Annotated in this window: 31 protein-coding genes (1 of these 31 running past the window's edge); 13 read left to right on the top strand and 18 right to left on the bottom strand. The window is 45.6% G+C overall.

Translation table 11 applies throughout. From position 1 onward, the window contains the following. From ACYVAA_RS02700 to ACYVAA_RS02650, 11 genes are all read right to left on the bottom strand, one after another. Window positions 1–433 carry the beginning of a DUF2264 domain-containing protein gene (locus tag ACYVAA_RS02700; RefSeq protein ID WP_460538503.1) on the bottom strand. The gene continues 800 nt to the left of window position 1, outside the view, so 433 of the gene's 1,233 nt are visible here — the first part of the coding sequence; its start codon is at window positions 431–433; its stop codon lies off the left edge, out of view. Between the two features lie 374 nt (window positions 434–807). Beyond that, a complete protein-coding gene (locus tag ACYVAA_RS02695) occupies window positions 808–1,707 on the bottom strand; it encodes a glycoside hydrolase family 16 protein (RefSeq protein ID WP_460538502.1) in 900 nt (299 codons plus the stop codon). Window positions 1,708–1,915: 208 nt separating this feature from the next. Then, window positions 1,916–2,731, bottom strand: coding sequence for a 3-keto-disaccharide hydrolase (locus tag ACYVAA_RS02690; RefSeq protein ID WP_460538501.1), 816 nt, complete (start codon window positions 2,729–2,731; stop codon window positions 1,916–1,918). 117 nt (window positions 2,732–2,848) lie between these two features. Beyond that, window positions 2,849–4,522: a RagB/SusD family nutrient uptake outer membrane protein gene (locus tag ACYVAA_RS02685; RefSeq protein ID WP_460538500.1), complete on the bottom strand. Its 1,674-nt coding sequence runs from the start codon at window positions 4,520–4,522 to the stop codon at window positions 2,849–2,851. Window positions 4,523–4,546: 24 nt separating this feature from the next. Then, window positions 4,547–7,519, bottom strand: a complete 2,973-nt coding sequence (locus ACYVAA_RS02680) for a SusC/RagA family TonB-linked outer membrane protein (protein ID WP_460538499.1) — start codon at window positions 7,517–7,519, stop codon at window positions 4,547–4,549. Window positions 7,520–7,950: 431 nt separating this feature from the next. After that, window positions 7,951–9,126: a hypothetical protein gene (locus ACYVAA_RS02675; RefSeq protein ID WP_460538497.1), complete on the bottom strand. Its 1,176-nt coding sequence runs from the start codon at window positions 9,124–9,126 to the stop codon at window positions 7,951–7,953. Between the two features lie 121 nt (window positions 9,127–9,247). Continuing rightward, on the bottom strand, window positions 9,248–10,447 hold the full coding sequence (locus ACYVAA_RS02670) for a DUF4998 domain-containing protein (RefSeq protein ID WP_460538496.1): 1,200 nt from the start codon (window positions 10,445–10,447) through the stop codon (window positions 9,248–9,250). A 26-nt stretch (window positions 10,448–10,473) separates the two neighbouring features. Further along, window positions 10,474–11,673 (bottom strand): DUF5000 domain-containing lipoprotein, encoded by a 1,200-nt coding sequence (locus ACYVAA_RS02665; protein WP_460538495.1) that lies wholly within the window; start codon window positions 11,671–11,673, stop codon window positions 10,474–10,476. Between the two features lie 24 nt (window positions 11,674–11,697). Continuing rightward, window positions 11,698–13,602: a RagB/SusD family nutrient uptake outer membrane protein gene (locus tag ACYVAA_RS02660; protein ID WP_460538494.1), complete on the bottom strand. Its 1,905-nt coding sequence runs from the start codon at window positions 13,600–13,602 to the stop codon at window positions 11,698–11,700. Between the two features lie 13 nt (window positions 13,603–13,615). Continuing rightward, window positions 13,616–16,777: a SusC/RagA family TonB-linked outer membrane protein gene (locus tag ACYVAA_RS02655; protein ID WP_460538493.1), complete on the bottom strand. Its 3,162-nt coding sequence runs from the start codon at window positions 16,775–16,777 to the stop codon at window positions 13,616–13,618. Window positions 16,778–17,406: 629 nt separating this feature from the next. Then, window positions 17,407–22,269, bottom strand: coding sequence for a LamG-like jellyroll fold domain-containing protein (locus ACYVAA_RS02650; protein WP_460538492.1), 4,863 nt, complete (start codon window positions 22,267–22,269; stop codon window positions 17,407–17,409). On the opposite strand from ACYVAA_RS02650, the gene ACYVAA_RS02645 reads away from it, so the two are divergent. Both ACYVAA_RS02645 and ACYVAA_RS02640 read left to right on the top strand, forming a co-directional pair. Then, window positions 22,256–22,483, top strand: a complete 228-nt coding sequence (locus tag ACYVAA_RS02645; protein ID WP_460538491.1) for a hypothetical protein — start codon at window positions 22,256–22,258, stop codon at window positions 22,481–22,483. The two genes, ACYVAA_RS02650 and ACYVAA_RS02645, sit on opposite strands and share 14 nt — an antisense overlap. Before the next feature lie 257 nt (window positions 22,484–22,740). Next, complete coding sequence (locus ACYVAA_RS02640; protein WP_460538489.1) at window positions 22,741–23,889, top strand: helix-turn-helix domain-containing protein; 1,149 nt, start codon at window positions 22,741–22,743, stop codon at window positions 23,887–23,889. 321 nt (window positions 23,890–24,210) lie between these two features. On the opposite strand, the gene ACYVAA_RS02635 is transcribed toward ACYVAA_RS02640, so the two are convergent. The 6 genes from ACYVAA_RS02635 to ACYVAA_RS02610 form a co-directional block, all read right to left on the bottom strand. Beyond that, window positions 24,211–24,570, bottom strand: coding sequence for a helix-turn-helix domain-containing protein (locus tag ACYVAA_RS02635; protein WP_460538488.1), 360 nt, complete (start codon window positions 24,568–24,570; stop codon window positions 24,211–24,213). A gap of 2 nt (window positions 24,571–24,572) precedes the next feature. Beyond that, entirely contained in the window at window positions 24,573–24,869 is a 297-nt protein-coding gene (locus ACYVAA_RS02630; RefSeq protein WP_460538486.1) for a type II toxin-antitoxin system HigB family toxin, read from the bottom strand. A 180-nt stretch (window positions 24,870–25,049) separates the two neighbouring features. Continuing rightward, window positions 25,050–26,051 (bottom strand): glycoside hydrolase family 43 protein, encoded by a 1,002-nt coding sequence (locus ACYVAA_RS02625; protein WP_460538485.1) that lies wholly within the window; start codon window positions 26,049–26,051, stop codon window positions 25,050–25,052. 223 nt (window positions 26,052–26,274) lie between these two features. Further along, the gene (locus tag ACYVAA_RS02620; RefSeq protein WP_460538484.1) at window positions 26,275–27,255 is read right to left on the bottom strand and encodes a glycoside hydrolase family 43 protein; all 981 of its coding nucleotides are present in this window, start codon (window positions 27,253–27,255) and stop codon (window positions 26,275–26,277) included. Window positions 27,256–27,391: 136 nt separating this feature from the next. Next, window positions 27,392–28,420: a glycoside hydrolase family 43 protein gene (locus ACYVAA_RS02615; protein ID WP_460538482.1), complete on the bottom strand. Its 1,029-nt coding sequence runs from the start codon at window positions 28,418–28,420 to the stop codon at window positions 27,392–27,394. A 141-nt stretch (window positions 28,421–28,561) separates the two neighbouring features. Further along, a complete protein-coding gene (locus ACYVAA_RS02610; protein WP_460538481.1) occupies window positions 28,562–29,656 on the bottom strand; it encodes a glycoside hydrolase family 43 protein in 1,095 nt (364 codons plus the stop codon). 358 nt (window positions 29,657–30,014) lie between these two features. On the opposite strand from ACYVAA_RS02610, the gene ACYVAA_RS02605 reads away from it, so the two are divergent. The 11 genes from ACYVAA_RS02605 (at window position 30,015) to ACYVAA_RS02555 (ending at window position 54,385) form a co-directional block, all read left to right on the top strand. Next, window positions 30,015–30,956: a glycoside hydrolase family 43 protein gene (locus ACYVAA_RS02605; protein ID WP_460538480.1), complete on the top strand. Its 942-nt coding sequence runs from the start codon at window positions 30,015–30,017 to the stop codon at window positions 30,954–30,956. Window positions 30,957–32,013: 1,057 nt separating this feature from the next. Beyond that, window positions 32,014–35,079 carry a SusC/RagA family TonB-linked outer membrane protein gene (locus ACYVAA_RS02600; protein ID WP_460538479.1) on the top strand — a complete coding sequence of 1,022 codons (3,066 nt, stop codon included), beginning with the start codon at window positions 32,014–32,016 and terminating at the stop codon, window positions 35,077–35,079. Between the two features lie 29 nt (window positions 35,080–35,108). Further along, the gene (locus ACYVAA_RS02595; protein WP_460538478.1) at window positions 35,109–36,944 is read left to right on the top strand and encodes a RagB/SusD family nutrient uptake outer membrane protein; all 1,836 of its coding nucleotides are present in this window, start codon (window positions 35,109–35,111) and stop codon (window positions 36,942–36,944) included. 279 nt (window positions 36,945–37,223) lie between these two features. Next, complete coding sequence (locus ACYVAA_RS02590) at window positions 37,224–38,279, top strand: NHL repeat-containing protein (RefSeq protein WP_460538477.1); 1,056 nt, start codon at window positions 37,224–37,226, stop codon at window positions 38,277–38,279. 17 nt (window positions 38,280–38,296) lie between these two features. Next, a complete protein-coding gene (locus tag ACYVAA_RS02585; RefSeq protein ID WP_460538476.1) occupies window positions 38,297–40,630 on the top strand; it encodes a PSD1 and planctomycete cytochrome C domain-containing protein in 2,334 nt (777 codons plus the stop codon). 31 nt (window positions 40,631–40,661) lie between these two features. After that, on the top strand, window positions 40,662–42,155 hold the full coding sequence (locus ACYVAA_RS02580) for a DUF1501 domain-containing protein (protein ID WP_460538475.1): 1,494 nt from the start codon (window positions 40,662–40,664) through the stop codon (window positions 42,153–42,155). A 1,023-nt stretch (window positions 42,156–43,178) separates the two neighbouring features. Then, the gene (locus ACYVAA_RS02575; RefSeq protein WP_460538474.1) at window positions 43,179–46,106 is read left to right on the top strand and encodes a two-component regulator propeller domain-containing protein; all 2,928 of its coding nucleotides are present in this window, start codon (window positions 43,179–43,181) and stop codon (window positions 46,104–46,106) included. 1,268 nt (window positions 46,107–47,374) lie between these two features. Then, the gene (locus ACYVAA_RS02570) at window positions 47,375–49,675 is read left to right on the top strand and encodes a DUF1553 domain-containing protein (RefSeq protein ID WP_460538473.1); all 2,301 of its coding nucleotides are present in this window, start codon (window positions 47,375–47,377) and stop codon (window positions 49,673–49,675) included. A 30-nt stretch (window positions 49,676–49,705) separates the two neighbouring features. Continuing rightward, window positions 49,706–51,199 carry a DUF1501 domain-containing protein gene (locus ACYVAA_RS02565; protein WP_460538472.1) on the top strand — a complete coding sequence of 498 codons (1,494 nt, stop codon included), beginning with the start codon at window positions 49,706–49,708 and terminating at the stop codon, window positions 51,197–51,199. Between the two features lie 442 nt (window positions 51,200–51,641). After that, the gene (locus tag ACYVAA_RS02560) at window positions 51,642–53,156 is read left to right on the top strand and encodes a c-type cytochrome domain-containing protein (protein ID WP_460538471.1); all 1,515 of its coding nucleotides are present in this window, start codon (window positions 51,642–51,644) and stop codon (window positions 53,154–53,156) included. Window positions 53,157–53,329: 173 nt separating this feature from the next. Next, window positions 53,330–54,385 (top strand): NHL repeat-containing protein, encoded by a 1,056-nt coding sequence (locus ACYVAA_RS02555; protein WP_460538470.1) that lies wholly within the window; start codon window positions 53,330–53,332, stop codon window positions 54,383–54,385. Window positions 54,386–55,130: 745 nt separating this feature from the next. On the opposite strand, the gene ACYVAA_RS02550 is transcribed toward ACYVAA_RS02555, so the two are convergent. Then, a partial coding sequence (locus ACYVAA_RS02550) for a hypothetical protein (RefSeq protein WP_460538469.1) occupies window positions 55,131–57,671 on the bottom strand: 2,541 nt, incomplete at its 5' end.

Below are 57,671 nucleotides of genomic sequence, written 5' to 3'. Positions count from 1 at the left end.
CAAAAAATGCTGCATCTACCAGTGGCTGCCCCCCTTCGGTAAAATTCATAAAATCCGGGGAATCGGGATCTGTAGCATTATGGATACATTCCAAGGTCAACTGCAGGTATTTTTCCCTTAGTTTGCCTTCCGGAGTCTCATCGGGTCCAAGTTCCAGCCACGGTGCCATGCCGGAAACCAAACGTCCAAAAGCTTCCAGATAGGTCACTTTTTCCCTTCCTCCATAAGCATCTGCGGCCTTTTCCACCGGCATGCTTGCTTTTAATTGGTTTTGGCTCAATGCATTCAGCACAGGGTCTGCCATCTTGGTCAGCACCTCCACATAATATTTTCGGCTATCTTGCCCATTGCTGCTCTCCTCTGTTCCTTGCGCAAAAACGCTTTGAAAAGGCAACCAGATGAGAAGCAACAACCCCATTGGGCTTGATTTCATGATTTTTGTTAACATCCTTAATCTCTTTTCATTAGATTTTCCATCCACTCATGTGCACGATACTTAGTGCATCCTACTTTCTTGGAACGTTCATCATTCCTCATTGGAAATTCATCATTCTAAATTTCAAAAATAAATCACCTCCTACCTCCCTCTTTGCACTTTTCTCTTTGATCTTTACTCTTACGTCTAATATCTAGTGTCTCAAGTCTATAGACTCAATACTCAATACTCAAGACTTCCTACACAACACCCTAGCCCCCTTATACTTCGACAGGCTCAGCAACCGGGGAACTTTGGCCTTTATCTTACTTCTAATATCTAGCGTCTCAAGTCTATAGACTCAATACTCAATACTCAAGGCTCAATACTCCCTACTCCCTACTAACCCTCTGATACACCCTCACATAATCCACCTGATATTCCCTTGGGAATTCCGTGTCCCTTGGGTCTCCACCGTTTGATCCCAAAGCAAGGTTGAGCAGGACATAATGTGGCTGGTGGAATGGATTGAATCCATCAGGGTTGGTGGTTTTGCTTAGGTCAATTTCATTGAGCAGCTCATCGTCCAGGTAGAGCTTGATATAATCTTCGGTCCAATCCATTTTCCAGACATGGAACTTATTGGGCCATTCAGGGTCTTTTTCCAGAAATTGCTCAAAAGGCACTTTCCTTTCATCCCACATTGCCTCATATTTCCCCCCTTCCTTTTTCCAGGCGGCATTGGCCAAGATGGTGGCCTCTCCGTTTACCCGGTAATATTCCATCATGTCCACTTCACCGTTGGCAGGCCATCCCTGGGAAACACCAAGTGTCCAAATGGCTGGCCACATGCCCAGAGCGGTATCGATCTTTGCTTTCACTTCTATGATACCAAATTGGAATTCCTTTTTGCCCCTTGTGTTGATGCTGGCTGAACTATAGTGGGCATATTCCTGATTTTTTCTCCAATCCCCGCTCCCTGCTTCATACCGCTTATTGGGGACCTCTTCTCTCCGGCCCTCTATGACCAAAAGCCCCTTCTCTAGCTTGGCATTGTCCTTCTGGTAATACTGCACTTCTTGGTTTCTTACAAAGCCCTCCTCATACGACCAATAGGATTCATCGGGTTTTCCCTTTCCATCAAACTCCTCTTCCCAAACCAGCTCATACCCTGGGTACATCTGTGCGCTTGTTTCTGCACCACCTTGAGCCATAGCTCCTGAGAGGCAACAGAAGAGGTTAATCATCAAGAGCATTCCCTTGAAAAGGATAATTTGGTATCTGGTTTCCATTTTCACTATCTATCTATGACTTTTAGTTTCCTTTTATATTGACTTCATAACTGGAGGATTATAAATCCTCTTTTGTTAGTTCCTGATTTCAAATCAGGAACAGCTGAATTTCTTTGCTCTTGGTTCTTTGCTCTTGGTTCTTTGCTCAAACCTTGCTACTTACATCTAGCTACTTGATACTTCTTTCTTTGTTCTTTTATCCTTCATCCTACTTTTGGGATGCGGACAAATCCTTAATTTTAATTTCTTTAAACATCACCCCTTGCCCCTCAGACTGCAGCCCTATATATCCTTCCTTTAGCATTTTGCCATCTACTTTGATGGCCGGATCAAAGCGATGGGCCACACCTCCGCCGATTTGCGGTTGGGTATATTGGAGCACCGTATCCCCATTGACCATATGGATGACCAGCGAGTCCTCGAATACGATCAGGTCGGCTTCCACCCACTCGTCCCATTTATAAGTTGCCGAAGTGGAATTAATGCAGTGCCTGGGATCCATATCTCCTTCAAAGTACACCTCTGTTCCCGGCGAACACATGTTTCCCGTCGGTCTGGGAACTCCTACTTCGGCCTCTGCCAACATTTGGTATTCCACGGAAATCGGCCAGTCCTGCTCTTTCAACTGACTTTCCGGCGACTGGGAGTGAAACATCACCCCGCTGTTCCGATAAGTATAACTGGGCGCATCTTCCAACCATTCATCCGTAAAGCGGTACTGCCATTTCAGGTGAAAGGAAGAAAAGGGCTTTTTATAAAACAGGTGCCCATAGCGCTCATCAAAGCCTTCATCATAACCGTCGTATTTCACCAAGATGGCCCCATCTTCCACCCTGAAGGTTTCGCGGTAATTCTCCCCGCTTTCATGGTGGTGGATTTTCGGAATCCATCCATCGAGGTTTTCACCGTTGAAAAGTGTTTGCCATTCATTTTCTAGTGGTTTCTCGATTTTCTCTTGTGAATTACTGCAGGAAGCACCCAACAAAACACTTATCAGTGACAGGCCTAAAATATTTTTCTTCATCTTTGACGTATTTTTTAGTAGGTCACTAAAATAGCTCAGTACTTCCTAAAACAAAAATTGGCCACCCAAAGATATTTCGGTACTATCCTTGGATAGCCAATTTTGCTCTTGGGCCTATTAATACCCGGTATTTTGACCTAAAACGGCATCTTTGTTCAGGTCGATCTCCGTTTGAGGAATAGGCATCAGGTTGTGCATTGCTGCCAATCCATTGGTGGTCTCCATGGCTCCTCCGGCCAATGGTGCGGTACCATTAAGTCTTTGGGCCCTTTCCACCAAAGTACCTGTTCTCACAAGTGTTTTTCTCCTATTTTCCTCGGCCAACAATTCTCTGGCCCTTTCGTCCAAAATAAGGTTCAGGTCCACCTCAGCTGCCGTCACCAAACTGGCCTGGGCCCTGTCCCTGAGCTCATTGATATCCTCTGCTGCTCCTGCCATATCGCCTTGTTTGAACCTTGCCTCAGCACGAAGAAGGAAAGTTTCCCCATAGCGCATAATGATATAATCCTTCCACATACCATAGCCGAAATTATCACGGATATCATACTGCCCCCACTTCAGGGTATAGGGTGCATATTTATAGAGGGTGTCTGCTTTAAATATTTTAACCGTGGAACCATCACCCAGGGTAAACTCCGCATCCACACCATAAGGCACTTCCCTACCCCGTATGGCATCATACTTTGCATCAGGGTGATTGAAATATAGCGTCCTTTTAATGCTGTATTTGGAGTTTCTCATATCATTGTCCTCATAGAGGTCGTAAATCACCCAGTTATTGAGGCGGATACGTCCCAAGCCACGGCCACCTGTAGAATCTGACGGGTGCATTCCAGGGATATCATGATAGGAAGCCACCCACACACGCCGGTTTTGTGGCCAGCCGGAACTGCCTCCGGTTACGTCGGCAGGGTTTTCAGCTTCCAGTACCCAAATCGCCTCCGTATTGCCCTGGCTTCTTCTTTGGTTCCCAAAAAGGAACATATCCGAGAATGCATCTCCACCTGAACTGGCATTTACTCCATACCTTTCAGTAACCAAGCTCAATTTTCCACTGTTGATAATGCCATCGCACTGGGCTTCTGCTTTCGCATTTTCCCCCAGTCTCAGATACACCTCAGCAAGAAGCTGTCTGGCCATGGCTTTATTGCCCCTGGCATCTCTGGATGCTTCTCCTATTTCAGGCAAATGATCTACAGCAAATAATAAATCCTGCTCAATGACTGCATCGATTTCTCCAGCAGGAGTACGCACAAAGTCTGTTTTGGGAGCATCCAATGGCGCTGTCAACAAGGGCACATCACCGTATAAGGTTACCAGCATATTATAGGAAAAAGCCCTGAAGAATTTGGCCTCTGCATTAAAGGCGTCCATCTCCTCCTGTGTCACCCCGGGGACCAAATCCCCACTGGTGCTTTGTATCAGGATATTGGCATTGTTGATCAACCTGTAATAAGCCTGCCAGACTTTACGTGAGGCATTATCCGTGGAGTTGAGAATGGCGTAGTCAAAATAGGGCCGGGCATCGCCGTTTGACCTTCCTGAGGGAGCCCAAACAATATCGGTTCCCAGTTGCCAGATTCCCTGTAGGGTCTGATCCTGATCGGTGGTCAACATCGTTCCAAACTGATAATGAAGACCTATTACTGCTGCTTCAAATCCCAGTTTATCTTTTAATACCGTAGGGGCATAACTGTCAAGTACTTCCTCGTCCAAGAATGACTCCTGGCAGGCATTCATCGTGGCCATCAAACAAAGACCACTTATGAACAATTTTATATTTCTTTTCATTGGTATCTATTTTTGAGTGATGAATTATAGGGTAAGGTTCAGACCGAAGGATACTGTTCTCACCAAAGGATAATTGTTTGTCCAATCTCCTGAACCTCTCGACGAATAATTGTTTTCAGGGTCCCAGCCGAACCAATCGGTGAAAGTGTGTAAGTTTCTACCCGCTGCATAGAGGGTCAGTCCCCCTATATTATACCGCTCAAGGAAAGTCTGCGGAACCACATAGCTTAACCTGACGTCCTTGATACGCACATAACTGTAATCCTCAGCAAACTGGAAACCTCTGTAATTCCTATAGGCAGATAGCGAAGGCCAATAATTGCTTGGATTTTCAGGAGTCCAGTACTGGAAATCAGCAGGGATATTTCTTCTTCCGGCTTCATCAGCATAAGTCAGGTCCCTGTTACTTTTCAATCCCCCTTGGGAGGTTTGGATAAAAATGCTGAGGTTCCAGTTTTTGTACCTGAACGTATTGGTCAAACCGCCAATCCACTTGGGGTCACTCTGGCCAATGATCACCCGGTCATCTGCTGTGATCTGCCCGTCTCCATTTTGATCTTTGTATTTAATATCCCCTGGCTTGGCCAATGGATCGGTGGAAGAAGCATCCTCTCCTTCCTGCCAAATACCCGTCTTTTCGTAATCATAAACCACCCGCAGTGGCTGGCCGATAAACCAACGGTTACCGATATCATCCCTTCCATCTCCGTACAGATCGAGGATCTCGTTCTTGTAAGTAGAGAAGTTCAGGGAAGTCTCCCAGGAGAAGTCAGTATTCTCGATGTTTACCGTGTTCAGCGTCAACTCAAAGCCTTTGTTTTGCATTTCACCAAGGTTTGCCCAAACATTGCTGTAGCCGGTAATGGTGGGAAGGTTTCTTCTTAAAAGGATGTCTTCCGTTTTAGTTTTATAAACCTCTACAGTACCTCGAATCCTGTTATTGACCAGACCGAAATCCAAAGCCAGGTTGGCCGAAGTAGTAGTCTCCCAATTGAGGTTGGCGTTACCTAGGGAATTGTACAATACCCCTACCAAAGCTGCTCCCCCAAAAGGTTGCAATACGGTATTGGCTGTCGAGGCGGTTTGGTTTACACCGATGGCCTGGTTGCCGGATTGACCATAGGAGAAACGAAGCTTTAATTCCCCGACAGAGGGATAAGCCTTCATGAACTCCTCATTATGTATATTCCATCCCAAGGCCATGGAAGGGAACAAAGCATATTTGTCGGTATTGGCCCCAAAAGCAGAGTATCCGTCCCTACGCGCAGTAACGGTCACCAAATACCGGCTGTCGTAGGAATAATTGATCCGCCCCATTTGAGAGAGCAAGGTATAGCTGTTTCCGGATGAGCCAGTGGACTGGGTAGTTCCCGCCTCCATACTATAGTAGGATAAGGCATCATTAATGAACCCTCTGGATTGGGCATTTGAATTGAAATAATTCACTTCTTGGGCACTGTACAATCCCGTAATGTCAAAATGGTGCTTTTCTATGTCCTTGGTGTAGGTAAGAATATTTTCCACCACCCAGTTAGACGTTTCTGTATTAGAAACATTGGCCGTCCCACTCTGATCATTGATTCCACGGCCGGTGTATTGTGCAAACCGGTTAAAATTAAACACGTAGGTGGCGTTCAAACGGTACGTCAAGCCCTCAATTATGCCCGGCGTGATCTCTGCATAGCCACTTCCTGAAAGCGTCTTGCGACGATCAATACGATCTACAGTAAGCCCCAGCAATGGATTTCTGAACAGCTGCTCTGGGCTCATCGGATAAATGATGTAATTTCCGTTTTCATCATAAGGCACAGAGTAGGGGCTCATCGCAGTGGCCTCCAAAAGGTTTACCCTTCCTCCATCGTAATTGTTGTCGGTAAAGAAGGATGAAGTTCCCACTTTTAGAAAATCCGTAATCTTGGCATCCACATTGGTTCTAAAGCTGGTTCTTTTGTACTCATAGCCTTTTACCACACCCTTTTGACTCAAGCGGCTTCCTGAAACGTAATATTGTACATTCGGAGTGCCCCCGGTTATGCTCAGGTTATTCTCAGAAATTCTTCCTGGCTGTGTGGCCAGATCCAACCAGTCACTGGTGATTCCTGCATCATAGTTTTCCACCTCGGCGGCATTGGGGAGTACGTTGGTTTTCGGCAGGTTATTGGCGGTCAAAAAGTCATCATACTTCTGCACATAGGCATCGGGACTCATGGGATCCAAGACATTGGCCATCCCTTCAAAACCCATATATCCACTGTAATTAATTCTAGGCTGTCCTTCGCTTTCTTTACCTCTCTTGGTGGTTACCAAAATTACTCCATTGGCACCCCTGGTACCATAAATGGCCACGGCTGATGCATCCTTCAGGATTTCAATGGATTCAATGTCATTGGCATTCAAATCATTGATGGACCCGAAGAAAGGCGAACCGTCCACCACAATAAAGGGGCTGGTGTTCGCATTAATGGAGTTGACTCCCCGGATCTGCAAATTACCGGTGCTGCCCGGGACAGAGGAGCCTTGGCTGACATTCAAACCGGCCGTCGTTCCCTGAATGGCTTGGGTAAGGTCTGTTACCGGCAAATTGCTCAAACGATCCTTTGGAACTGAAGCAACGGATCCGGTAATATCTGAACGCTTCTGGGTACCGTAGCCTACCACTACCACTTCATCCAGTTGGCTGACATCCTCGCTCAGCGTAATATCAAGATCCGAAGCGTTGCCTACGGTCACTTCTTTGTTTGAATAACCGATAAAGGAAACAATCAGGACTGCATTGTCCGTGGTGAGTGTAAGTTTATATACTCCGTCCAGATCCGTCGCGGTTCCATTGGAGGTTCCTTTTTCTAAAACTGTCGCCCCTGGTATGGGCTCATTGGTCGCGGCATCCCGCACGACTCCATTAATGGTCTTTCCATTGGTTTGTGCTAAGACCACATTGGAAAAAAGCAGGCACATCAGCAAAAATGCGCCCACCATGGTGAGTAATTTTTTTTCCATCTTATATGGGATTAATTGTTAATTGGAATTCGGACCTTATCGATAAAGGTTTTTTAGGGTTTCACAGGTTATTTGGACACCTTGATTTGCTCTATTTTCTCTTTACTATTAGGGCCTCTTACGTAGCCTTTACGTTTCTGAAATCTGCATCAAAACCGATAAAAACAAAAGCAATAACCCCTTTTAACCGTACTTTTAACAGTTAAAAACACCCTGTAAACCTCAGAAATAAAGCTTGATACAAAAAAACAGAGCTCAAAATGCTCCCTGGCAAAACGAGTTTCCTCCTCCCTATAAAAAATAAAAACCTTCGGGACAAAACCCCGAAGGTTTAACATATAAACCCCAATTATTTGATTAACCAAGACTTTTGTGAGACTATCCGTTAGCTGAGAATCAGCACCGGTAATCCATAGGTTGTCTCCCTCTTTTTAATTGCTTGGAAGACCATCTATTTTCATTCCCTGCACGATGAGGGCATGCCAGGTATAAAGTTTGGCCTCACCGGAATCTTCATGGGCTCCATTAATGCCGTATGGCCAAAAATGAGCGCCATCTCCTTTGAGTTTTGCCTCTTCATCACCGTTCAATAGCTGTAAAATTTTATTGGTGCGGTTTCCTGAAAATATTCCGTTTTGGATTAACTGCCCCCACTTCCAATGTGTCCCTACACCTACCACATGGGCAATCTCATGCATGGCAGTCCCTGCTCTTTGATAACCGGTGTTGGCGCCTACACGGATCGTTCCATTTATATTTCCATCCGCCGTCGGGACTCCGGGATTATAGTAAACATTGAGGTGTTTCTCAATGGTAGTGAAACGATTATAATACTCCACCGCTTCATCAAATGCCGATTCAATGCGGTTGTAATGAGCCTTTACTTCATCCGATGGGTCCAACTCTTTGTGCAAAGTATACGTTATTTGGCCCCGCGGCTTTGTTTTCACTTCAAGCGTCTGCCCATAACTTATTCCTTTTTCACTTTTAGCATAGGCCCTTATGAAATAGTTTTTTTCTGGCATCAACCCTTTTATCTCCACCAGGTAATCTCCCAAACCTTCACCGGCATGCACTACTTTATCTTCAATAGTAGGGGAAACCTTTTCACTCCAGCAAACTCCTTTTTCACTGACGGGAAGTCCTCCGTCATTTTCTAAAGATGCCCTCAAATAAAGTTGATCAGCCCCCACAACAAAATCATTGCCCGTCACCACCACTGGCTTGTTCGCGCTTTCTGTTTGAAACCCAATTGGCGCACCATATCCCACACCAACATCATTGACAGCATAGGCACGGGAGGTGTAATGCACCCCGTCTTTCAACCCATTAAGTGCTGCGGTAAACTCCCCACTCCCTCGAACAGACTGGGCTTCCGTTATCTGGTTTTCTATGGAAGGAAGTCCCTCTCCCTCCACATAACATATCCCCCTTTTCTTTACAGAAACCCCTCCATCAGCCTCCACCTTGCTGTTGATGATCGCACTGGTTTGGGTTAACTGAATGATTTCCTGATCACCTACTGTAGGTTTCTTGTACTCTTTCTGGGAGCTTGGCTCCTCGGGCATGGGGGTCATGTCTGACTCTGAACATCCTAAAAGCAGCATCCATAAAAAACATGTTTTAATTAACGTGATCTTCCAAAGTTTCATAAGTAAAAATGATATAAAAAAACAACCTTCCCCAATCCCGATAAGATCGGGCGGGGAAGGTCATTAAACCCCAAATCTAATGCTGAGTAAAATCAAATGCGCGGATATTGCAATACCTTCCAGGCCATCCATCAGCCTGGGTAGTGAGGTATCCCACCGAAATTTGGACAGGCCCTTCTTCGATTTCAAAGTCTACTCTTAACTCTCCCAAGGATTTACCATTCACGATATGGGCATAACCTATGGCTGTATCCAGGTTGGCCACATCCGGAAGTTCACTCCCCCTGGTCACTACCAAATATGCGTTGTCGTTTTCCGTCAAATTGGTATCCCTAAGGTCTTTGATCCTAAAGGTGAAGCTCCCAGCGGGTACATCAAATGTCTGATAGATTTTCCCATTGTTTACTGCAGGTGCCCCCCAACCGGATTCCAGGTTGAAGATATTGCTGTTCCATTGGTCCCAGCCGCCATAACCATTATGGATTTTTGCATTGTCATTGGTAGTCCAGCCGGCTAAATTTCCCCATCGGCCACTTCTGCTTTCAGCTTCAAATGGCACTTGCATGTTTCTCATATAGGTAATTTTAGGCACTTTCGAACTGTAATCCGTACTGAAGGTATCCATACTGTAAGCCTCCGGACGGTAAAAGGTCCTCATTTTATACACTTCACCCACGGGAAAATCCTCCAATAGCAGCTCCTCGGTATCCAAGTCAACTTTGATGCTGTGCTCATTCCCCTCAGAATCAGTATACACCACTTCAGAATAAAGGGCTCCCGATGCCTCATCGATTTCACCAAAAGCCAATTTGGTGTTGGCATCCCAAACGGTCAGATTGGAAGAAGCAATAGGACGGTGGTTCAGCGCTTGCTGGTACCGTGCCCCATAAGTGGATCCTGTGGCATAAACAGGAACCGATTCATTGCCTTCATTATCAATGGTCACTACTTCAAAAGTATAGTTGTTTTCCTCCAAGCCTTCTACAATGTACTTCAACGTGTCTACCCCGGAAGTCCTTTCGACCGGAACGGTAATGGATTCGGCTCCCGCATTCCATGTAATCCTTGCCTGCTCGATTTTGGGATCAGCTTTGAACAAGCCCCAAACCATGGCCCGGTTATCCCCGCCAATGACTGTCAGAGAGTCAATTTTCCCGCTATAGGTTCTTTCACCATCAGGGATAAAATCTTTGTATGCATCCATTTCCGTACATGACCACCATGCCATGGACATCAATGAAATCCCTACCATATATTTATTGATGTATTTTTTCATTTTTTGCGATTTTTTGATGGAACAAATCACCTAGGATCACCATATACTTGGATTTCTCCTATGGCCATATAAGAACTGCCGCCCCAATTTTTCGTGGATCGGATTCTCAGGTACCGTACTTTGGGTGCTTCAATATCAAACTCCCAGTTATGGCCCTCCACGGCCACTCTATAATCCTCGTCACTTTGCTGCCCAAAGGGTAATCCCGATGGTTTGGTGGCATTGTAAGTCCCCAGCTTCACCCAGTTGTCATAACTTCCGTCTGCCGGTGGATCATTGGATCCCCAAACTTCAAATTCTTTCAGGTTGCCCAAATAGTAGTAGGTCCGTCCGTTAAAATATTCCGGATAATCCCAGATCACAATACGGCTCATCTTTGCTTCCTTTCCGGTATCAACCGTAATGGTATGAGGTCCAGAAACCACGGACTGCGTCATATAAATGGCCGGCCAGTTCATGATTTCCCCATCCCACATTCCTGCCATGGAGGTAGACGGATGATGGGGCGCATCTCCCGGTAAGCTCATTCCCCTATAGTTGGACTTGGGAAGGGCCGTCTCAAAAAGCGGAGAGATCTCCGAAAACACCGTATCGGTATAATTCAGCCATCGGTCCCTCACAGTAAAAGCAAATTCATGCTTTAGCGTATCCATCCCTCTTAATGCATACTCTATGGTATCCGTAGAAGTATAAATACTGTTAGGATCAGCTACCCATTCCCCGTATTCGTTTTGCTCCATAATCAAAATGGCCACATCCTCTCTTGCGGGATTTAGGGCATCCACCTGAATACCTCCAAAAGCAGCCTTGACCTCTAAGGTTTCATACACATCCCAAACAGGCGCCTTTTGGGGCTTTACCAAGACCGTGACCGGCGCTGATTCCTGTTCTGCCCTGTTGACCGCATAGAGCTTCACCTCATGCTCCAACGTATCGGCAAATCCTTCGACCATTAGGGAGTTGTTGAAATAAGATGACTTGACCTCTGCCTCTCTCCCATTGGTTCGGCTATAAACCGCCTTCACATAAAGCAAATCACCATCGCTGGGAAGAGAGTAACTTATCCGGGCCTTGCCCGGAAGGTTTTCTACAGTGGTCTCAAACACCGGGGCAGGGGCACCATCCGAAGAGGAATAGGGAGTATGGTCATCCTCCACCTCACAGGCCACGATCCCTGCCAATAAGGAAAGGCCAATGATGTATATATGTTTATTGAATAATTTCATTTTTTATCAGTTTTGGGTTTTACATTACCATCCTACATTCTGTACCAGGTTCGGGTTTTGGATCAAGGTACCTTCGTTTATCGGCCAGAAATAATCCCTTGGAGAAACAAAGCGCTGGGAATAGACCGTATTGACCTGATAATAGGTATTGGCTGTTTCCCCTTTCATGTTCCAGCCTTGTATCGGTTGGTTAAGTAAGGCGTTGGCTTTTTTCCACCTTTTCAGGTCCCATAAGCGGTGTCCCTCAAAGGCCAGTTCGATCAAGCGTTCCTGATGGATGATTTCGCGCAAGCCATCTTTGGAGGAGAACTTGTCAGGTTGGCTGGAGTAAGTCTGCCAGGACTCCTGCACGCCTTCCAGGCCTGCTCTTTCCCTGACCCTGTCCAGGTATTCATAAACCGTGGAGGAAGGCCCCTCTGCTTCATTTAAGGCCTCTCCATACATCAGGTAAAGATCTGCCAGGCGGATTTCCGGCCAGTCATAAGTCCTGTAGGTAGCGCCAGAACTGGACATGGCCTGGTTCCAATCCACCAGTTTTTTGATAAAATACCCGGTCACATTGGTATGGAAAGCGTGATTGCTTCCCGCATAATCCACAAACTTCGACCTTACGGTATAGGTCCCTTCATCGGAGTTGGTCGGGCTGTCGTACTTGTACCATTTGCCGCCATCAAAACTCAGGGAAGCGTAAAAACGCGGCTCCCGGTCAAAGTTGATGCGGGCAGTTTCAAAACCTTCCTGTATGTAAAACCTCTCTTCACTGGAGGCTGTCCTCAACGCGTCAATATCCTCAAAATCAAGGGTCTTGTCCTCCTCAATGGGCACCCCGTTTTTGGAATAAAACTGTTCTGCTATCTTAAGGGGTGCAGAAAGAATCTTACGGGCATTGTTATGATTATGACTGGTCGCCAAAGGAGCCATGGCGTTTCTTTGTAAATCTGTATTTGCCGCACCATTAGAGTTGCCCCAAATATGCTCAGGATTCCACCTTTCACAGACCGCCTGACGGATACTCAATTCAGTGCGGGTGGTATCAGTAATGTCCAGCCCGACTTCATTGAATTCATACAGGCGATGTCCCGCAGCCTCTGCCAGTGCGATGGCCTCCTCTGCAGCATCAGCGGCCAACTTCCACTTATTTTCATCATAAGTCAGGTTAAACAGTTGCTCTCCGTCCTTATTTTTCAAAGAGGCCATATCCTGATTACCATTGAAAAGGGGACTGGCAGCCATTAGCAGCAATTTGGCTTTTAAAGCCTTCGCCACGGGCTGGGTGACACGGCCCATTTCCGTAATTCTGTCAGCAATGGATTCGGGAAGCTTTTCCGCAGACCGGTCCAGTAGTTCTGCAAGGTAAGCGACTACCTCATCCACCGGTCTCCTTTTGACGTTCACCTCTTCTTCGGGTGCATCGATGGGTAAATTCACATCAATGATGGGAATCGGCCCGTACATTCTCAGCAAGTAAAAATGATAATAGGCTTTCAAAAATTCCGCCTCACCAATCCACCTTCTTCTTTCGATCTCCCCTAAATCAGGAACCGCCCCTCTTTCCAGTTGGTCGATGAAGATATTACAATGTCGGATCCCCACATAAATCCCTCCATTCCATACATCCACATAGGGATTGGACCTCCTTTGATTGCCCCGGGCAATTTCAAAGGGATCACTGCCTATACTCGTCTGGTAAGGGATCCACATTTCATCACCTGCCAAAAAGCCGATATTCCCGTTGGTCTGCCCATTGTCCGGCATAAAAGAATAGCAGGTAAAGAGGTACTTCTCTGCTTCGTTTCTCAGTTTAAAAGCATGCTCTATGGTGGCTACATTGTCCGGCACCACATCCACAAAACTCTCACAGGCAGTGCCCCCCAACAGTCCCATCAGACCAAGGGCTCCCACTGCTATTTTATATTGAAATCTGTTCATGATTGTTGCTTGTTTAGAAATCTACCACTACACCAAGGTTATACACCGACTGCACGGGATAGCCCAGGCCATTTCCTCCCATCTCTGGATCCCACATATCGAATTTGCTCCATACGCCCAGATTGGAGCCATTGGCATACACCCGCATGTGTTCCAATTTGAACTTGCTCAGGATTTGTTGGGGAAGGGTATAGCCTACTTCCACATTCTTCAATCTCAAGAAGGCCCCGTTGCGCATCCACCAGGTAGAAGACTGGTTGTTGTTTTCCACGAAATAGTCACTCAATCTTGGCCAAAAAGCATACAGGTCCCTGTTTTCCTCTGACCAATGGCTTTCGGCAATGACATCAAGCAACCCGTTTTGTGCCCCTCCATTGATGACAAATGGAGAAATATTTTGGGAGTTGATAAAGAGGGAGGTTCTGGCCGCTCCTTGGAAGAATGCAGAAATGTCCCAGTTTTTGAAGCCAAAAGTACCACCAAAACCATAGATGATCTCCGGCGTGGTCGGATGGCCGATCGGCACCCTATCCAAAGAAGAAATGACCCCGTCATCGTTCATATCATGGTATTTGATATCACCCCCGCGGTATTCACCAAACTGTGAGGGAGAATTGGCAACTTCCTGATCGTCTACAAAAAGTCGCTCGGCGATATAGCCATAAGGCTGGCCGATTCTATCGCCTACCCTGGACAGGTAGGATAGCTCTTCAGGATAGGTATTTTCATCCACTTTCAGTATCTCACTGGTCGCATAGGTAAAGTTCCCCCGTAGATTCACCCAGGTGCTTTGCCCCAGTGAGGTATTATAAGTCAGGGTCAGGTCCACCCCTTTGCTCATGGCTTCTCCGGTATTGGCCGAAGGCGTCGCCATCAAGCCCATAGTGGCACCGATATAAGAGCGGGTCTGGAGAATATTATAGCGGTTCTGCTGGAAAGCATCCAAGGTGATGTCCAAGGCATTCATCACGGTCATATCAAAACCCAAGTTGATCTGACGGGACCTTTCCCAGGTGATGTTTCTATTGGGGTACCTGGAAATGGAAACCCCAGAACGTCCATAGCCGAACTCCTCGCCGAAAACCGCCCCGTAGCCTCCATTGTTAAGGTTTACTTCTGAAAGATAGAAGAACCTGTCTTCGTCCCTACCGATGGCATCATTACCGATCCAGCCTAGGGTACCTCTCAATTTCAAGTGATCAATAAAGCCTTTGAGTGGCTCAAAGAAACTTTCGTTGGAAATGCGGTAGGCCAGGCCTAGTGAAGGGAAGAAACCAAAACGGTAGTTGGGCGCAAACCTTTCAGAACCATTATAGCCAAAATTGAATTCCGCCAAATAGCGGTCATCGTAACCATAAGTAAACCTACCGGATACACCGGTATTTCTAAAAGGAAGCGATTCCTGCACGGTAAACTTGCTGCCGTCCTCGTAACTGTTAAAAATGGCAATCAACATCCCCGAAACGGCGTGCTTTTCATTAAATGTGCGGTTATAATTCAAAGCCGATTCCATATAGCTTCTCAGGGTAACAATTCTCTCCCCTGGGTCAAAACTCAAATATTCAGAACCGGTCGGACCTACGGAGCTTGGACCACCGTCATTCAAAACCGTAAGATCTATTCCTCCGGTAACCGGATTTAATCGGCTGCTATAATAAAATGGAGAATAGGATCTGGAGACATCAAATCTCGCATAACGCTTTAAATACCCCATGGTACGGAAGCTCAGTCCTTCCGTGATCATTTTCAGATCCTGCTGTATCTGCATTTGTGGCTGGATCATGGATGTTTTATAAGTCTGATATCCCCGGACCATTTCTGCATAAGGATTGGTCAAAAGGGTAGTACTTCCTCTTCCTGTGATGGCCCCTCCAAAAAGAGGATGCTCCACATAAGGAAGTAATTCTGATGGATACACTGCGGGGAACATGACAGGATTGGACCAGATGGCACGGTTAAAGGTACCTGCCCCACCACCAATTGGTCCGTTATAATCATCAAACTGCCCGTACATTTTCACATTAAGCTCTGTGGTGGGCGTTAAAGTGACATCCACATTGGTCCTGAGGGAATAGTTTCTCAGCTTGATGTTACTGTTAAAGTTGTTGATAGGATCTACCTTCAGCACCCCATTATCCACATTATAGGTACCGGCTATATAAAACCGTGCTTTTTCCCCTCCCCCGCTGGCACTCAGGTTATACCCTTGGTTCAGGGTATAGTCCTTGATCAACTGGTCAATCCAGTTATTGCTGGGATAGAGCAAGGGATCGCTACCTGCTTCTGTATTGATGATTTTGGTCTGGGAATAAGGCAATACTGAATTAGGATCCCGGGTCAGTGCCGCTTCATTGGCCAGATTCATATAGGTAATATTGTCCGCAAACTGGAAATTCCTTGTGTTGGTGGAAATCCTGTTTTCTGCCCTAAAGTGGAACTTGGTTTCTCCCCTGACACCTGTTTTGGTATTGATCAAAACCACGCCATTGGCACCCCTGGCCCCGTAAACGGCGGCTGCGGTAGCATCTTTTAGTACAGAAAATGACTCAATATCATCCGGCTGGAGACGGGCCATGTCCGTGGTAGTGGATTCGATACCATCGATCAAAATCAGCGGATTCACTTTTCCCGAGCCAAAGGATCCCAAGCCCCTGATAAAGAACTGCGAATTGTCCAGACCAGGCTCACCGCTTCTTTGGAAGGCAATCATCCCGGAAACCCTACCGGCCAGCATGGTGGTCAGGTTACTGGTCGGCCCCTTCAGCTCCTTGGGATTGACAGCCGTAATGGAACTTACCAAACTGGCTTTCTTTTGCATCCCGTAGCCTACGACCACGGCTTCATCCAAAGACTGTAAATCCTCTGTCATAGTCAAATTGATCTCAGGTCTCCCCTCCACGGGAACTTCTATTTTCTCGAACCCGATAAAGCTGAACACCAGCGTTCCGTTACTGGGCGCCATCACTTCATACTTGCCGTCAATATCCGTAACCGTTCCGCGGTCGGTACCTTTTACAATGACATTGGCGCCAATAATCGTTTCTCCTGTGGGATCCTTGATGGTCCCGGTCACTTTGATGTTGTTGGTCTGGGCAAAGGTCTGCTGGATACCGAAGGCACCCATGCATAAACAAAACACCAGACACCACAACCGAAGCTGTACACGTGTTTTCATAGTTATTGATTAAGGTTATTGTTTGAATGAATCGGGCAGAAACTGTAAACTTTTTCTGCCTTAAAAAATGGGGCTATAAGTAGCCAACTCAGCATACTGGGCAATAACATAGGCATGGTAATTTTGGGTTAACTCTTGTGTTATTTTCGAAAAAGGAGAAGGAAACATCCATTTTTCAATTCTCCATTTTGACCAAACAAATCACCGACTCCTGCGATGAATTGATTGCTTTCGAATGGATGAATATGAAAATTTGAAACAAAAAATATAAGTTTAACAGCCTTTTAACGGTAATCTTAACGGTTAAACAACCGCCTCTATCGCTATTAAAAGGCTTTTTGACACTTATTTAATTCTTTTAATTCCTCATCCATCAAAACCAATAAATAAAAGCCCCATCAAAATCTGGCTCCCTCTCCACCGGTTGGTGTCCCCACAGACTGATCTGATCTAAAGTATAATTGGTGAGGTAGGAAACCTACCAAGGGTTAGGTCAAGGATAAAGCAATGCTACTTGGCAAGACACCAACCCAGCACCAGCCAGGGTTAAACATTTCCCTGTTATTATCAGGAATAAAAAAGGCCGTTCCATCATCTGGAACGGCCTTGACCTGAATGAAGCTCAACAATTACCTCTTCAACAGCCTTTCGGTCGAAACGGTATCTCCATTGATTATTTTCACGATATATAATCCATTATTCAAATGTTGAATATCTATGGTTTGGTCGTGATTTCCCAGCTGTTCGGTAAGGACAAGATGGTTTTTACTATCATAAATACGGACCTCCGCATTGGGATTTAGCTTCCCTTTGGTCTCTATCACCAGGTAGCTATTTGATGGATTTGGATAGAACCTACTGCTTTGGCTTCCCTGCCTTGCTTCTTCTGTACCGCAACTCCCCAAAACCGCACCGTTTTTCAAGAGTGCCGGTACTGCGTTCTCGCTTATACACAAGGTTTTTCCTTTGTAACATACCGACACCTTATTGTCTTTATTACCACAAATGACATTGACTGCATCTATATAAACTTCAGTCCTTGCAGCGCAGTTCTTATCATCAGTAACCGTGACGGTGTATACTCCTGCCTCAGTTACGGTAATGGTTTCTTCAGTCTCTCCTGTATTCCACAAATAGGAATACTCCCCTGAACCTCCCATCCCTTCCACTTGTAAAGTCAGGATTTCTGCTGGAGTATATCCAGGATAGATAGTATTGGGCTTCACGGCCGACTCCGGCTCAATCGCATACACCTCCTTCACCGAAGCACTTAATGGCTGATTTACAAGGACAGTAGAAGATACGACATTTTCATTTCCGCTAATATCTGTTACCGTCCAAGTGATAACCGACTCTCCAGGATTGAAATGGTCGCCCACATCCAACCCGCTTCCTTCCCTAGAGGTACTGCCGCTGATCGAATAGGTGATCTCTCCCACCTGGCAATTTTCACGTATGATTAATTCGGTGATCTCATACGCACCCGCTTCATGATAACAGAAAACCTGCTCTTGGGGAATATTCAATGTAGGCTTCAGCGTATCAAGAACCGCTATCATCGCCGTATCAAAACCGGTATAGCCGCCTTCATCGGTTCCTGTAAGGGTCACTTTGGTAGCTTCACCTACATTCGAACAATCGAAGGATGTCTTATCCAAAGACAAGCGGAGGACTCCCCTAAAGCTTTGCGATCCTTCTCCAATCTGCTCTGGCGTAATTTGCGCCTTTCCTTCCTCATCGAGATAAAGGCTCAGGTCCATGGCCCGTACACTCGGCGGCAACTGCATCGCATCACCTCTGACCTCATCAGCTGACAATGCCCTATTGAATATCTTGAATTCATCGACTCTCCCTTTCATCAAAGGATCTGGCCACTGGGATTTCCCGATCCAGTTTTGCGTGGTCGTTCCCAGGTCAGTTGGATTCATGGTCATGTTTTCGTTACGCCCTGCCTCTACTCCATCAATATAAAGAATGCCCACGGTGTCCTTCTGTGTTATGGTAAAGTGGTGCCATTCTCCCAAAGCAAGTTCCGTTGTGCTATTGATTTGTTGTTCGCTGCCCCCGTTTTTAATGGCATACCTTACCGTATTTCCGCCACTTTTTGGCGTCAGGAACATGTAACTACCGGTGCCGGAACCAAAATCAAAAATCCGGTTCCAGGTAGGGTTTTCTTCCAGCCTTACCCACACGGAAATGGTAAATTCGTCCATACTCTCCATCACCCCCTCTACCAAAGTTAGATGGGAATCTCCATTTCCGCCCAAGTAGCCCGAACTTCCGGCTTTTCCTTCAGCCCAAGAAGCGCTCCCGGAAAGTGTACCGTCCAAGCCTGACCAGCTATCCTTGGCTATCCTCTCTTTTCCTTCATCCAATTTGAGGTAAACAACTTTGTCCGATTGATTGGTACTTACCCGATTGGAGGGCTCTGATTCCCCAAAGCCATTTACTGCTACAACTCTATAGTAAGCAATCCCTTCCAGATCGTAAGTATCGGCAAATTCCGTAGTTGTTAACCCTTCGGCGACGGTTTCATAGGGACCTTCCCAACTCAAGGATCTTTCCACTTTATAGCTTCCGGCAAAAGGAGCTGCTTCCCAACTCAAAAAAGCTTCACTTTCATTCAGTTCCAAAGGCAGGTTTTTAGGAGCAGGAGGAGCTCCGGCTCTTTGGATTTTCACCGTCCGGGAATAAATGGACTCGGTATCCTTATAGCTGGTGGCCTTTATCCGGTAATCCGCGGAATGATACCCCAGACTATCGGTATACGCTACCGAGCGTGATCCATATTCATAATCTTCTTCAGCATAAAGGGTATCTATTGGGGTATAGGCGCTCTCATTGTCCAGTTTCCTTTCAATGATGTAATTTTTACCCGTTTCCCCATTATGATCATACCAACTGAGCGTCACGTAATGAAAATCCTCTGACTCCGAGAACCTGCAAAAAGGAGGGGCTATTTTCCATTCATGGATATATTCATGCTTCTTTTTGAAGCCCACTTCTGACTTAAATGCCTCAAATGCATGCCCAGCGGGCGTAAGCTTACCTTGAAGTTCCAGGGTACGGGCATCATTTACCCATTGATATAAAAAATGGTGTTCGAAAATGTCCATGGTTTCGAAATGGCTCATCACTTCCATCAGTTTTGCCCTTTGCCTTTCTGCATTGGCAGCTGTAAGTGGCAAAGCAACGGTTACTTCATTACCATTTTCATCCAAAATGGGATCTCCGTTGACGTTTAGACGGACCCCGCTATCATCGGGCCATTTGTTCGCATCTGCACCATTGGTCCAGTTGGCGCCATTGTTCCATTCGGTCATCCATACGGGTCTTTTTGGGGTTTGTCCCTGGCCCATCCCGGCGTTTGACGTGGCATTGATATTCCAATCCCACCAACCGGTAGCCTGATCCTGATAGGCATGGGCAGCAATGAAGTCCACCCGCATATTCGTGCTGTCACATATCTGTATGAATTCCCTGAGCCAACCATGGGGCATGGATGCAGGAGCCGGGGAGCCTATCCTCAAACCTGATTCAAACAAATTTGGCCATTGCCTGATCGCTTCTTCAACAGCAATATTGGCTTGATCAGTACGCTCCGGTTCGTTAAATCCAAGCACATGGGCGGTATTGGTTCTTGAATTGATCTTGCTGTAGCTGTCCCAAGAGGCATTGTGACGCATGGGAATGTATTCTGAATCGACGGAGGATTGCCCACCGGCACCCCAATCATAAATAATATCCGCATTCACGAGTGAATTATTGGGACCGATACTGCCCGCAGTACCTTTTTTGGAGGTCCATCGCCATTTAAAAGCCCTTATAAAAGAAATAAAGCTGTCACCACTTCCCTCAGTGGTAATAAACCCTTCCGGCATCTCTGCCACTTCCAAATCCCCCTCACTGGCGATATACATCCTGCTGTGCCCCGTTCCATCCGGATTGTTGGCAAAGGTGGCCGCGAATCCTTTCTTCAGTTGGAAGGATTTGATGCTATTGTCCCAAGCCCCCAGATCATTATGGTAAGTTTCAATTTCAAGCGCTTTGGACTCTCCCCCAAAATTTGGCTCACTATAAACGATCAAGGCACTTTCATTGGCTACTTTCATCCCATTGGGAATGATAACGCAACCGGTACCGTATATCTCCACCCGATCTATGCTCTGATCAAATAAGCGTCCATTAATGGTCACAAAAGCAGAAAGCGCTGATAAAAATTCAGAGGGGCGAAATTCCGAAAAATACAACCAGGAATCATTGGATTGCAAATCAATGGTACTATTGACCAATGGCTGCTGGCCACTCAGGTGAAGTTCAGATATACCGCTGACGGAAGTATGGCTATTGATAAGCTTGGTGGCCGAATAGGTTTCATCCGTAAGATCTCTGGATACCGTTGCTGCATTTTCATCGGGTTCAGGAGCAAATGCCCCTCCTGCATCCAAACTTACAGAGGCAAGATCGATCGCTACCGCTCCATCTTTGTAATTTTTGCCAATTAGGATACGTGAACTGGTATCCAGTTTTTTTATCTCCGGCCTGCTCATTATCCAGATGCCCCCACCGCTATTCTGAAACATCAGGTAGTAGGTTCCGGCCTCTTCAGTGGTAAAAGATAGGGAGCCATCAAAAAGCTGCTGTTTCTGATTGGTCGCGCCCCAAAAGCTATTGGTACTAATAAGGTTCTCCCCTGTCGTTTCTTTGCTAACACTGACATGTAGTGCATTTGGAGAACCATTGTTCCAATATCCCTGCAAGTAACTGAAATTATAGGCCGTATTGGCTTCTAGCTCCACCGGATAATAATAGGAGGAACCATTTGTCACCCCGCTTTCCCAGCGCAAAAGTATCAAGGGGTCAGTATGGGGAGCGCCATTATAACTGGCTCCATTCAACGGATCCGTGATCCTGACGCCCCAGCCTCCATTGGTGGAATTCCAGGGCACATTCCCCGTTCCATTATTCCCCCAGCCAATTTCATTGGGTCTGACGATTTCCCCATTACCCAACATACCGGGAATAAGATTTCCCCCAATGGTAGAGACGGAGGTGTTCTCCACTCCATCTACGATATCATAAATGGCAGAAGAAGGCTTGGTGCTGATATAATAGCCGTTTTGATAAATGTGCACCTGGTTTCCATCCACCGCAAAACGAATGGTCTGTTCGTTGGTAGAGGAAAAATACAACATCTCCGGATCGGCAAGTGGTGATGTCCAGCTGATTTTTTCTGTATTCACAGAAGTTCTTAATCCACTCAGGTCTCCCCTACGCGCCTCAATGTCCAGTCCCCGGCCTTCTGCCGAGCTTACCCGGGCCTTCACTTCCAGGGTGAAATTTTCCGGCAGATCTGTCGGAAGCATGATCGTATCCACCTCCGTTGCATTTGTAAAGGACTTTCCTTCATAAAGCTGAAGGGGTAACGTTTCTTTTACTGTCAAATCAGGTTCTTGGGCCTGAGCATGGGCTGCAAGCATGAAAAATGCCATGCATAGTAAAAATGCTCTCATCATTGTTATTGAAATTAAAGGGTTAGAAAATAATAGTTACCTGCTCACTGCCAGCAGGCAAAAGGAGCCAGAGTGCTTAGCCTTTGGCGAAATAAAAGATCTGTGTGATCCGCCATCAAAAACTGGCGGAGTAAAAAAAGGGGCTTTAAAAGGAAAGTTTATTTCCTGGATTTTAAGAGATAACATGGGATAAGTGTTTTGGGTTAATTGTTCATTGCCCGAAATCAGGTTGGATCCTGCCATTTCAAACCTCCCCTCCTTTACCAAACAAACTGTCGTATTTCTGTCTGATATTGTTGATTCCGAATGTTTGAATATGGATATTTGAAACAAAAAATGTAAGTTTAACACTAGTTTAACGGTAATCTTAACCGTTAAAGGATAGGCCTGAGAGTTTTAAAAAGTCTATTTAACACTTACAGTTACGGATATTAGTTTGCCCCACAAAAAATGGAAAACAAGGAAAAGCTTGAAATCATAGATCATATTTCGTCTTCCAAAACATTTAGCCGTTCCCCTTCCAGCAGTGTGCTCTTGAAGTTTTTGACAGAGGCGACCCTGGACGGTAGGGACCTTAAAGAAACCACCATAGGCATGGAGCTTTATGGCAAATCCTATGAGGACGAAAAAAGCGCCGCCCATATCAGGGTCAATGTTTATCATTTGAGAAAAAAACTGGATAAATACTATGATAAAGAAGGTGCCGAGGACCTATGGAAGGTGGAAATAAAAAAAGGGCAATATCAGGTAGACTTTATCAAAAACAAGGAAGATGACCCCGCCAGCAGCCAGACCAAGTACGGGATATGGATGGCGGCAGCGGTATTGGTTTTTGTTGTTATCTTTTGGTTTTTCAACAGGAAAGTGGACATCCCTTTGTGGCAGGCCTATTTTGACAATGGAAAGGAAACCACCTTATTTATCGGGGACTTCTTTGGAATAATGGGCACTACTGCCACAGGGTCGCACGGTTGGAACCGGGATTATAATATCAATAATATCGAGGATTTTTACCGTTATTTAGAAGATCATCCCGACAAAAAAGACGCTATACGCCCCGCCAATTACCCCTATGTCACGGGAATGGCCGCCAATGGGACCATGAATATTTCCAGGCTTTTCCATCGGCAGAATAATGACTTCAACATCCTTTTCAGTTCACAAACCACCATCAAGGACATAACCGAAAACAATTCCATTTATATAGGGGCCATCAAAAACGGGAACTTATTCATAGACTTCTTCAATGATGCCAATCCCCATGTTTCCATCAACAGGAGCATGCTCAATTTTAAAGATGAAGGAAGGGGCATTGACACACTGATCAACCTAAGCGTGGGTGATGGCTCTGTTTATGAACACGCCGTAGTATCCCGCTATAAAGGCCCTAATGAAACCGAGCAATTTGTTTTCTTTTCTGACCATGACATTGGTGTAAAGGCCACCACGGAGAAGTTCACCAACGTGGAATGGATAAAAGGCCAAATCGGTGATCAGATCCGGGATTCGGAATATTTTACGGCGATCTTCCTTGTCAAAGGAAAAGAGCGGACCAGCATGGAGCTGGAGTTACTGCTTTGGGATGGCTTAGAAGAATAGGTAAGAGAAAATAGTGGAGAGCATGGGTCACCATGTGAATGAAACGGTATGGGGTTTACCATCGGGAATTCAAGTTAAAAGGCTGTCTCAAAATAGAATTTCACCAAAAGCCAATCAACTAATGTTTTGTCTCTTATGAGCAGTCAGCAGTGATTCTGGATTTGACAATTTGTGGTTCGATTCATTTACTCCGATTACAGAGGTCAAATTTTGATTATCAAATCACTATTATTCTAATCTCAGAATAAAATTTGGCCTCTGAATCGTGGAAATCACTTTTTAGACAGTCTTGAGCAAAAAAACCCTTTCTAAATCTTAGATTCAAACCCCTAAAACAATGGACGCATCAATCCCCAGTTTGATGCTGATTTCCCGGGCAACTTTCAGGGGAGGCTCACTCTTTCCATTCATGTACTCACTGACCCTTGAAGTACTTACCCCCAAAAGTTCCGACAATTTTTTTTGATTCAGGCCCATTTCGGCCATTCGCAATTTTATAACCTCCACTAAGGAAGGCATACTGACCGGAAAATGCTGCTCTTCATAATCCGCAATCAGATCAGACAACAGATTTAGCTCCACATAACCCTTGGCGTTCTCATCTTCAATATTGTCAGGATTCAGCAAAAGCTCCTCCACCCGCTCAACAATGGCTTTATATTCTTTATCCGTCTTAATCATTCCTAAATATTTTTAATATCAGTGATCTTATCATACTCCGCATGAGTTCCAATAAACCGAATGTAGACTTTCTTGGCTTTAAATGAAATGATGCAAACCAAGCGATAGGTGTTTCCTTTAATATTAAATACGAATCGATGGTTACCAACATAATCCGCTGTACCAAAGTCCAACTTCAACTCATTGAAATTATCCCATTCCTTGGAAGAAACGGTGTGATACCAAAAACTTAAGGCATTCTCTGCATCCGCATGCTTTTCCGAAAACTCCCTTATTCTTTTGTATGTCACAATCCGCATTATCCTCTAATTGATTAACACAAATCAATTGAAAAAGTTACAAAAAACAAAATTATATAACAATAAACAGAATTACATCTTAGGAATCTCAGCAGTAGATAATTCATGCCATGACTTTGAGTCATAGCATGAATTCACCAGATATTTCAATTTTCTTCAATTTTAGAATCTTCAGATCTTTCAATCCCCCAAAGCCCCTAGGACAACCAATTTGTCTCCGCTCAAATCCACTTCAAACAAGTGCGGAATTCGGATATACCGGCCATTTTCCTCCCGATGACTGTGCGCGGCCATCAGCCACTTTCCTTCAAAGGTTTGAAAAAGCATACCATGCCCATAGTTGGGAGGAGTAATGGGCTTCTCTTCCTGCACCCAAGGACCTTCCAATCTGCCCGTCTGGGAATAAGCCACACCCTGGGTATACACATCATAGATCCAACTTGTCCAGATCATACCCAAGCGACCTTTGTCGGTCCTGAAAAGATAGGGGCCGTCAGTTACCTGATTGGGAACCACCTTTCCATCCTTTTTTCTCCTGCTCCAGGGTGAATCACTGGCCTTGAACAGCAACTCACTTTCCCCAACCGTGCCGCTAAGGTCATCTTTCATGGCTATCATTTCCATGGTACCGTCCTCCACCTGCAACCATTCATGGCAAAAAACCATATAAGGTTGCCCATCTGCATCCACCCAGAATGTACCATCCAAGGTAGCCCAATCGGCTGGCAAATAATCCTCCTCTCCTAATGGCTCATAAGGCCCGCCCGGACTATCACTGACCAGCACATGGCTTGCACGACGGGGAACTTCTCGTCCATCTACCGAATCAATAATGATACTGTTGTTGGTAAAAGTGGCAAAATAGTAATATTTACCTTGGTAATAATGGAGCTCTGCAGCCCATATGGCGGGTTTCTTTCCCATCCATGAATTTTCATCATGCTCCACTACTTGATATGGCCCGGACCAGTTTTTCAGGTCTTTGCTTTTCCATAGCCTTCCCCCTGTTCCCGTCATATAATACATCTTGGTGGCTTGGTCGGCCAAGATGCATGGATCACTCAGACGTATGGAATCCAAAGGAAGGTCATACCGAATCTTGCTTTGACCATTTGCATCAAACGGGCATGCCCATAATAGGGATAAGCACACCACTATTATCAAACTGATATTTCTATTCATGGTAAAAATGTTTTACTATCAAAAATGAAAATGTTCGGGAAATAAGAAATGGTTTATCTGTGATGAACGGAAGCCTGCCCCAACTACTTATTCATGCCATGACTTTAGGTCATAGCATGAATGCTCCAACTTATCCTATTGGTACTACGCTGTCGCTCGTCCGGATTTGAAATCCGGACGAAATATATTGTGGATTTTTAATCCAATTATTCCTCTCTCAATTTCAACGAACCGCCCCTACTCCTTCGGTCGTCATCTGCACCTTTTTGAGCGTGCCATCAAAATTATACTCCAGTTTATCAATGCAAACAGAACGGCTGTAGCTGCCACCATCTGTATTGATGCCTCCATTATGATAGATAAAATAGTCCTTGCCCTTGAAGGTAACAATGGCCTGGTGGTTGGTATTGCTGTTTCCGGCGATTTCATTCAGGATGCCTTTGTATTCATAAGGTCCTTCGATACGATCTGCCATGGCATAGGCAATCTTCTCTGGAAACTCCGTAGCATAGGTGAGGTAATACTTACCGTTTTTCTTATGTATCCAAGGGGCCTCAGTAAATTCAAAACCATCGAACTTGAGTTGCTTGATTTCTCCGTCGATTTCGATCATATTCTCCTTTAGCTTCGCATAATAGCACTCTCCATTCCCCCAAAAGATCCAGGGCTGCCCATCATCATCGATAAATATCGCTGGGTCAATGCAGGCCCAGGAATGGTCTGAGGCAAAACAGTCCTCATTGGTCAGCAGCGGTTTGCCCAAGGCATCCTTAAAGGGCCCGGCAGGATTGTCCGCCACAGCAACCCCTATCCCTGTCCAATTGGTGCTGATATACCAGTAATATTTACCGTTTCTCTCCTGCACATGTCCCGCATAGGCATCCCCACTTTTGGCCCAGGCAAAGTCGGTGATTTTCAAAGGCACTGGATGCTCTGTCCAGTTTTTCATATCGGTAGTGGAAAAAACCAACCAGTCCTTCATTTTATAGCCCTTCTGCCCTCCTTCAAAATCATGCCCCGTATAGAGCCAAAGAGTATCCCCCTCCACAATGGCAGCAGGATCGGCAGTGTATTTATGGGTAAAGACAGGATTGCCGCTGGTCGTAAAGCGAAAAAGTGAATCCTCGCTTTGCGCATATAAGGTACTGCCAAACAGTAGGAATAGTACAAGGGTCGTAAGTCGGCTAATAATAGCTTGTTTCATAGTTTTGGATCAGGTTGTTTATTTCTATTGTCTAATATCTCTTGAACCTCCATCGGCAAAAAAAACATTTTCGTAGACGAAGTCTAGCGTCTTGTGTCTCAAGACTCATTACTCAAGACTCAATACTATACACCCCCTACTCCAACAATCCTTCCGGCACCCCTCCCCACTTTGCATCAAGCCTCTTCGCTTCCTCTTTGGTGATACTGATGACACTTCCGTGACGGGGATTGAAATCTTTTGTGAACGAACCGGTGGTATCCGAGAAATGGACCAAATCGGTACTGCGCTGGTATTCATAGCGCTGATCGGAATACAGGTCATACATCAGGAAATATTCTTCTTTGCCATTCAACTTGAACACCGATGATCCCTCCACCACGGTGGGTTTTCCAGCATAGACATCCAAATAGTTAAAATCTTCCTTCCAAGGCCCTTGAAGCGATTCACTTGTGGCCTGCTGGATGCCATTTTTAAATTCCTTACCCTCTTTGTCCCTGGTGTGTCCTTTATAAAACAAATGGTACTTGCCGTCTTTTTCCACAATATCTCCATCAATGGCCCCATATTTGGTTTTGAACATCAACCTAGGAGCAGCTTCAAAACCGGTAAAATCAGCATTGGCATAAGCACTGTAAAAATCCAGTCTATCGTCATAATAAAACCGTACCGTGAAATACACCAGGTATTTCCCCGCTTCATCATCATAAATGACCTGTGGTGCCCACACCCACTTGACATCCTTAAACTGTTCCGGATAGCTGGCTTCCAGGTCTATCCAAGCGTGGTCCCAATTGATCAGATCTGCAGACTTCAACAACACCACGCCAGGGTTATGGTCCCAGCCGTTTTTCTTGGTATACATATCGGTAGCCACCATGTAAAACCCTTCTTCAGCTGCCCCCCGCAAAATGTGCGGATCACGCACCCCTCCGGTTTGGGAGATTTCAGCCGAAGACATGATGGGTTCATTATTATTCAGCGCCTTCCAGTTGACCGCATCTTCACTGACAGCAAAGCGCAGCTGCTCTTGCTTATCGGCCTCTCCCGTCCCTTCAAAATAGGCAAACAGGTAGCCATCATATTTTTCTTTAACAGATGAACAGGCCATCAGCAGCAATAAGCTATTTAATGCCAAGCTTAGTGAGATTATATTAGATTTCATTCTTTCTATTATTAAACTGAATATTATAACATTAAACTCCCAAAGTGGGTCTATTCGCCATTTCTTGATCAACCCCCTCTATTTATTTAAACCCTACTAAAAATAATTCGTGTCAATCCGTGTAATTCGTGGACCAACATTCTATTCAAAATCCATTTCCAATCCCCAGTACCTAGCCAAGTTTTCTGCCTCTGATGTGCTCAGATGTACCACTGCCCCATGTTTGGGGGAACTGAAATTGGTGGCCTTCATCAGTCCTTCATTGAAGTGGCCCAGGTCTTCAAAATGCTTGAAATCACTGGTCTCTCTGAAACCAAAATTATGGGGATGGATGCCATAGATATCGTACATCAGCACCCATTTTTCCTCACCAATTCTTTTCCATACATTCGGAGCTTCACTCGCCTGCGGTTCAGTATCGTACCAAGCGGAATCGTACTGGTATCCCTCGTTGATCTTATCAGAAACGGCCTGTTTGATACCAGGAATGCCATCATGAGGGGTATAAAACATATGGTACCGATCCCCTACCTTCGTGATATCCGCATCGATATAATTGATTTCCTTGGGGTACTCGAAAATCAATTTCGGCTCTGTCAGCAATTGATCAAAATCATCATTGACATAAGAATAGTACATTTTATTCAGGCCGTTTTTCCAGCGCATGGTATAGTAAAGCATCAGCTTGCCCGCTTCCTCATCGAAAGTAGTCTCCGGTGCCCAGGCACATCCAATGGAATCATAGCCATCAAACTCCTCAGGGAGCAATACATTGGCCTTGGACCATTGGATCAGGTCTTTGGATTTCATCAGGACAAAACCCCGGTTGTTGCCCCAGCCATATTCTTCCCCTGGCCGCTGCCATTCTGTATCGCGAAGGCCGTCGCGCTTGGCAAAAATATGCAGGTCGGTCATGGCAAGGTAAAATGTTCCATCAGGCCCTCTGAAGAGGTGCGGATCCCTGATCCCTTTTTGCTCTGCGATGCTGTCCCCGGCAATTACCGCCTTGCCATCATTGATATCAGTGAAACTATAGCCATCCTTGCTCAATGCCATATGCAGGCTGTGGTCATCGTCCTTAAAATAAACCATCAGATAGGCATTCATTACTGCTTCATCGGCTGCATAAGAGGAAGATGATAAAGTGTCCTTCCCTTCCTTATCGGAATTTCTGGAAGCACAGTTAAAAAATGTAAACGCAGATAATACTAAAAACCAAATAGACAATCGGTTCATGCTTGGTCAATTAAGGGTTTAAGGTCAACAAATTAAATTAATTGTCAATTAAACACTTTAAATTCAGTCCAGCAAATCTCCTCCAAAATTTTTTAACCCAAACCCCTAAAAAGCCTCATTCACATCAATATAGAATGCCCATGAATTCACATTCCATTGACTCATCCTTAAAATGTAAAAACAACACTATACTACACTGTTCTTTGCTTTAAATCTACCGGCTTAGTAATTTAGTCCAATGAATTCCTCCTTAAACCTGAATATGCGCCTTATTATTCCCATTATATGGTTCTTTTAAGGAGATTTAATCAGTAAATAATTCGTGGACACCCTACCAGTTTAACCACATCGTTAAATTATGAAAAAAACACTCCTTGCCCTTTTTGTCTTCTTGGCCGGTATGTCACAAAGCTTTGCCCAAGCCGATGAAGTATATCTGTTTTCTTATTTTATGGGGAACGGTGAAGATGGCCTCCATTTAGCGTACAGCGAAGATGGCCTGAACTGGAAAGCACTCAATGACAACAAAAGCATCCTCTCTCCTACAGCAGGCGGGGACAAGCTGATGCGCGATCCCTGCATTATCCGTGGTGGAGACGGTAAGTTCCATATGGTCTGGACCGTCAGCTGGAATGAAAAGGGGCTGGGTTATGCCTCCTCTGAAAACCTGGTAAACTGGTCTGCCCAACAGTTTATCCCCGTCATGGCCCACGAGGAAGGTGCCCTAAACACATGGGCACCGGAGATCATTTATGACGAGAAAAAAGACCGCTATATGATCTTTTGGTCCACCACCATTGAGGGGCTTTATCCAGAAACACAGGACACTTTGGAAAATGCCTATAACCACCGTATGTATTATACCACCACCAAGGATTTCCAGAAGTTCTCCAAAACAAAACTGTTTTATGAACCCGGTTTTAATGTCATTGATGGTACCATCATCCAACACGAGGGAGAAAACATCCTATTTGTCAAAGACGAAACCAGGACCCCTCCGGCCAAAAATATCCGCATCACCAAAAGTAAAAAGCTGATCAAAGGCTACCCCCTTGCTGGACGCCCCATTACGGGAAATTATTGGGCTGAGGGGCCCACACCCTTGATGGTGGATGGACGCTGCATAGTGTATTTTGATAAATACCGGGACCATCAAATGGGCGCTGTAGCATCTTCGGATTTTGAAAACTGGAAAGACATTTCAGACCAAATCAGCTTCCCCAAAGGTACCAGGCATGGGACCGCCTTTACAGTCAGCCAAGAAGAATTTGAAAACATAAAAAAGCTGTTGAACAGGTAAGTGATCCGTCCCCTGACATTTTTTCAGGAGGTTGTCTCATAAGTCAAGACTGAAATCTTTCACCAAATATTCTATGGATATAGGACTTCTGTTCGCTTACGATTACATAATTCAATACATTATCTTGATTAAAGCCCTCAATTGAAATCTAGGGGTTTTGACGGCAAGTTATATGCTCTATTGATATTTATCCGGCCAAAACATACCCCTCGTGGGGTACCTTCGCCTGGGGTTGCCACCCCAGGCTATTATAAATTTGCCCCCTTGGGGCGGCCCCTACCTTCACTGCCTGCCAAGACTACGATGAAATATTATTTGTGTAAGATTCGGATAAATCTACTTATGAGACAGCCCCTTTACTTTTTATTCTTACTGAGTATCCGATATGATTAGCGTACAAATAGGTTTATTTACTGATTGAGTTATAGATTGGTTTGGATGGCCCTTGGTGGGGCTGGTTTTAAGAAAATTGAGGAGGCCGTTAAGAAAATGAGCTAGCTCGCGTTGTGGAACAGCGAGATCCGCTCATTTTTAGGCCGGAACAGTTTTCTTAAAATTAAATTGGGATAAAAGATTTCAATTTTAAAGATAAATTGATGTTCCCAATTTAAAAGCCGAACCATCGGCCTAGATTTTTGGTCTTTTTCATCAATGGAAAAGACAGAAAATAACAATCAAAAACCATATACCAAGAAAAAACAGCTAACAGCAAAGTAGCGAATAGTCATATTATGCTTCCACATATCCTTCGGTTCGAAAATTATAACCAATAAAATCTCAGCATTTATCATACTGACGAAACACTTAGTAATTACGTATTTTTACCCTTTTTCCGCTTAAGTATTACGAAATCGATTCCGTAAGTTTTTAAAAGACTTTCCTTGACCAAAAAAATTATATTCCTCACTTTAACGATTGAGCATGCAATATATGTGTCAAAACCCCTAATAACCAACCAAAATTGCACATAAGTACTCCATTAAAGAATTACCGATTTCATCAATAATACCGTCCATTTTTGAGAAATCTCTAATTATTAACAATAAACCCATTTACTATGTCAAAAAACCTACTGAAAACCACCGGCATATTTTTATGCCTGCTCACTTTCCATTGGGCCTCATGGGCCCAGACCATCCGAATAACGGGACAGATCACGGAAGAAGATGGGAAAGCCATCCCCGGCGCAACAGTACTGCTCAAAGGCAGTACGATAGGAACCTCAGCGGATATAGACGGAAAATATGCACTGGATGTACCCCAAACAGGAATTTTGGTCTTTTCCTTTATTGGATATGAAACCAAGGAAATACCGATCGAAAACCAATCCACGATAAATGTCACCTTAAGTTCTGATATATCAGATCTGGAGGAAGTGGTGGTCATCGGATATGGTACGGCAAAAAAGCGGGACATTACCGGAGCGGTCTCCTCGGTGACTGCCAGCAAACTTGAAAATGAAAACCCCAATTCCATACAGGATGTCCTTCGGGGAAATGTGGCCGGCCTTAATGTGGGCATGAGCACTTCTGCCAAGGGCGGGGGATCATTGGAAGTTAGGGGCAGGACTTCCCTTAACGCGGGTACCAGCCCTTTGTTGGTATTGGACGGGGCCATCTATTATGGCCAGCTTTCAGACATTAACCCCAATGATATCGAGACCATTGAGGTACTGAAAGACGCCAGTTCAGCTGCCGTTTTCGGCGCCAAGGCGGCCAACGGGGTGATCATGATCAATACCAAAAAAGGTAAAAAAGGAAGACCTCGGATTTCCATCAACTCCAACGTGGGTGTAGCTTCTGTCGCAGCCATGGAAGAAGTATACGGACCAAATGAATTTATTAGCTGGAGAGAAGATGTATTCAAAAGCATCAATGCCGGAGGCTATGAACCCCACCAGTTTTCTGACCCCAGAACGCTCCCCTCTGATATCTCCATGGAAACCTGGTTAAGTTATGATGGCTCTGACGGAGATCCGGTTACGGTTTGGCTGCAGCGGCTGAATATGCAACCTGAAGAGATCAAGAACTACAAGGCAGGAAAATCCGTCGATTGGTACAACAAAATCTTCCAAAATGGACTTAGACAGGACCATACCGTAAGTCTATCTGGAAAAACCGACGATGTCCAATACTATTGGTCCCTAGGCTATTTGAACAATGAAGGAATCATCATTGGTGACGAATTTGAAACCATTCGGAGCAGGTTCAACATTCAGGGCAAAATCAGCAACTTCCTAACAGTGGGAATGAATACCCAATTTGCCAGTAGGGACGAAGGATCCGTAGCTGTAGATTGGAACAACCTACAGAAGCTTTCTCCTTGGGGTTCTGAATTTAACGAGGACGGAGGCCTAAAGTACCGACCAAATGATGAGCCCAGCGGAGGCAACCACCCCCAATATGACCGAAATTATATTGACCGCCAGCAAAAGGAATTCACTTTAAATTCCACTTTGTTTGCCTCGGTAGACCTTCCATTTGGCTTTAATTTCAGGACCAACTTCACACCAAGATTCACCTTCTATGAGAGATTTAACCATGAATCGGCCGAACATTTTGAATGGTCCCAAAGAGGAGGAAATGCCTCCAGACAGAATAGCAGAACCTATTATTGGCAAATTGACAATATCCTGACCTGGAAGAAAAACTTCAACAATATCCATGACTTCAATTTGACCTTATTGGCCAATGCAGAGAAATTCCAAAGCTGGGACAATACCATGAGCAATAATGGCTTTGAACCTCATGACCGACTGGGCTATCACAATATCGGAGGCGGAATAAATCCTATTATTTCCAGCAATGACCAATACTCCACTGGTGATGCATTGATGGGCAGGTTACTGTATACCTTTAAGGACAAATATTCCACCACACTATCCGTTCGTAGGGATGGTTATTCCGCTTTTGGACAAAGCAATCCAAGGGCAACCTTCTATTCCCTTGCCGGCGCCTGGTTGTTTTCAGACGAAACCTTCGTTGATTGGGACTGGTTGGATTTTGGAAAATTAAGGGTTTCCTGGGGGAGTAACGGTAACCGTGACATCGGAAGATACGCCGCACTATCTGACTTAAATACAGGAAAATACTTTTATCAAAGACCTAATGGTGAGCTGTATTTGGTCAACCAGCTCTATGTAAACACCATGAGCAACCCTAACCTAAGATGGGAAAGAACCAATTCTTTTAATGTCGGACTGGACTTCTCCCTGTTTAAAGGCTTGCTGGACGGAAGCATAGAAACCTACAAGATGTCCACCCGTGACCTCCTGGTGGAAAGAAGCCTGCCCGATATCCTGGGCTTTAACTTTGTGTACGACAACCTCGGCCAAGTGGACAATAAGGGCTTTGAACTATCCTTGAACTCCAACAATATCCGCAAACCCAACTTTACCTGGAGATCAGGTATGAACTTCCAGCTCAACCGAAACAAAATAATAAGCCTTTACGGTGACGTGGATGGAAACGGGAATGAGCTGGATGATATCGAAAACCAATGGTTCCTTGGACAGCCCATCGACAGAATTTGGGATTTAAAAGCCGACGGCATTTATCAACTTGGTGACGAAAGTGAAGCTGCTGAGTACGGGGTTCACCCAGGGGACTTCAGATTGATCGACGTTAATAATGACGGCCTGTTCACCATTGCAGACAAGCAGTTTTTGGGCTACACCGAACCACGGTTCAGATGGAGTTTGAGAAACGAATTTAAGCTCTACAAAAACCTTGACATCTCCTTTATGCTGTATTCTTACTGGGGACACAGCGGTTCATTCAACAGCTTAAAAAACAGGCAGGGCTTTTTGGACCGGACTAATTCTTACATCACCCCTTACTGGACAGCTGACAACCCGAACAATGAATGGGCCAGGCTCTATTCCAGCGATGGAAGTGCAAGTTTCTCTTTGTACAGAAAAAAATCATTCATCCGATTCGAGAATATCAGCATAGCCTACAGCTTGCCAAAACAACTGCTTGAAAAAGCAAAGGTTGAAAACCTCAGGTTTTATTTCAATGTCAGAAACATCGGATATTATGCACCTCAATGGGATTGGTTTGATCCAGAAAACAGCGGGCCGACCCCAAGGTATTTTACGCTAGGACTTGACCTGACCCTGTAATTTGTGTAGACCCAAAAAAGAAATAATCCATGAAATTGAATATAGAAACATCATTATATAAGACATTGGCTTTAGCCACCAGTTTGCTACTGAGTAGCGGATGCAGCAAGGATTGGCTGGAACCACAACCACTTTCATTCTTCGCCCCGGAGAACACCTACAACGAGGCCAGCGGACTTTGGGGAGCCATGGTCGCCTGTGAAAGGAATATGCGGCATGAGCTTACCGGCGATGGACCTCCCATCTTGACGGAACATATCTTCTCGGAGGTCGCCGTTGAAGGCACTACGGACAAATCCGGCCCTGCCCAGGACCTGAACCTGCTGATCACTCCGGATGCTAACCTTAACAGCACCAATACCAACCGTATTGGCTGGTATTGGTACGAAGGATTTAAGGGAATCAAATATGCCAATGTGGTAGTTTCCAGAATCGATGATCCTCAGGATTATGAGTCTGAAAACGAAAGAAACCATATTCTGGGGACGGCCTATTTTCACAGGGCTTTGCGTTATTACCGCCTTACCCAGCAGTTTGGGGATGTTCCACTGATTCTGGAAGAAATCACACAGCCAAAGCTGGACTTTTACAGTACTGACAGGGAAGTCATTTTGAGAAAAATGAAAGAGGACCTCGAATGGGCAGAAGAGTGGGTACCTGATGGGGTAGACCGTGGCCGTGTGCCCAAAGGGGCGGTGCAGCATCTTTTGACCAAAGTGAACCTGGCCTTAGGAGAATTTGACGATGCCATAGCTTCTGCCTCCCGGCTTATAGATGGTGGCGCCTACTCCCTAATGACCGAGCGCTTTGGTGCCACAGGAAATGACCCTGAAAGAAATGTGGTATGGGATCTTCATCGTCCAGAAAACAAATCCCTCAATGAGAACAAGGAAGCCATCCTTTTGGTCATGGACAGAATTGATACTGATGGTAACTCCGGAGGCATGACCAGTATGCGCCAGGCGGTTCCTTTCTGGGGAAACAATATCAATACCCCTAACGGGAATAAAGGCACCTCGGATAAAAACGCCATAGCCATAGACCAAGTCACCGAATACGGAAGAGGCATTGGCCGGTTGAGAGGCACCTGGTACCATCAAAGCATGATCTGGGATGATGACAAAGACCTTAGACATGCTCCAGGTAATTGGATGGACATGGAAGATATGGTGTATAATAACCCTGGAATCAGCGGAAGTGATGATTACTATGGCAAAAACCTGGAATTCCGGAACAATCAAGGAGTCGTCCTGGTCGCAGACACTATCAGAAGTTGGTTCTCATGGCCTCACTATAAGGTGTATATCCCTGATCCGCAAAGAACCCAGCCGCAAGGAGGGCATAGTGATTGGTACGTCTATAGACTGGCGGAAACTTATCTGTTGAGAGCGGAAGCCTATTACTGGAAAGACGACCTGGCCAAAGCTGCAGCAGATATCAACGCCGTCAGGACCAGGGCAAAATGTGATCCTTATTCCGCTGCTGACATCAACATCGGAACCATTCTGGATGAAAGGGCCAGAGAGCTTTATTATGAAGAACATAGAAAAACCGAATTGACCAGAATGTCCTACCTCTTTGCCAAAACAGGAAAACCAGCTTACAACGGCAAGTCCTACAATGAAGAAAGCTTCTCGGAAGAAAACTTCTTCTATGACAGGATCATGGAAAAAACGGACTATTATAATAAAGGCGTGTATACCCGACATGGTGATACCTACACCATGTCCCCCTACCATGTACTTTGGCCAATTCCAGCGGATGCCATCAACTCCAATACAAAAGGGCAAATCAACCAAAATGAAGGATACGCCGGTTTTGAAAATAATGTACCTCCATTGACCTCCATAGAGCCAATAGAGTGATAGGCCATTGATCCATGTGGCTGTTTCACAATAAGGAATACGTCACGAGCGAAGTGATCTTGATGTGTGTTTATCGCACATATGAGTGGTTTGCCAGCCTCACAAAGGCAGGCAAACCACCTTTGCGAACGCTATGACGAAAACTTAGGAGACAGCCTCATGTCCCTTTTCCGCCCATGGAAAAATTAGGGAACGTTCTAGCGATAACCTAATGAATAATTGCCAAAAAGAAAAAACCGAGGTAAATTCCAGTCCAGAAGCCCTAAAATAGAATTAAGCATGTCATCAAGCAATAGCCAGAACAGAAGAAACTTCATCAAGAAAAGTTCACTCCTTATCAGTTCGGGCCTCCTTTTGCCCAATATCAATTTTGGCAAAGCCACAGATCCGGCCCGTGAAATCATTGGACACGGAGATTTTAAATACAAAGTCAACAAGAACTGGAGCAAGCAAAATGCCTCCAAGATCCCGGTGAAAGACTGCCATGAAATGGTGCAGGACAAAAAAGGACGATTGATCCTCCTGACCAATGAAACCAGCAACAACATTATTTTCTATGACCGATCTGGCAAGGTATTGAAAACCTGGGGGAATGATTTTCCCGGAGGGCATGGCCTGACCTTGCACCAGGAAGGGGAAGAAGAATTCCTTTATATTACCGACCATGACCGCCATCAGGTCATCAAGGCTACGCTCGACGGAAAAATCCTGTTGACCCTGGATTATCCTAAAGAAACAGGGGTGTACGAAAAACCAGAACAATATCGCCCCACGGAAACAGCCATTGCTCCCAACGGTGACATCTACGTCGCTGACGGCTATGGTTTGAGCTATATCATCCAATACTCCCCCAAAGGTGAGTACATAAGGCACTTTGGAGGTAAAGGTGAAGCTGCCACCAACCTGCAGCAAGCCCATGGCATTTGCTTGGATACCCGAAATCCAGAAAAGCCAGAGCTTATCATTACCTCCCGTTTGGCCCACGAGTTTAAGCGATTCTCCCTGGACGGCCAGCACTTGAAGACAGTCCCCGTTACGGGCTGTTGGGTAAACCGGCCGGTCATCAAAGGCGAAAACCTTTATTTCTCCGTTCTCCGCACGGTGAGCAGAAAAGACTATGATGGTCTGACCGTGATCGTCGACAAAAATGATCAAGTCGTATCGGCCCCGGGCGGATCCGCACCCGAATATATCGATGGCAAATTGCAGACCATCGTCTACGACGGACATACCTTTATGAATCCCCATGATGTATGCATTGACGAAGATGAAAACATCTATGTTCCCCAATGGAATTCCGAACAGACTTTTCCGGTGCAGCTTAAAAGAATCTAATTTATTGTAATGAACCCATGATAGCCATCTCCTACTTTAAGTCCTTCAAACATACCTTCCTAACAGGTCTTACAGGCGCTTTGGCCCTACTTATCTCCAGTCTTTCCTGCTCGCACCAAAAGGACGACAAGGTTGATTTCAATGCAGAAATCCGCCCCATTATCAATTCCAAGTGCATTTCATGCCACGGGGGCGTCAAACAATCCGGAGGTTTTAGCCTGCTCTTCCAATCGGAAGCCCTATCCGCCACGGAATCGGGCATTCCTGCCATACTTCCCGGCAAGGCAGACTCCAGCGAAATGATCAAACGGATCCTCCATGAAGATCCCGAAGTCCGCATGCCGCCCGAAGGAGATGCGCTCAGCAAAGAGGAAGTCGAATTGCTAAAAAAGTGGATCAACCAAGGTGCCGAATGGGAAGACCACTGGTCCTTTATTGCTCCTGAGAAGCCCGAGGTACCGGAAGTCGACCTCGGGGAATGGGCCCAAAATCCCATCGATGCATTTGTATTGAGTAAAATGGAAGAAAAAGGCCTTTCTCCTTCCCCTCAGGCCGATCCTGCCAGCCTGGCCAGACGCCTAAGCCTGGACCTTACGGGACTTCCCCCTACCAAGGACATGGTGGAAAGACTCCAACAAAACCCTGACCTGGCCACCTATGAAGCGCTAGTGGACGAGTTGCTATCCTCCCCCCACTACGGGGAAAGATGGGCCGCCATGTGGATGGACCTGGCAAGGTACGCGGATACCAAGGGGTACCAAAAAGACCGGCACCGGCCCATGTGGAAATTCAGGGACTGGGTAATTGAGGCCTTTAATGCAGACATGCCTTTTGATCAGTTTACCATAGAGCAATTGGCGGGAGACCTGTTGCCCAATCCCACCAAAGACCAGCTCATTGCCACAGGATTCCACCGCAACACCATGACCAATGATGAAAGTGGCACCGATGATGAAGAATTCCGGGTTTCCGCTGTTCTGGACAGGGTGAATACCACCTGGGAAGTCTGGCAGGGCATCACCTTTGCCTGTGTCCAGTGCCACAGCCACCCTTACGACCCCATCAAGCATGAGGAGTATTATGAATTTTATGCCTTCTTTAACAATACCGCCGATGCGGACACCTGGACAGACAGCCCGACCATGCCGGTTTTCACCAAGGTGGAAGAACAAGAAAGAAAAGCCTTGATGGGCTGGATTGACTCGATACAAAACCTCTCTCCCAACATCCAATACCAGTTTGCCCATCAGGTGGAAAAGAAAAAAGAGAGCATCGAAGGCATCCGGCCAGATCCCCTGCCGATCATGCAGGAACTCCCGGAAGCACAACAGAGAAAAACCCATGTTTTTGAAAGGGGCAACTGGATGGAACATGGCAAGGAAGTACAACCCGGTGTACCTGGATCTATGCCTGATTTGCCCGACAGCCTGCCGGACAACAGGTTAGGACTGGCCAAATGGCTGGTCAGCAAGGACAACCCCTTGACCGCAAGGGTCACCGTAAACAGGGTTTGGGGACAACTTTTTGGCCGAGGGATTGTGGAAACCCAAGAGGATTTTGGTTCCCAGGGATTTGAGCCTACCCATCCCGAATTGCTCGACTGGCTTGCCTATAATTGGATGCATGAACAGGATTGGAAGCTCAAAAGCCTCTTGAAGCAGCTGGTCATGTCAGCCACCTACAGACAATCCTCAAAGGTCAGCGATGAACTTAAGGCCAAAGATGCTGCGAATTATTGGCTGGCCAGAGGACCCCGTGTCCGCCTGACCGCGGAGCAAGTTCGCGACCAGGCCCTGGCCGTCAGCGGACTTCTTAGCGGCAAAATGTACGGTCCCTCGGTGATGCCTCCTCAACCTGACGGTGTTTGGCAGGTCATCAACAACCCCGAAAAATGGGTCCAGAGCAAAGGAGATGACCAGCATAGAAGAGGCCTCTATACCTACTGGCGCAGGACCAGCCCCTACCCTTCCATGATGGCGTTTGACAGTCCAAGTAGGGAAGTTTGCATCAACCGCAGGATCAGAACCAACACGCCATTACAGGCCTTGGTGACCATGAACGACCCGGTTTATGTGGAAGCGGCCCAAGCCTTGGCAAAAAAAATGTACCAATCCGATAAAAATCCGGGAGAGCAATTGAAAAACGGCTATGCCATGGCCATGTATAAGACACCTTCCCAAAAAACCCTGCAATCATTGCTGAATCTTTATGATACGGCCAAGGCCCACTTTGAGCAAAGTGGAGAAGGCATTGAAAACCTGGGAAAAACAGAAAAGGATGTTCAGCTCAATGCCCTCACCATGACCGCCAACGCCATCCTCAACCTGGACGGCTTTATTACCAAAGACTGATTAATCTAAGCAACACCTAAAGCCCAGCACGATGAACTTGTTTGAAGAAGCCCAATTTAGAAATGCCGAGTTGAACACCCGAAGACACTTTTTGAAAAAATGCCTTACGGGAATGGGAGGCATTGCCTTAGGTTCGTTTTTAGGAGGAAGCCTCAGCAGCTGCGGCAGCAATGGCTCAGGCGGAAATGTCATCGGGGACCTGGACAATCCCATGAAGGCCATTCCCTCGCACTTTATCCCCAAAGCCAAAAGGGTCATTTACCTCCACATGGCGGGAGCTCCTTCCCAATTGGAGCTGTTTGACTACAAACCCGAGCTTGAAAAATTGAACGGGCTGAACTGTCCTCCTTCCCTTTTGGAAGGCAAACGATTTGCCTTTATCCAAGGCACCCCACAAATGCTGGGGCCTCAGTTTCAGTTCAAGCAGTACGGCCAGTCTGGCGCCTGGGTAACCGACCGTATGCCACACTTTTCACAAGAAGTAGACAATGTTTCCTTCCTCAAGGCCATGCATACCGATGAGTTTAACCATGCACCGGCCCAATTGCTGATGCACACAGGCAGTGCCCGCTTGGGCAAACCTAGCCTGGGCTCCTGGGTCACTTATGGATTGGGTACGGAAAACCAAAACCTTCCGGGCTTTGTGGTGTTTGTCTCTGGCGGGACCACGCCAAGTGCCGGAAAAAGTATTTGGGGAAGCGGCTTTCTGCCCACAGTGTACCAAGGGGTACAGTGCCGTTCCAAAGGAGACCCGGTTCTCTACCTCTCTGATCCCAAAGGCGTCAGCAGAGAACTCCGGGAAAAGACCATCGACATCATCAACGATATCAATAAGCAACAATATCAGGAAATCGGTGATCCCGAGATCATGACCAGGATTTCCCAATATGAAATGGCCTTCAAGATGCAGATGTCCGTTCCGGAAACCATGGACATCTCTGACGAACCGGACTACATCCACAAAATGTACGGCACGGAGCCCGGCAAATCTTCCTTTGCCAACAATTGCCTACTGGCAAGGAGACTGGCCGAAAAAGGAGTGCGCTTTATTCAGCTCTACCATTACGGTTGGGATTCCCACGGATCCAACTATAACGAGGGGCTCCATCAGGGATTTAATGACCGCTGTAAGGAAGTGGACCAGCCCATGTCGGCGCTACTGAAGGACCTGAAGCAAAGAGGACTATTGGATGACACATTGGTCATCTGGGGCGGTGAATTTGGGCGGACCCCCATGCGCGAAAACCGTGGCGGCAAAGAGATGAAGTTCATGGGCCGTGACCACCACCTGGAGGCATTCACCATTTGGATGGCAGGCGGGGGCATCAAACCTGGCCTTTCCTACGGGGAGACGGATGAAATCGGCTATTATGGCATCAAAGACCGGGTCCATGTACACGACCTTCAGGCCACCATCCTCCATCTTCTTGGTATGGACCACGAAAAACTCACCTACCCTTTCCAAGGCCGGGACTTCCGACTCACGGACGTGCATGGGAACATCGTGCATGATATTCTTGTCTGATGGACTGTATGGAGATTAGTTATTGGCTATTGGGAAATTAGGTTATTGGGAAAGGGACATTCAGAATTCATGATCCAACATCTTCGTTTTACCTAGGATTGGCACCAACATGGGATTGGTTATTGGTTATTTGGAGATTAGTTATTGGTTATTTGGGAATTGGGTTATTGGGAAAGGGACATTCAGAGTTCATGATCCAACATCTTCGTTTTACCTAGGATTGGCACCAACATGGGATTGGTTATTGGTTATTTGGAAATTAGGTTATTGGGGGGTATTCAACTTGGATGAATCAAGATCCTTGTTATGCCAAAGGGCTTGAACCAAACATGACAGAAACTGGACCTGAGGTTAGGCATGCTCATTTTTTCACTGCCGGGGCGAAGCCCTCGGCACAACCAAGCCTCTCCCGCTATCTAAGTAATTCATAAATAGGTTAAAACTCTCCAAAATGTTCCACAAAAAAATTCGTTCAAACCTGTCCACCGTGGTGGATTCGTGTAATTCGTGGACACCGTTTATTCGTGGACACCCCTATAAACCAAAACAACCAGACAATAAGGGGATTGGTTATTTGGAGTTTAGTCATTGGTTATTTGGGAATTGGGTTATTGGGGCCATTCAGAATGCGTGAATCAAGATCCTTGCTATGCCAAAGGGCTTGAACCAAACATGACAGAAACTGGACCTGAGGTTAGGCATGCTCATTTTTTCACTGCCGGGGCGAAGCCCTCGGCACAACCAAACCTCTCCCGCTATCTAGGTAATTCATAAATGGGTTAAAACTCTCCAAAATGTTCCACAAAAAATTCGTGCAAACCTGTCCGCCTTGGTGGATTCGTGTAATTCGTGGACCCTGTTTTTTTGTGGACACCGTTTATTCGTGGACACCCCTATAAACCAAAATCACCAGAGAAATACCGCCATACAAGGATTCAAAAGAAAAAAATTTACAAAAACGTTTATTTTCCCATATATTTACCTGAATAACCGTTATACCCGAATGGAATTTATATGCCTCCAATGCAGCTTGACCATAGTGTTTCCCCCTCTAAAAGTGGCTATCATGCTATTTTGAGGCTATTGCTTGGAGTTTTTTCCCTTATTTTTTTCCTTTTTGGTCCCGCCCCCCTTTGCCTGGGGCAAAAAAAACTGAACCTCTACCAACTTCCCTTAGAAGGCCTCAGCGATATGGAAGTTCAGGCCATCTATCAGGACCATTACGGCTTTTTATGGTTTGGAACCTCCAATGGCCTCAACAGGTTTGATGGGCATGAATACTTACAGTTTCATCATGATGAAAATGACCCCAAGAGCCTTTCCAGTAACCAGATCAACACCATCATCGAAGATGCCCAGCAGCAGCTTTGGATCGGCACTAAGTACGGTCTGAACAGATTTGACCGGGACAACAACACGTTTACGAGTTATCTGCCTGTATCAAATGACAGCAGTGCCTTGCCGGGCAAAAACATCAAAGTGCTTTTCCTGGACCAGTCGCAAAACCTATGGATCGGGACAAACCAGGGCCTTTCAAAGTATCAAGCGGACAAAGACCATTTCATCAATTACTTCCATCAGGAGAATAATCCGAACAGCATTGTCGGCAACAGTGTCAACCAGATCATTCAAGACAGCAAAGGCAGACTATGGATCGGCACCAATTACAGCGGGGTGAGCCTCTATGAACCTGACAAAGACCTTTTTACCAATTACCGGCATGAAGCTGGCAATCCCAACAGCCTAAGTGGCAACACCATCATTTCCCTTTTTGAGGACAGTTATCAGAACATTTGGATAGGCACCATCAGAAGTGGCCTGAACAGGTTTGAAGAGCATTCCAAGACTTTCAAGCGCTACAGCCAAGGAGCGCACCGGGGCAGTATCGCCACCAATTCCATTTATTCCATCACCGAAAACATGGACCGCGACCTGATTATTGGGGGCATGCAGGGCGGGATGAGTGTCTACAACCGTACCTCGGATACCTTTATCCGCTATAATACCAAAGGAAAGATCAACCTGAAAGGCAATACCGCCAGTGTGTTGACCGACTTTACCACCAAAGACAAACAGATTCTCATTGCCACCAGCAACGGCGGCGTAAATATCTATGACAACTATCCCAGCAATTTCACTTCTTTTCAGCACAGCCCTGATGATGAAAGCAGCCTGAGCATAGACCATATCACCGATATACTCCAAGACAGCAAAGGAAGGATTTGGGTCGGTACCGATGGAGGAGGGATCAACCTCTTTGACCTGGAGAAGGGCCTTTTCACCCCATACCTAAAGCAGGACCTGCCGGGAAAACTCATGGACAACACCATCCTGAAAATTTCCGAAACCCAAGAGGAAGATATCCTTCTTTTGGGCACCCAGTTACATGGATTGGTACGGTTTGATGTGAAAAGGGAGCGTTTCGAGCCCATAGCAATAGATCTCCCTGCTTCGGAAGAGCTGCTGATCCATGATATTTTAAACGACAGTAAGGGAAATACCTGGATCGGAACAGAGGGAGGACTATTTTTTCTAGCAGCCAAAAATAAAAACAGCAAAACCATCCCCGTACCGGGTATCAATAGCCCCGTCCACTGTATAGTGGAAGAAGGTGATCATATCCTGATCGGTACCGATAATGGGATCATCAAAACAAAGCCTGGTGCTGATTTCTCCATTGAGCGCTCCCCCCTTCCCCAGCAGTCTGAAAGTAATAAAGCCATTGTTTTAGGCATTGCACCAAAAGGGAGAGCTGTCCTGCTGGGAACTAAAAATGATGGTTTTTGGCTACTGGAAGAGGGCCAATATGTACAACTTGAAGTGCCTAAGCTGAACCTGTCAAAAATAAGTAACCTCCACTGGCAGGACCATGAAATCTGGTTTTCGGCAGACAATGGACTTTACCGGGGCCAACTGGACAGAAAAAAGGCAAAAATAAACATCACCGGCCATTACACCACCGCTGATGGACTGGCGGGCAACCACTTTTCACAGGGCAGTTTGGAAAAAACCCGGAACGGGCATTTCCTTATTGGGGGAATCAACGGGCTGAGCCTTTTTCATCCGGACAGCCTAAAAACCAATCCCCATGAACCGTCCATCGCATTTACCAACCTGTACATCAACAATAAAAAAATCCAGCAGGGCACTGCAGGTTTGTTGGAAAAAGACATTAATGCGACCACCAGTATTACCTTGCCCGATGGCAGCAATGACATCACCCTGGAATTTTCAAGCCTGAACTTTATCAAACCGGACAAAAACCGGTATGCCTACCGTTTAGAAGGCTGGGAAGAGGATTGGAACTACAGCCATAATCACAAAGCTGCTTATGTGGACCTACCTCCGGGGAAGTACACCTTCCGGGTCATCGGAAGCAATAATGACGGCATTTGGAACAATGAAGGCAGGACAATCGACATAATCGTGAAATCCACCTTCCCTTGGCTTGCTACAGGTGTAATAGCTACTGCGGCACTGGCCATCGGCCTGATCCTTTTCTTATGGGTTTGGAGAAACAGAAAGAAGAAAACTCCCTCTCCCCTTCCTGTCAAAACAAATGCTATCGACGATAAACTGTCACTTATTCCTGAAGTCAAAAAAGAAAACCCCGATGAGTTCATCAATGAAGCAAGGGCCATTGTGATTGCCAATCTCCAAAATGAAGATTTTGATGTCAATATGCTGTGCCGTGAACTGGGCACCAGCCGCTCCCAACTTTACCGAAAGTTCAAAGAACAGGGTGGCTATTCCGTATCCACATTTATCAAGGAAATCAAGCTTTCCCGCGCCGAGCATTTGCTCCAAAAAAGCGAGCTCTCCATATCAGAGGTAAGCCAACTTTCGGGTTTTAAATCCCCCTCCCACTTTACCAAGACCTTCCAATCCAAATTCGGCCTTACCCCATCGGAGTATTCCGGCAAACACAAAAACAAAACGGGCGTTCACTGATTTTTTCAAGGAGATCAAACTTAAATTATCTGTGTATCCGCAATGTTGCACGTAACCAAATCTTATACGGTTCTTTTTGCTTTCTGTTCTTTTCCATTGATGAAAAGAACCATCCCGAAAGCTTTCGGGACTAGGCTATGGAGCATCCCGTACAGTGGTCGGGACAGGTTCTTCAAATTGAGTGAATTCGTTTTCGATTACGAACAGTTTGCCTCAATTTGATTTTGTGCCATTTGCTGTAGGCTAAAAATGAGTGGATCTCGCTCGTCCACTTCGCGAGCTAACTCATTTTCTTAACGCCTCCATCAATTGTCCCAAAACCGAATGTTCCAAAGGCCTTCAGAAGGATTTCTGTTAAGTATTTTGATCTATTAATTTTACGTGCAAAATCCCCGACAGTCAGATTAGATTAATCTATTAACCCGAGTTAGATTTAAAAAATGGTGAAATAGGATCGCCAGCGTCATAGCGAGAAGTCAATACTCTTTAATACATAAAGGAGCTGAATGACATTGTCTTATTTTATCCATGAATTTGTTGTCTTTGTTGTCCCTTCTCGCATAACTATCGGGATGAAGGGACGAGGTAAGTTGAGTCTTAGGCTCAATTTTATCCGTGCCGATCCGCCGCGATTGGCACAACCAAGTAAATTTTTAAAATTCAAAATATTCTATCGACTGTCAATGGTAGAGGTCAATATTTTCTTTAGTGTGAGGGGGAGTAAATGACGGATATCTATTCACCCTCGTTACCTCCTAACCCTCCATACTATTAAGTTAAGAGGAATAATAACCACTGATGAATACAGATAAACACAGATGTTTCATTTAACCTCTTTTAATCTGTGGTTATCCATTTAATCTGTGGTTAACTTAACAACATTGAAGGGGAGCCCCTCCGCACGTTGAACCCCCTGTCAATGGTAACCTGTCTGCAACAGGCAGGCCCTTTTGCGATGGGGAAGTGCGAGGAAAAAGGGATTGGCTCAATTTGAAGGACCTGTCCCGACTACTGTACGGGATGCTCCACAGGCCCAGATTCCTGCCTCGCGGTAGGCAAGGTTTGGTACTTTTCATCAATGGAAAAGTACATGCTTAAATTACAGCAGAAGTGTATGATAACATCAAATAGCTTAAAAATTCCTCAACAAAACCGCCCAAAAACAGCCATGAGACAAATAAACAAGGCATTTGGGACGCTGGGAAAAGTATAAATTGGGCCATTTGGACATATTTGGGACTTCATCACATTTAACAAAATCCCAATAGATGACACGATCTCTAGCCGTTTTTTTGAGTTTATTTTACATAGGACTTCTCGCCTTTGTCTCCTGTAACAGTGAGGCGGAAAAAGTTGATTTTAATGCAGAAGTCCGGCCCATCATCAATGGAAAATGTATCTCCTGCCACGGAGGTGTCAAGCAATCCGGGGGCTTCAGTCTACTTTTCCAGGAAGACGCCCTCACTCCCACCGAGTCGGGACATCCCGCTATTTTGCCCGGGAAAGCAGAGGAAAGCGAGATGATCAAGAGGATATTGCATCAGGATCCTGAACAAAGAATGCCTCCCGAAGGACCTGCCCTCAGCAAGGAAGAAGTGGAGATCCTGAAAAAATGGATCAACCAAGGAGCGGAATGGGAAGACCATTGGTCTTTCGTGCAGCCTGAGGAGCCCGCAGTCCCCGAAGTGAATCAGGCATCCTGGGAAAACAACCCTATTGACCAATTTATCTTGGCAAAGATGGAAGACAAGGGGCTGTCCCCTTCCCCACAGGCTGATCCGACCACTTTGGCCAGAAGGCTGAGCCTGGACATTACCGGACTGCCTCCTACACAGGAAATGGTCCAAAAGCTAAAGAACGATCCTTCTTCAGCCAACTACGAGGCCTTGGTGGATGAGCTCTTATCCTCTCCGCAGTATGGGGAACGATGGGCATCCATGTGGCTGGACCTGGCCCGCTATGCCGATTCCAAAGGCTATGAAGCCGACCGCCACCGGGACATGTGGAAGTACCGCGACTGGGTCATCAAGGCCTTTAACCAGGACATGCCTTTTGACCAGTTTACCATAGAGCAGCTGGCCGGGGACCTCTTGCCCGAGCCCAGCAAGGACCAGCTGATCGCCACTGGTTTTCACCGGAATACCATGACCAATGACGAGGGTGGCACCGACGATGAGGAATTCCGCGTGGCCGCCGTTTTGGACCGGGTAAACACCACCTGGGAAGTATGGCAGGGCATCACCTTTGCCTGTGTGCAGTGCCACAGCCACCCTTATGACCCCATCAGGCATGATGAGTACTTTAAGTTCTATGCCTTCCTGAACAATACCGCGGACAAAGACACCTATCCGGTGGAAAGCCCCGTGATTCCGGTGTATACGGACATTGATTTGCAGAAAAAAGAAGCCCTGACCAATTGGTTGGATTCGGTAAAAAACAGTTCGAATACCTATCAGTTGGCCGGTATGATCAAAGAAAAAGAATCCGAATTGGAGGGGATCAAAAAATACACCCTGCCCATCATGCAGGAACTGCCTGAAGAAGAAAAGCGCTCCACCTTTGTGTTTGAAAGGGGCAACTGGACCACGCATGGCAAGGAGGTTTCCCCTGGCGTGCCGGGCTCCATGCCCGATCTTCCCAAAGGAGCACCATCCAACCGCCTGGGAATGGCCAAATGGCTGGTCAGTGGGGAGAACCCTTTGACCGCAAGGGTAACCGTCAACAGGATCTGGGGACAGCTCTTTGGCAAAGGCATTGTGGAAACCCAGGAAGACTTTGGCTCGCAGGGAATAGCTCCTACCCATCCGGCGCTATTGGACTGGCTGGCCCTCCATTGGATGAAAGACCAGCAGTGGCACATCAAAGCATTGATCAAACTCATCGTTACCTCTGAAACGTATAAACAGTCTTCCGATGTCAGCAGCAAAAAGCTGAAGATTGACGCGGCCAACGATTACCTGTCCCGCGGACCAAGGGTAAGACTTTCGGCTGAGCAGATCCGTGACCAGGCCCTGGCCGTTAGCGGCCTGCTAAGTGATAAAATGTACGGTCCCTCCGTAATGCCCCACCAGCCGGAGGGTATCTGGCAAGCAGTATACAACGGTTCTCAATGGGAGACCAGCGAAGGAGAAGACCAGCACCGCCGGGCTTTGTATACCTATATCAGGCGTACCAGCCCTTATCCCTCTATGATTGCCTTTGATGGGCCAAGCCGTGAATTCTGTGTCAACCGAAGAATTGATACCAATACGCCTCTGCAGGCATTGGTCACGCTAAACGACCCGGTGTATGTAGAAGCAGCCCAGGCCTTGGCCAAAAAGATGCAAGCCTCAGGCAAGCAACTGGACAAGCAAATCACCAAAGGCTTTGAACTGGCATTATTCGCACCTCCTTCAGAAAGTGACCTGAACACGCTGGAAAAGCTTTATCAAGAAGCCAAGGAGCATTTTGAGCAAACCGGGGAAGGATTGGAGAATTTGGACAAAAACCAAAACGACATAGAACTCAACTCCCTAACCGTGGTAGCCAATGCCATCATGAACCTGGATGCTTTTATCACCAAAAACTAAGTGAAACCCGGACCTAAAATTTAGAACATCATGAATCTTTTTGAAGAAATTGAATATAAAAAAGCAGAACTGAACACCCGGAGGCATTTCCTGAAAAAGTGCCTTTCCGGCATGGGCTCGATCGCCTTGGGCTCCCTGATGGGCAGCAGCTTGAGCTCCTGTGAGCGGGCAAGCGATGCTTTGGGAAGCTTGAGGGACAATGCCAATCCAATGAAGGCGCTTCCTTCTCACTTTTTGCCCAAGGCCAAAAGGGTGATCTACCTGCACATGGCCGGTGCTCCTTCCCAGCTTGAGCTCTTTGATTATAAGCCTGAACTCCAAAAACTCCATGGCCTGGACTGTCCTCCTTCCTTATTGGAAGGCAAGCGCTTTGCCTTTATCCAGGGCACCCCGCAGATGCTAGGCCCTCAGTTCAGCTTCAAACAACATGGCGATTCCGGTGCCTGGATTTCCGATAGGTTGCCCCACTTCTCCCAATGTGCGGATGACGTGACCTTCCTCAAGGCCATGCATACCGATGAATTTAACCATGCTCCGGCCCAATTGCTGATGCAGACCGGAAGTGCCAGGCTGGGCAAGCCTAGCATGGGCTCTTGGGTCACTTATGGTCTGGGTTCAGAAAACCAGGATTTACCGGGCTTTGTGGTATTGGTTTCCGGAGGCAAAACCCCCAGTGCCGGAAAAAGTATCTGGGGAAGCGGTTTTCTTCCCACCGTTTACCAAGGTGTGCAATGCCGCTCCAAAGGAGATCCGGTACTTTACCTTTCGGATCCCAAAGGCATGAGCAGGGACCTTCGGGAAAAATCCATCCATGCCATCAATTCCATCAACAAAAAGCAATTTGAGGAAGTGGGCGATCCCGAGATCATGACCCGGATTTCGCAGTATGAAATGGCCTTTAAGATGCAGATGTCCGTTCCGGAAACCATGGACATCAAGGACGAGCCCGACTATATTCATAAAATGTACGGCACCGAGCCCGGAAAATCTTCCTTTGCCAATAATTGCCTTTTGGCGCGTAGGCTGGCCGAAAAAGGAGTGCGCTTTATCCAGCTTTACCATTGGGGCTGGGATGCCCATGGTGCAGGAAAAAGCGAGGCCCTCAACCATGGCTTCAAAGACCGCTGCAAAGAGGTGGACCAAGCCATGTCCGCCCTGCTGAAAGACCTTAAGCAGCGGGGGCTGTTGGATGACACCCTGGTCGTTTGGGGCGGGGAGTTTGGACGTACCCCGATGCGTGAAAACAGGGGCGGCAAGGAAATGACCTTTGTGGGCAGGGACCACCACCTGGAAGCCTTTACGACCTGGATGGCCGGCGGGGGCATCAAGCCCGGCATGAGCTATGGCGAGACGGATGAGATCGGCTACTATGGCATCAAAGACCGTGTCCATGTGCATGACCTGCAGGCGACCATCCTTCATCAGCTGGGCCTTAACCATGAAAAGCTCACCTACCATTTCCAGGGGCGGGACTTCAGGCTCACCGATGTGCATGGAAATGTGATCGAAAAAATCATTGCCTAATTGATCATCTATTTCCCAAAACATATAAAAGTAATATGAGCATCCATAAGGATGAACATGGTTAATGCAAGTCAAAATAATAAACGGAAACCAGGAATCCGGCCCTTGGAGCATTCGGTTTTGGAACAGTTGCGGAGGGCGTTAAGAAAATGAGTTAGCTCGCGTCGTGGAACAGCGAGATCCACTCATTTTCAGCCCAGAGCGAGTGTTTCAAAATCAAATTGAGTAAAATGGCTCTGATCTAAACCGTCATCAGCTCAATTTGAAGAATGCTCCACAGGCCTAGGTTTTTTGCCTACTTTTTCATCAATGGAAAAAGTAGGAAAGCTAAAAAAAAGCTAGGCCCCAAGTTAATTTGGCCACGTTCAATAAAGCGAATACACATAAAAAGTAATTTTACCGATTACCGGGTGAACCAATAAACCCAATACCATTCACAAATATGAAGAAGCTACTGTCCCTTTTTTTTACTTTTCTGTTGATCAGCATTCCCTTACTGGCACAACAGGTCCAAGGCCCTTTGGAAGAACCTTCTGACCTGTGGCTGTTTATCGGGCGCTTTCACCCATTGATCGTCCACCTTCCCATAGGCTTTATCCTGTTGGCCTTTTTGATGGAACTGATGGCAAAAATCCCCCGGTTCAAGCACCTGGAGCAAAGTGTTTCCTTTGTGTTGTTTCTGGGAATCTTGACCTCGGTCGGAGCGGCAGTATTCGGGTACTTGCTTTCACTGAGCGGGGAATACCAAGGCTCGACCCTGGACTGGCACTTGTATTTGGGATTGGCCACGATGCTGCTCGCCATCATCGCTTTGGTCCTTAAGTCCAAAGCCTCCGGCACTGCCTATTTTACGGCCCTGTCCGCCAGTGTTATCTGCCTCACCTTCACCGGACACCTTGGGGGCAACCTCACCCATGGTTCCGATTACCTGGTCCGCTATATGCCCAACAGCATGCGCGCCATGGCCGGGCTTCCGCCCAAAAAGACCGCACAGGCACGTATCATCGACAATGTGGAAGAAGCCATCATCTTTGATGATTTTATCAAGCCCATCATGGACAGCAAGTGCGAAAGCTGCCACAATGCCGAGAAAACCAAAGGCGACCTAAGGCTGGACACCAAAGAAGGCTTCCTCAAAGGCGGGGAAAACGGCCCCAGCCTGGTACCCGGACAGCCTGCCCACAGCGAACTGTTCAAAAGGGTCAACCTCCCCAAAGAGCATGAGGACGTGATGCCCCCCGAAGGCAAAAAACCGCTCAGCAAGGACGAAATTGCGCTTTTGGAATGGTGGATCAGCAATGAAGCTTCCTTTGATAAAAAGGTCGCTGAGGTAGAGGTATCCAAGGACATCCAAGAAATCCTCGATGAAATAGCCAACCCCAAGCAAATCCAAGTGAATCCCCTCTACGCCAAAAAGGTGAAAAGCCTTTCTGCCGACGAACTTGAGGAACTGCGGGACCTGGGCTTTTCGGTATCCCCTTTATCTGCCGAAAGCCCCTTTATCCAGGTCAGCTACCTCAATACCGGCCTGCCCATGAAGAAAGAGCAGGTAAATGCGCTGAAGAAAGCCGCTGAACAAACAACCTGGCTTAACCTAGGCAAGGTCCAACTGGAAGCAGGCCAGGACTTCAAATTCCTAAAGGACTTCAAGCACCTCACCGAACTCCATCTGGAAAACACGGCCATCAAGGACAGTGAACTGGCGGGAATCGACAAAATGGAATATTTGGAGTACCTCAACTTATACGGGACCTCGATCAGTGACCAAAGTGTCGGGGCCTTGGGCAAGCTAAAAAGGCTGAAGAAAATCTACCTCTGGCAAACGGCCGTTTCCGAGGACGGCAAGGGACAGCTCAAAAAGACCGTTCCCGAATTGGAAATCATCGCGGATGATCTTCAAAAGACGGTTGAGGAGTCCGCAATCTATCAGGACTCCACGGTTATTGCCAGCCAGTAAATCAATATGACAAAATGTTTAAACAAATAGACCGATAATAGCCCGGCATTTTATATCTTTAGCATCGTTAAAATAAATCCCCAGCGATAAACGGTAACATCTTCCTCCGTTTTGATACCTTAAAACCTACCTGTTTGCTGCTGGATCAATGAAGTCAATAAAACAAAACACATATGAAAAAGGAAGCCCAGTTTGACCGAAGGAAATTCGTAAAATACAGTTCGGCATTAGTCACCTCCACCTTTATTCTTCCCAATATCAATTTTGGAAAATCCAAAAATCCCGAAGAAGAGATCATCGGGCATGGGGATTTCAAGTACAAGGTAAACAAAAACTGGGGCAACCAGGATCCGGCCAAATTCCCGGTAAAGGACTGTCATGAAATGGTACAGGATAAAAAGGGCCGTTTGATCCTACTGACCAACGAGACCAAGAACAATGTCATCTTTTACGACCGTTCCGGCAAGATCCTCAAAACCTGGGGGCATGATTTTCCTGCTGCCCACGGGCTGACCCTCCATGAAGAAGGAGGCGAAGAATTCCTATACATTACCGACCATGACCGTCACCAGGTGTTCAAAACCACCCTTGACGGCAAAATACTCCTGACCTTAAACTATCCCAAAGAAACCGGGGTATACGATAGCCCGGAGCAGTACAAGCCCACCGAAACGGCCATAGGTCCTAACGGGGACATCTACGTGGCCGATGGATACGGAAAAAGCTATGTCATCCAATATTCGCCCAAAGGAGAGTACATCCGGCACTTTGGCGGACAGGGTGATGGAGATGAGCAGCTCAAGCAGGCCCATGGGGTTTGTCTGGACACCCGGAAAAAGGGCAAGACAGAATTACTGGTCACCTCCAGGGCAGCCCAGGAATTTAAGCGCTTCAGCCTGGACGGCAAGCATCTTGAAACCATCCCTACCCCGGGCTGCTGGGTATGCCGGCCGGTGATCAAAGGGAAGAACCTTTACTTTGCCGTGATCGTCACCAAAAGCTGGGAAAAATACGACGGCCATGTCCTGGTCATGGACAAAAACAACAAAGCCATTTCCTCTCCAGGAGGCTCCAAACCTCAGTATGTCGATGGAAAGCTCCAGACCAGCCACCATGTGGGGCAGACCTTTATGAACCCCCACGATGTCTGCATCGACCAGGATGAGAACATCTACGTTCCCCAATGGGCTTCTGAAAAGACCTATCCGGTTTTATTGGAAAGGGTTTGATCATTCAGGCATTATACTATTAAAAGGTCCCCGCTTGCAGCGGGGACCTTTATTTTTTTTGGGGGGTCATTGAATCGATTAAGAAAAAAAACAATCATTAGTATCCGCGATTGTGCCGGTAAACAAAAATATCAAGAAGGTGTGTCCACGAATCCACCACGGCGGACAAGTTTACACAGCCTGTCCCGTCGAATGACGGGAGATCTATCTGGCGCTAGTCAGGTTAGCACGAATTATTTTTTAATGGCGCCAAAGGAGCTCAATGAATTATGGGAAAATTTCCTTGGAGGAAACGATGCGGATCATAAGCAATACAATTTTGAAAATTCAATCTTTTGAACTTCTATATTTTCTTGAATTGTCATTTAATCTGGACTTATTATTTATTTCTTGTTTTTGTAATCAGCCAAATTAGTTTAAGTAACGTACTCCAAAAGAGCAATAAGGCTGAACACATTATTATAATTTTCAAAATAGGAATCCCAGTCTTGAAATAAAGAAATATTCCAACTCCAATTACACCAATTAAAAATATTACAATTAGTTCTCTAAGCTTGTTTTTCCCATATTCTTCTTGTGAACTATTCATCATTTGACCACAACTTTATCCAAATGTTTAAACATATCAGTAATAGGTTAATGTATTGCTTGCTCATGGTTTCGTTAAATTACACCCAACGGTTTGGCTATGAGCAGTAGCGTCCCGCAGGGCGCTATTGCTTATAGGTTTTGTTGTGTGGCGTTTTTATTTATTCAATGCCTCTTTAAGTTTCACCGCTAAATCCGAATTATTGTCATTCGGGATTATTTTTTGATTGTCATTTCCGAATGCACTTGGGTTTTCGATATACTCAATCTTGTTTAATTTATATTGAAAAGGCTTTTGAAAGTTCTGTGGTAGCTCATTTAATACCTTCTCGCATACTTGCCTTCCCAATTGTCTGCGATTATGTCTTATACATATTTCGATGTAGTGAGTTAACCCATCTAATACAAAATTGCGGCAACTAGGAGCAAGGCTCATCAAATCAATTTCTTTTACAACATTAAATAGATGACCTCCTGGATATTTAAAAATGTCTTTGATCCTCTCCTTTTGCTCCTTATGTCTAATGCTATATTCCGTTCGGTTAATTTCACCTGTACGCAGCAATCCTTTTAATTCATCTCTTTCTGTTACGACAAGAATTCCTTTGTAAGTAGTGAGTATTCCAAGAAGTTCTAAATATTGCTCTTGCTCAAGTCTCGGTTTTGTTGTAAAAAAGTCTTGAATGATTTGAACAGCTAAATACTTTGATGATGAAGAACCTTCCATCCATGCTGTTGTCGAATAATCCTTGATGTATCTTGGGTCTTTCCGAAAAATGTGATTATAGTCTTGAAATAGCTTTATGGCCTTGTCAGGTTTGCTTTTATGAGAAATTAAATATGAAGCAAAATTTAGAAGTGCTCTTAGTTTAATTTCATACGGTGACTTTTCTCTGTTGAGGATATAGCGATACTTGTTTTCAACCTCTACTTCATCTTCCATTAATCTACTAGCGTCCGCATTCTCAAGCAAGGCAGTTTCTGTTGAAGCTCCTTTCTCTGTGCTAATTAGATTATATCTATTCGTGATGTTTCCTTCAAATTCTGGACCCTTGTTTTGATAATAAAGCTTCATTAGTCGATAAATCTCAACCGAATAAACTTTGTAGAAATCCTTATCTGAAACTATAATAATTTTAAGCTTGATAAGCTCATTTAAAGCATTCTGAAACTCTTCCTCTTTGTCCTCTTTATTTAGCACAAATTTTAGATTTCCAATAAGTCCGGTAAGGTCATTTTCATCCACCAATAAGCTAATGGCGAGAAACATGTTTTTCGCATTTAGCGAGAGATAGTCGTATATACGGTCATATAAAAAGTTTAAAGCTTCTTTAGTTGATTTGATTTCTGAAGTTAATGCTTCACTTAGATTACCTTTTTGGCCAATGAAAAGGGCAAGTTGAAAAATAAACAATGGTCTACCTGAAGTTATTTCAAATACCTTCTCTTTGGTTTCTTTCTTCTTAAGATCCTTTGACAAAAGAGCAATATTAAAGCTAGGAATTTCGATTTGTAGTGCCTCTATTAAAAATCTAACTGTCTCTTCTTCATTTAGCTCTTTGGTTTGAATTTCTTCACCTGTAATAAAGGTTGCGGCCCGTGTGGTAAGAATAACCTTATGATGATTAATATCTAATTTTCTAATGAAATCGGTTATTCTTTCCTTTTCGGCCTTGGAAAATGTTTCAAAGTCATCAATAACAATCATGAGGTGACCATCATAATTGATAATTGGGTCGGTTTCGAATGACTTATTGCCGAAAATGATTTCATTAAGTGTGGATACAATGTCTTCTAATGAAGAAATCCCTTCGTTGACGGGATTAATTTTCCCTTGGTAATAATTGTAATATCGGTCCTTTGCTGATAAGAATACTATGTAATCAAAAAGTCTTCTTTCTTGATTGCAGAGTATTTCAAGCGAACGTTGTATTGATGCTGTTTTTCCAACTCCACCGTGGCCCCAAATAGTTGCGAATACTGATGAACGGTTCTTTTTAAGAAAGTTGATAATACTCGTAGTAATACCAATATCAATGTACTTCTTAAAGTTATTTTCAAAGTGATTAATCACTGTTCCGTTTGCTGTTTTTCTCTTCAGGCCATCACTTGAAATGGTTATTTTTTCGAATTCAGGAATTTCAGTGTTTAAAGTCCCTGTTTTTAAGAGCTGATTAAACTTGGTTCGTCCTGTGAGTTTTTCTTCAATTGAGCAAAATGTATAGAAGTCCGATTCATTCTCAATTTTTACAAACGGAGATATTTTAAAATACTTTCCTGAAGCACCTAAAACGTATAGTTGGCCTATTTGGAAATCATGAATTTCTCTTGGGCAATTCCACGCTAAATAGGTTGCGCCATCAGGTTTATAGCAAACACCTTTGAATAAATTATCTTCTTGTTTTTTAACGACAACTAAATCATTTTCATCGAGCACCTCTGAGATTGAAGTTAAATCGACTTTTTCAAAAAACGTTTCAAAGAACTCTAGATAAGAATCTAAATCATCTTCAAATGAAAAACCATGGCCAATCTTTTGATTTCTGAATTTTGGATAATTATCAAAAAAGACACCCAATTCTTTCAGTTTTTTATTGCCAAATACTTCTTTGTCTAAATCTAGTTTTCGAATTATTGCGACTATGATGCCTACTGAAGGTTTCATAATGCAATTCACAACATATTCTCTTTCGTCTAC

This window comes from Echinicola sediminis (genome assembly GCF_054777495.1).
Note: the sequence above shows the minus strand (reverse complement) of the source record. Positions and strands in the feature narration are given on the sequence as shown.

What these genes read in the sequence shown, in the direction of transcription:
- ACYVAA_RS02665 (WP_460538495.1), bottom strand. Translation starts at nt 11,673, where the DNA reads ATGAAATTATTCAATAAACATATATACATCATTGGCCTTTCCTTATTG.
- ACYVAA_RS02630 (WP_460538486.1), bottom strand. Translation starts at nt 24,869, where the DNA reads ATGCGGATTGTGACATACAAAAGAATAAGGGAGTTTTCGGAAAAGCAT.
- ACYVAA_RS02695 (WP_460538502.1), bottom strand. Translation starts at nt 1,707, where the DNA reads ATGGAAACCAGATACCAAATTATCCTTTTCAAGGGAATGCTCTTGATG.
- ACYVAA_RS02580 (WP_460538475.1), top strand. Translation starts at nt 40,662, where the DNA reads ATGAACTTGTTTGAAGAAGCCCAATTTAGAAATGCCGAGTTGAACACC.
- ACYVAA_RS02640 (WP_460538489.1), top strand. Translation starts at nt 22,741, where the DNA reads ATGGAAAACAAGGAAAAGCTTGAAATCATAGATCATATTTCGTCTTCC.
- ACYVAA_RS02595 (WP_460538478.1), top strand. Translation starts at nt 35,109, where the DNA reads ATGAAATTGAATATAGAAACATCATTATATAAGACATTGGCTTTAGCC.
- ACYVAA_RS02590 (WP_460538477.1), top strand. Translation starts at nt 37,224, where the DNA reads ATGTCATCAAGCAATAGCCAGAACAGAAGAAACTTCATCAAGAAAAGT.
- ACYVAA_RS02685 (WP_460538500.1), bottom strand. Translation starts at nt 4,522, where the DNA reads ATGAAAAGAAATATAAAATTGTTCATAAGTGGTCTTTGTTTGATGGCC.
- ACYVAA_RS02625 (WP_460538485.1), bottom strand. Translation starts at nt 26,051, where the DNA reads ATGAATAGAAATATCAGTTTGATAATAGTGGTGTGCTTATCCCTATTA.
- ACYVAA_RS02615 (WP_460538482.1), bottom strand. Translation starts at nt 28,420, where the DNA reads ATGAAATCTAATATAATCTCACTAAGCTTGGCATTAAATAGCTTATTG.
- ACYVAA_RS02555 (WP_460538470.1), top strand. Translation starts at nt 53,330, where the DNA reads ATGAAAAAGGAAGCCCAGTTTGACCGAAGGAAATTCGTAAAATACAGT.
- ACYVAA_RS02610 (WP_460538481.1), bottom strand. Translation starts at nt 29,656, where the DNA reads ATGAACCGATTGTCTATTTGGTTTTTAGTATTATCTGCGTTTACATTT.
- ACYVAA_RS02645 (WP_460538491.1), top strand. Translation starts at nt 22,256, where the DNA reads ATGAAAAATGCCATGCATAGTAAAAATGCTCTCATCATTGTTATTGAA.
- ACYVAA_RS02620 (WP_460538484.1), bottom strand. Translation starts at nt 27,255, where the DNA reads ATGAAACAAGCTATTATTAGCCGACTTACGACCCTTGTACTATTCCTA.
- ACYVAA_RS02690 (WP_460538501.1), bottom strand. Translation starts at nt 2,731, where the DNA reads ATGAAGAAAAATATTTTAGGCCTGTCACTGATAAGTGTTTTGTTGGGT.
- ACYVAA_RS02670 (WP_460538496.1), bottom strand. Translation starts at nt 10,447, where the DNA reads ATGAAAAAATACATCAATAAATATATGGTAGGGATTTCATTGATGTCC.
- ACYVAA_RS02655 (WP_460538493.1), bottom strand. Translation starts at nt 16,777, where the DNA reads ATGAAAACACGTGTACAGCTTCGGTTGTGGTGTCTGGTGTTTTGTTTA.
- ACYVAA_RS02635 (WP_460538488.1), bottom strand. Translation starts at nt 24,570, where the DNA reads ATGATTAAGACGGATAAAGAATATAAAGCCATTGTTGAGCGGGTGGAG.
- ACYVAA_RS02570 (WP_460538473.1), top strand. Translation starts at nt 47,375, where the DNA reads ATGACACGATCTCTAGCCGTTTTTTTGAGTTTATTTTACATAGGACTT.
- ACYVAA_RS02585 (WP_460538476.1), top strand. Translation starts at nt 38,297, where the DNA reads ATGATAGCCATCTCCTACTTTAAGTCCTTCAAACATACCTTCCTAACA.
- ACYVAA_RS02605 (WP_460538480.1), top strand. Translation starts at nt 30,015, where the DNA reads ATGAAAAAAACACTCCTTGCCCTTTTTGTCTTCTTGGCCGGTATGTCA.
- ACYVAA_RS02575 (WP_460538474.1), top strand. Translation starts at nt 43,179, where the DNA reads ATGCAGCTTGACCATAGTGTTTCCCCCTCTAAAAGTGGCTATCATGCT.
- ACYVAA_RS02660 (WP_460538494.1), bottom strand. Translation starts at nt 13,602, where the DNA reads ATGAACAGATTTCAATATAAAATAGCAGTGGGAGCCCTTGGTCTGATG.
- ACYVAA_RS02565 (WP_460538472.1), top strand. Translation starts at nt 49,706, where the DNA reads ATGAATCTTTTTGAAGAAATTGAATATAAAAAAGCAGAACTGAACACC.
- ACYVAA_RS02680 (WP_460538499.1), bottom strand. Translation starts at nt 7,519, where the DNA reads ATGGAAAAAAAATTACTCACCATGGTGGGCGCATTTTTGCTGATGTGC.
- ACYVAA_RS02675 (WP_460538497.1), bottom strand. Translation starts at nt 9,126, where the DNA reads ATGCTGCTTTTAGGATGTTCAGAGTCAGACATGACCCCCATGCCCGAG.
- ACYVAA_RS02650 (WP_460538492.1), bottom strand. Translation starts at nt 22,269, where the DNA reads ATGGCATTTTTCATGCTTGCAGCCCATGCTCAGGCCCAAGAACCTGAT.
- ACYVAA_RS02560 (WP_460538471.1), top strand. Translation starts at nt 51,642, where the DNA reads ATGAAGAAGCTACTGTCCCTTTTTTTTACTTTTCTGTTGATCAGCATT.
- ACYVAA_RS02600 (WP_460538479.1), top strand. Translation starts at nt 32,014, where the DNA reads ATGTCAAAAAACCTACTGAAAACCACCGGCATATTTTTATGCCTGCTC.